The sequence below is a fragment of the Phycicoccus sp. Soil803 genome (assembly GCF_001429685.1).
Lineage (GTDB): Bacteria > Actinomycetota > Actinomycetes > Actinomycetales > Dermatophilaceae > Pedococcus.
This window is the reverse complement of the sequence record NZ_LMST01000001.1, coordinates 2,355,854-2,411,912: the sequence shown is the minus strand read 5'-3', so window position 1 is coordinate 2,411,912 and position 56,059 is coordinate 2,355,854. Positions and strand designations below refer to the sequence as shown.

The following is a 56,059-nucleotide window of genomic DNA, read 5'->3' as shown; positions in this document are numbered from 1 at the left end:
CGCCCCCGCCGGCCGCCACGACCGGACCCAGCAGGGCCTCGGCGTCCAGCCCGCGCTCGACCATGGCGACGGCGGCTTCGAGCTTGCGGGTCGAGTCGGGGGTGAGCCGGCCCCGGGCCGCCCCGAGCCGCGACGCGGTGGTCATGGTGCCGCTGTCCGTGGCGATCACCGGCAGCACGACGTCGAGTCCCTCGATCAGCCGCTCCACCTGCGGCGGCAGGGGGAACCCGCCGTTGAGGACGATCCCCGCGAGGTTCGGGAAGGTCTTGGAGCGGTGGGCCAGCAGCACCCCCAGCACGACGTCCTCCCGGTCGCCGGGCACGATCACCACCCCGCCCTCGATCAGCCGGTCGAGGACGTGCGGCATCGTCATGGCGGCGACGACCAGGCCCATGCACTCGCGGTCGAGGCGGGCGGGGTCGCCGTGGACGAGCCGACCGCCACACGCGTCGAGGAGGTCCTGGATGGTCGGCGCCCTGAGCAGGGGTGTCTCGGGCAGGGCCTGCACGGGCACCTGCACCCGGCCGGACACGGCCTGCTGGGTCTCGGTGAGCCGGTCCGGGGACACCTGGTTGGCCACCACCCCCGTGACGTGGGCGTGGGCCTCCCGCGCCGCCTGCACGGCCATCTCGGCGGTCGTGGCCACGTCGACCGGGTCGCGGCCCTGGGCCGGGACGACGAGCAGGAGACGCGACCCCAGGTTGGCGGCCACGGCCGCGTTGACCGAGAACTCCGTGGGGGCCGCGACGTCGGTGAAGTCCGACCCCACCACGAGGACCACGTCGTGGGCCCGCGCGACCTCGTGGAACCGATCCACGATCGACCCCATCGCCCGCTCGGGGTCCGCATGCAGGTCGTCGTAGGTGACGCCGCACGCCTGGTCGACGGTCAGGTCGCCGGGCAGCTGCGACAGCAGCGTGCGGACCAGCTCGTCGGGCACCCCGGCTCGGACGATGGGCCGGTAGACCCCCACCCGTCCCGCGCGCCGGGACAGCTGGTCGAGCAGCCCGACGGCCACCGCCGACTTGCCGGACTGCGCCTCGGTGCCCGCGATGTAGATGCTGGTGGTGGCCACGGGGTCGAAACTACCGGCCCGGCCCATCCGTCGCCGCGTGGCCAGCGAGGCCACGCCAGGTCCACTCGGCGATGTCGGGCAGGTCCTCGAGGTGCTCCTCGATGTAGGGGCGGTGCTCGGACAGCCGGCGCTCGCACAGCTCCGTCAGGGCATCCGAGCCGGCCACCTGCCGCTCGACCCTGCGGAGCACCTCCAGAGCGAGGTGGAACCGGCTCATCCGGTTCAGCACGACCATGTCGAACGGCGTCGTCGTGGTGCCCTGCTCGTTGAACCCCCGGACGTGGAACCGCCCGGGCTCGCTGCGCCCGTGGATGAGCTGGTGGACGGCGCGGGGGTAGCCGTGGAACGCGAAGACCACGTGCTTGTCGGGAGTGAACAACCCGTCGAACGTGGCGTCCGGGTAACCGTGGGGATGGTCGTTCTCGGGCAGGAGGGCCATCAGGTCGACTACGTTGACGAACCGCACTCGGAGGTCGGGCACGTGCTCGGCGAGCAGCTCGACGGCCGCGAGGGCCTCCTGGGTCGGGACGTCCCCTGCACAGGCCAGCACGATGTCGGGCTCGTCGTCCGGACCACAGGTGCTGGCCCAGTCCCACACGCCCGCACCCGCCGCGCAGTGCGCGTGGGCCTCGTCGAGCGTGAGGTACTGCAGGTGCTTCTGCTTGTCCACGACGATGAGGTTGACGTGGTTGGTGCTGCGCAGGCAGTGGTCGGTGATCGACAGGGTGGTGTTGGCGTCCGGCGGCAGGAAGACCCGCACCACCTCCGGGGACAGCGGGATCAGGCAGTCGATCAGGCCCGGGCCCTGGTGGGAGAAGCCGTTGTGGTCGTTGCGCCAGCAGGTCGACGTGAGCAGCACGTTGAGCGACGACACGTCTGCGCGCCATGGCAGCTCCTGGGCGTGCTGGAGCCACTTCACGTGCTGGACCGCCATCGACGCCGACACCATCGCGAACGCCTCGTACGTCGCGAAGACCCCGTGTCGGCCGCTGAGCAGGTAGCCCTCGAGCCAGCCCTGGCAGAGGTGCTCGCTCAGCACCTCCATGACCCGGCCATCGGGCCCCAGCTGCTCGTCCGTGTCCCGCAGTGGACCGAGGAAGCAGCGGTCGGTCACCTCGAACACCGGCTGCAGCCGGTTGCTTGCCGTTTCGTCCGGGGAGAACAGCCGGAAGGTGCCGCCACCGTCGGGACGGGCCGTCGCGGCATACAGGTCACGCATGAGGCGACCCGAGGTGATGGTGTTCTCGAGCGAGAGCTGACCCCGGGTGGCCGGCGTGACCGTGAACTCGTGGGCGGCGAGGTCCACCGGGGGCAGGTCCTCCCGCAGGTGCCCACCGTTCGCATAGGGAGTCGCCGACATCCGCCGGTCGCCCTCCGGGGCGAGGGCCCGCAGCTCGGGCACGAGCCGCCCGTCGGCGTCGAAGAGCTCGGCGGGTCGATAGGTCCGCAGCCACTCCTCGAGCATCCTCAGGTGCGCGGGGTCCTTCGAGAGCCCGGACAACGGCACCTGGTGGGCGAGGTTCGTGCCCTCGACCTGCTTGCCGTCCACCACGTCCGGCCCGGTCCAGCCCTTGGGGGTGCGCAGCACGATGGCCGGCCACGCGTGCCGCACCGGCGCGGCCGGTCCGGCGCCGTCGCGAGCCTCGGCCTGGATGGCGCGGATCCGGTCGTGGGCGGCCGCCAGGGCCGAGCGGAGGGCCGGGAACACCGCACGCGGGTCGTCGCCGCTGACGGTCACGGGTGCCCATCCCTGGCTGCGCAGGTAGGCCTCCACGTCCTCGTCGGAGGTGCGCCCGAGCACGGTCGGGCCGGCGATCTTGTAGCCGTTGAGGTGCAGGATCGGCAGGACGGCTCCGTCGCGCCGGGGGTTGAGGAAGTTCGGCAGGCGCCACGACGCGGCCAACGGACCGGTCTCGGCCTCCCCGTCGCCGACCACGCAGGCGACGACGAGGTCGGGGTGGTCGAACGCGGCACCGGCGGCGTGCACCAACGCGTAGCCGAGCTCGCCTCCTTCGTGGATCGAGCCCGGGGTCTGCACGCTGACGTGGCTGGGCACTCCCCCTGGTGACGAGAACTGGCGGAACAGCCTCAGCACCCCCTCGGCGTCGTCACCGACCTGGGGATAGACCTCGGTGTACGTCCCCTCGAGCCAGGCCGCCGCCACGAGGGCGGGGCCACCGTGCCCGGGCCCGGTCACGTAGAGCCAGTCGGTGTCGGTCTCGCGGATCCGCCGGTTGAGCAGCGCGTAGATCATCGACAGGCCCGGGCTGGTGCCCCAGTGGCCGAGCAGCCGCGGCTTGGTGTGCGCCAGGGTCAGGGGCTCGCGCAGCAGCGCGTTGTCCCTCAGGTAGATCTGCCCGACGGTCAGGTAGTTGGCCGCAGCCCACCACCGCAGGTCGAGCTCGAGGTCCTCCGCGGCGTAGGCCGGGGTTTCGGGCACAGCGGTTCTCTCGGGCATGGGCCCACCCCACCACGCTGCCCTGCGGGAGCGATAGGCCCTTGGTCCTGCTACTCCTGCAGGCGTCCCTCGAACAGGCCGCGGACCGCGGCGTCGCGCCTGATCAGGTCGAGCGCGTATGCCGCGTGGCCGGGGACGTAGCCGTTGCCCACCAGCATCCGCACGTCGGCGGCCACGCCTTCGGCGCCGAGGGCGGCTGCCGCGAAGTGCGTCGCCATGGAGAAGTAGATGATCGTGCCGCCCTGGGCGGTCGACAGGACGGCGGGCTGCTCGCACCCGGGCACGTCGACGCAGACGACGGTGACGTCGGCCGGACCGCCGGCTGCCGTCACGGCCTCCGAGAGGCCCAGCGGGCTGCGTGCGTCGGCGATGACGACCTCGTCGGCCAGCCCGGTGCCGGCCAGCAGGTCGGCCTCGCGCTGGAACGGCACCACCGCGATGCGACGGCCCGCACCGGCGTCGGCCGCGGCAGCCAGGGAGAGGGAGCCGGACTTCCCGGCCCCGCCGAGGACTGCCACGGTCGGCGCGAGGCCGCGCTCGGCATACTCCCGCACCACCCTGGCCACGAGCGCAGGTGCGCCGCACACGTCCATGACCATCAGCGCGAGGTCGGGGTCGAGGTCCTCGGGCAGCTGCGCAGCGATCGAGCGCCCGAAGAGGATGGCGTGGCCCTGTGCCGGGACCCGTTCGGAGCGTCCGTCCCAGCCGGCCAGCTCGTCGGTGATGACCAGTGGCGTCAGGGACAGCGAGACGAGGGTGGCGACCCGGTCTCCGACGGACAGCCCGAGGGTGGACTCCGGTCCGACCTCCTCGACGGTGCCGATGAGCATGCCGCCCGAGCCGGTCACGGGGTTCTGCATCTTGCCGCGGGTGGCGACGATGTCGAGCACCTCGGCTCGGACCGCGGCGCCGTCTCCCCCGTGCTTCTCGGTGAGCTGGCGGAACGACGCGGCGTCGAGGTTGAGCGTCTCGATCGCGATGCGCACCTCGTCGGGCCACAGCTCGGGTGAGGCATCCAACCGGGTTGCGGCCTGCGGCAGGCAGGCACCGGCCGGCTCGACCACGCGGTGCAGACCCACCGGCGAGGACGGCGTGGATCGGTCTTCGATCGACGCAGACACAGAATCTCCCCTCAACAGCGACACTCACCGCAAAAGTTGCGGTGGTTGGTCGATTTCATCGGAACCTGTCCCGTATCCTGCCATGTATGAGCACCGCGATCGAGCAGCCCTACGTCTACCGGCACCGCGAGCTGGTCGAGCCCGACTGGACCCGCTTCCCCGGCTGGCGCGCCGTGACCGCCACCGACTGGGCCAGCGCCCAGTGGCAGCGGGCGCACTGCGTCAAGAACATCAAGCAGCTGCGCGAGCTCATGGGCGACCTGCTCACCGACACCTTCTACGCCGACCTCGAGCGCGACCAGGCCGAGCGGGCCACGATGTCGATGCTCGTCCCGCCGCAGATGATGAACACCATGGTCAGCGAGCTGACCTGGGCCGACGGCACGATGCCCGCCGCGGGCGCCGAGTTCACCCGGGCGTTCTACGCCGACCCGATCCGGCGCTACATGCTCCCGGTGTTCTCCGACCGTCGCACCGACTGGCCCTCGCACCCGCACGCCACCCGCGACAGCCTGCACGAGCACGACATGTGGGCCGTCGAGGGCCTCACCCACCGCTACCCGACCAAGGTGCTGGCGGAGATGCTGCCGACCTGCCCGCAGTACTGCGGCCACTGCACCCGGATGGACCTGGTCGGCAACTCCACCGCGGTCATCGACAAGCTCAAGCTGACCGGCAAGCCGGTCGACCGATATGCCGCGATGCTCGACTACCTGCAGCGCACCCCCCAGGTGCGCGACGTCGTGGTGTCCGGCGGCGACGTGGCCAATATGCCGTGGAAGAACCTCGAGGGCTTCCTCGACAAGCTGCTCGACGTCGACAACATCCGCGACATCCGGCTCGCCACGAAGGCGCTGATGGGTCTGCCGCAGCACTGGCTCCAGCCCGACGTCGTCGAGGGTGTTGCCCGGGTCTCCGCCAAGGCGCGCTCGCGTGGTGTCTCCATCGCGATCCACACCCACGTCAACAACGCCCAGTCCGTGACGCCGCTCGTGGCCGACGCCAGCAAGGCGATGCTCGAGGCCGGCGTCCGCGACGTGCGCAACCAGGGCGTCCTCATGCGCGGGGTCAACGACACCACCGAGCAGCTGCTCGACCTCTGCTTCGCGCTCCAGGACGACGCGATGATCACCCCGTACTACTTCTACATGTGCGACATGATCCCGTTCTCCGAGCACTGGCGGCTCTCGCTCGCCGAGGCGCAGCACCTGCAGCACTCGATGATGGGCTACCTGCCGGGCTTCGCCACTCCGCGCATCGTCTGCGACGTGCCCTTCGTCGGCAAGCGCTGGGTGCACCAGGTCGACAGCTACGACACCGAGCGCGGCATGTCGTTCTGGCGCAAGAACTACCGCACCTCGATCGAGGGTGCGGACACCGACGCGCTGTCCCGCGACTACGTCTACTACGACCCGATCTACACCCTCCCGGAGGCCGGTCAGCAGTGGTGGCGCGAGGAGGGCGACCACGAGGCCGCCCACGCCGTGGCCGTCGAGCGGGCCGCCGCCAGCCGCGAGGCGTCGCTGGTCTGAGCCGGTGGCGCTGGTCCGAGCTGGTGCCGCGGACGGTGTGACGTGGCCGACGTGGGACCTGCGTGTGCCGCGTGGTCGGCTTTCGCTAGGTTGCTCCCGTGACTGCTATCGCCCTCCCCCACAAGCGCGTCCTCGCCGACTACGTCCCTGCCGTCGCCGGTGTCCCGGCCTCGGTCGGTGCCCGGGTCCGCGACCTCGCCCTCGTCGCCGCAGGAGCCGGTTTCATCGGGCTGCTCTCCCAGTGGAGCATCCCCCTGCCCGGCACGCCCGTGCCCCTGACGCTCGGCACGTTCGCCGTCCTCCTGACTGGTGCCTCGCTCGGTGGCCTGCGGGCCCTGCTGAGTGTCGGCACCTACCTCGTGGCCGGCGGGCTCGGGGTGAACTGGTTCGCCGGTCACCGGGACGGCTGGGGCGGCGTCACCTTCGGTTACATCATCGGCTACGTCATCGCGGCGACGCTCGTGGGCTGGCTCGCCCAGCGTGGCGGTGACCGGACGGTCGCCAAGACGGTCGTCACCATGGCCGTGGGCAACCTCATCATCTACTCGGTCGGGGTGTCCTGGCTGATGAACGCCACCGGCATGGACCTGTCGGCCGGACTCAAGGCGGGCATGACCCCGTTCCTCATCGGTGACGCCATCAAGATCGCGGCGGCAGCCGGTCTGCTCCCGGCCGCCTGGTCGCTGGTCAAGCGCGTCGAGAAGCGCTGAGGTTGGCCTCAGGCACTCCTGCCACGACGGCCCTGACCCGACTCGGGCTGGCCTTCGAGCTGCACCCCTACGACCACGATCCCGCGGCGGCCTCCTATGGCCTGGAGGCCGCCGCGGCATTGTCGGTGCCGCCGGCCCAGGTCTTCAAGACGCTCCTCGTCGTGGGGGACTCGGGACTGGCCGTCGGTGTAGTGCCCGTCGACCGGCAGCTCGACCTCAAGGCGGTCGCTGCGGCCCTCGGCCTGAAGAAGGTGACGATGGCGCAGCCCGCCGATGCCGAGCGCTCCACCGGCTACGTCGTCGGTGGCATCTCCCCCATCGGCCAGCGCAAGGCACTGCCGACCGTCGTGGACGAGTCGGCCCTGGGTTTCGAGCGGGTCTACGTCTCGGGTGGGCGCCGTGGCCTGGACATCTCGTTGGCACCGGGCGACCTGGTGGCCGCGACGAAGGCCACGGTGGCGTCGATCGCCCGCTGAGGGTCTACTCCCAGGGCGTTGAGAGCACCACGGTGGTGCGCGTCGCCACGTTGGCAGCAGCCCGGATCCTGGCCAGCAAGGTCTCGAGGTCTCCCGGCGTGTGCACCCTGGCCTTGAGGATGTAGTTCTCCTCACCCGCCACGGAGTGGCAGGCCTCGAGCTCGGTGATGTCGCGCAGCCGGTCCGGGATGTCGTCAGGCGCAGCGGGATCCAGCGGCGAGATGGAGATGAAGGCCGTGAGCGGCAGGTCGAGGGCGGTGAAGTCCACGAGCGCGGCATACCCCTTGACGACGCCCCGCTCCTCGAGGCGGCGGACCCGCTGGTGCACTGCCGACGTGGACAAGCCCATGGCCTTGCCCAGGTCGGTGTAGCTCATCCGGCCGTCTGCGCGAAGCAGGTCGACGATGCGTCGATCGAGGTCTTCCACGCCCACACCCTACTGAGGTCGCGGCCGTCAGGTGGGAGCATGTCCGCCATGACCTCGCCCGCCGGCACTGGCCGTCTCATGCTGCTCGACAGCGCCTCCCTCTACTTCCGGGCGTTCTTCGGCGTGCCCGACCAGCGCAGCGACACCTCGCAGCCCCCTACCAACGCGATCCGCGGCTTCCTCGACATGATCGCCTCGCTGGTCACCACCCACCAGCCGACGCACCTCGTGGCGTGCTGGGACAACGACTGGCGGCCGCAGTGGCGGGTTGACCTGCTGCCCAGCTACAAGGCACACCGGGTGACCCAGGAGCCGCCCGCGCCTGTGCCGAGCGACGTACCGGACCAGGCCCACCCGGCTTCGGACGACACCGTGGCCGAAGAGGTCCCGGACGACCTGGCCCCCCAGGTGCCGGTCATCGTCGATGCGCTGGCAGCGCTGGGGATCGCCCGGTTGGGGGCGGACGGCTTCGAGGCCGACGACGTGATCGGCACGCTGGCCACCCGCTGGGGCGGCACCATGGAGGTCGACATCGTCACTGGGGATCGCGACCTCCTGCAGCTCGTCGACGACGCCCGACGCGTGCGCGTCCTCTACACCGGGAAGGGCGGGGTGCGTGAGCCCGACCTCGCCACCCAGGACTACCTGCGCGCGAAGTATGCGGTGGACACTGGTGACGCCTACCTGGACATGTCGGTCCTCCGCGGCGACACCAGCGACGGCCTTCCCGGAGTCAAGGGAATCGGCGACAAGACGGCGGCCCAGCTCATCGCCGAGTACGGCTCGCTTGCGGGCCTCCGCGCGGCGGTGGACGGTGGGGCTCCGGCGATCAAGGGAGCCCGGCGGGTCAACCTCGAGGCGGCAGCGGCGTACCTCGACGTGGCCCCCACGGTGGTCAGGGTGACCCGCGATGCGCCAGTCGACGAGGTGGACATGGCGCTGCCGCGCGAGGTGGCCGACGCCGCGCTGATGAGCAAGATCGCCAGTGAGTTTGGCGTGACTAGCTCGTTCAACCGCGTGCTCTCCGCCCTTCGCATCGAGTAGCGGGGCGAGGAAATCGGCCAATTGCCCGAGATCCCGTGCGGCAGAGGGCCAATCCCTCAGGAAGTCGGCCAATTGCCCGACAATCTGGCCTGGGGCGCGCGCCAGAGCGAGGAAGTCGGCCCATTGGCCGAAAACAGCTTGGCTGGTGCCCTCAGTCGAGGCGGTCGGCGGCGACCACGCCACGCATCACGGCGTCGATGGCCTTGCGCGACGTGGCGCGCAGCGTCGGCTCGGGCGCCGCGTCACCGATCTGGCCGAGCAGGTCCACCACCTGCTTGCACCGCCGCACGAAGTCGCCGGCCGCCATGTCGGACCCCCGCAGCACCTCCTCGAGCTGGCGCCCACTCGCCCAGCGGTGCATCATCCAGGCCATCCCGGCATCGGGGTCGCCGGTGAGCGGCAGGCCCAGCTCGCGCTCCCGGTCCTCGAGCACCGACCAGAGCCGGTTCATCTCCCGGACCGCCTCGGCCACGTCCTCGTTGGGCATCCGCGGCGACGGGTCGGTCTCGTCCCGGCGGGGCTCGTGGATGAGGGCCGACACGACCGAGGCGAGTCCGGCCGGGTCGAGCCGTTTCCAGACCCCCAGCCGCAGGCACTCGGCGGCGAGCAGGTCCTTCTCGGTGTAGAGCCGGCGCAGGTTCTCGCCCTGGGGCGTGACGAGGTCACCGCTGTCGGACAGGTAGCCCATCTCGCCGAGCAGCGTGCAGATCCGGTCGAAGGTCCTGGCGACCGAGTTGGTCCGACCCTCCACCTTGCGCTGGAGCCCGACGGTCTCGCGCTTGAGCCGCCACCACCGCTCGGCCCAGCGAGCGTGGTCCTCGCGGTCGGGGCACTGGTGGCACGGGTGTGCCTTGAGCTGGCGGCGCAGCTCGGCGATGCGTCCGTCCTCGGCGCTGCCCGCGTATGCCGCGGAGCCGCGTGAGCGGGACGGCGGTGGGTCGTGGGGCACCGCGATGCGCAACGACGTGGCGAGGTCACGCCGGGCCTTGGGGCTCTTGGCGTTGAAGTGCGGCGGCACCTTGACGTGCCCGATCGCCTCGACCGGGGTGGGGACGTCGACGAGGGTCAGCTTGAGCAGCTGCTTGTCCTCGGTGACCACGGTCGGCGCGGGCGTCTCGCCCCGGTAGGACTTGGACGGCTGCACGACTACCGCGTAGCCGGCGCGACGACCCGACGGGATCTTGATGACGTCACCGATCCGCAACGTCTCGAGCGAGACCGCGGCCTCGGCGCGCCGGCTGGCCGACCGCTCTCGCGCCCCGTCCTTCTCGAGCCGCGCGATCTCGTGGCGCAGCGCGGCATACTCCGCGAAGTCGCCGAGGTGGCACGCCATCCCCTCGGCGTACCCCTCGAGGCCCTCCTCGTTCTTGCGCACGGCGCGGGCCATGCCGACGACGGCCCGGTCGGCCTGGAACTGGGCGAACGACGTCTCGAGGATCTCGCGGGACGTCTCGCGGCCCACCTGGGCCACGAGGTTGACCGCCATGTTGTAGGTCGGGCGGAACGACGAGCGGAGGGGGTAGGTGCGCGTCGAGGCAAGGCCGGCGACGGCGAGCGGGTCCATTCCGCGGTTCCACTGCACGAGGGCGTGGCCCTCGATGTCGATCCCGCGACGGCCGGCCCGACCGGTCAGCTGGGTGTACTCGGCGGGGGTGATGTCGGCGTGGGTCTCGCCGTTGAACTTCACGAGCTTCTCGATGACCACGGTGCGCGCCGGCATGTTGATGCCGAGGGCCAGGGTCTCGGTCGCGAACACCGCGCGGATCCGCCCGGCCGTGAACAGCTCCTCGACGATCTCACGGAAGGTCGGCAGCATGCCGGCGTGGTGGGCGGCGAACCCCCGGGTCAGGCCGTCGACGAAGTCCCAGTAGCCGAGCACATCGAGGTCCTCGTCGGCCAGCGACGAGACCCGCTCCTCGACGGTGCGCCGGATCTTGTCGCCCTCGGCCTCGGGGATCAGCCGGAGGCCGTCGCGCAACAGCTGACCCACGGCCGCCTCGCAGCCGACCCGGCTGAAGATGAAGGTGATGGCGGGCAGGAGCCCTTCGCGCTCGAGCCGCTGGACGACCTCCGAGCGGGTCGCTCCCCCGCCGGGACGCCCCCCAGAGGTGCGGGCCATGCCCCGGCCGCCGTGACCACCGCCCGGCCCACGCGGACCCTTGCCCCGGCCACCGCGGCTGTGCCGGTCGGAGTGCGAGCCGTAGCGGGCGCCCTCGTCCCACCGGCCGCGCTGTTCCGACTGGCGGATCGCCTGCAGCAGCTCGGGGTTCACCCGCGTCGCGTCGATGCCGGTAACGGGAGCGGACGCCTCGTCGACGAACAGGTCGTACATCGACTGCGAGACCATCATGTGCTGCCACAGCGGCACCGGCCGGTGCTCGGAGACGATGATGTCGACGCCGCCGCGCACCTCGGAAAGCCACGCCCCGAACTCCTCCGCGTTGCTGACCGTGGCCGACAGCGACACGACCTGCACGTCCTGCGGGAGGTGGATGATGACCTCTTCCCACACCGCGCCGCGGAACCGGTCGGCGAGGTAGTGCACCTCGTCCATCACCACGAAGCCGAGCCCGTGCAGGGTGGACGACCCGGCATACATCATGTTGCGGAGCACCTCGGTCGTCATCACGACGACGGGTGCCTCACCGTTGATCGAGGAGTCACCGGTGAGCAGCCCGACGTTCTTCGCGCCGTGGCGGCGCACGAGGTCGTTGTACTTCTGGTTCGAGAGCGCCTTGATCGGGGTGGTGTAGAACGCCTTGCGGCCGCTGGCCAGGGCCAGGTGCACCGCGAACTCACCGACGATGGTCTTGCCCGCACCGGTCGGAGCCGCGACGAGGACACCCCGACTGGCCTCCACGGCCTGGCAGGCCTGCACCTGGAAGTCGTCGAGGGGGAACCCGACCGTGGCCGCGAAGGCAGCCAGCTGCGACTTCTCGTATGCCGCGCGGCTGGCGCTTGCGGCGAATCGCTCAGCGGGCGTCGACATGCTCCCGAGCCTACGGTGCGGCAGGCGCCAGCACCGTCACCGCGCCGGGGACCACCTCGACGGTCAGCGGCAGCGGGGCGAACCGCTCCCCGTCGGCGTAGGCCACGATGCCCGCGGCCTCGAGCGTGACCGACCGTCCACGGATGATCTCGACGGCCGGGTGACCCACGTGGGCACCCTTGAACACCTTGGGGAAGACCTTGAGGAACTCCACCGTGCTGATCTCGTGGAGCAGGAGCACGTCGAGCAGTCCGTCGTCGAACTGCGCGTCCGGGAGCACGTGCATGCCTCCCCCGTAGCTGGGCCCGTTGCCGACCACGACGAGCATCGCCTTGGTCTCGTGCCGGATCCCGTCGACGGTCACGACGTAGGGAATCGCCTTGAACAGCGGGAGCTCGCGCAGGATGGCGAGGTTGTAGCGCAGCTGCCCCTTGGGCCACGGCCAGGTGTTGGCGCGCTCGTTGACGAGCGAGTCGAAGCCGGCGCCGAGCACCCCGACGTACCAGTGCCGGACCCCGTGGGCGTCGACGTGCTGCACTGCGTCGATGGTGCGGGGCACGCCGGTGGTCACCAGGTCGGCCGCCCGCACCGGGTCGTGGACCGGCAGGCCCAGGCCGCGGGCGACGTCGTTCCCGGTGCCGGCGGCGATGATGGCCAGCGTCGTCCCGGTCTCCGCGGCGAGGTCGACCCCGAGGTGCACCATGCCGTCACCACCCACCACCGCCAGCACGTCCAGGCCCTGCGCGATGGCGCCGAGCGCGCGGTCGCGGGCGGCGGCATACGTCTCGTCGGAGAGGTCGACGACGTCGTGCCCGGCCGCCCGCATCCGCTGGGCCACCTCGATGCCGAGCGACATGCCGCGGTTCTTGCCCGACGTGGGATTCACGACGAGCCCGACCCGCTTGCTCACAACGACGATGCCTCGTCGTCGGGCACCTCGACCCAGGCGGGACGGTTCTTGCGCCGCCCCCGCTCGATGAGCTTGCTGACGAGGATGGCCGCGACGTAGAGGATGCACAGCGGGACGGCGAGCAGGAACATCGTGAACGCGTCGGGAGTCGGCGTGGCGATGGCCGAGATCACGAAGATCCCGAAGATCGCCGGGCGCCAGGCCTTGATCATCGCCGAGGCGGGCAGGATGCCGATGGCGTTGAGCGCCACCAGGAAGACCGGCATCAGGAAGGCGCAGCCGAAGGCCAGGATGAACCGGGTGACGAACGAGAAGTAGTCGCTGACCTGCTGGATGTTCGACGCGCCCGCCGGCGTGAAGCCGTAGAGCACCTCCAGCACCTTGGGCAGCACGTAGTACGCCAGGGCGCAGCCGGCCAGGAACAGCGGGACGGTGGCCGCGATGAACGCCAGCGAGACCCGCCGCTCCTTCTTCGTGAGGCCCGGCACGATGAACGCCCACAGCTGGTACAGCCACACCGGGCTGGAGAGCAGCACCCCGACGAAGATCGACAGGCTGACCTGCTGCGAGAACGCCGCCGTGGCGTTGCCGAAGTTCAGGCTGATGACGCTCGTGGGGTTCTGGTCCTTGTACTCGTTGAACGGTGCCGCCAGCTGGTCGTAGACCCGCTCGTAGAAGATCCAGCCGAGCACCGCACCCGCGAGGAGGGTGATCGCGGAGATCAGGAACCGTCGGCGCAGCTCGCGCAGGTGGTCACCGAGGGACATCCGCCCCTCAGGGTTGCGGGCACGCCGGAAGGCCATGGTCGTGGGTGGGAAAGGAGCTGGCGACTCTAGGAGGCGCCGGAGCTGTTGTCCGTGCGCGGGGTGTTGTCCTCGCGGATCGGGTTGGTGCCCTCGGTGCCGGGGCTCGCGCCGGCGTCCTTGACGGTCTCGCCCTTGACGGTGTCAGCGCTCGCCGCCGACTTGCCGTCGTTCTTCATCTCGTCGACCTCGGACTTGAAGATGCGCATCGACCGACCGATGGAGCGCGCGGCATCCGGAAGGCGCTTGAAGCCGAAGAGCACGACCAGGAGGACGAGCAAGATGATGAGGTGCCAGCCCTCGAACAGTCCGCGCATGGTACTCATTTCCTCTCGGTCACCAGGTGACCATGATGTCGATCGTGCCGTGGGTGCGGCACTGCAGTCAGTCTAGGTGTCGGGCCCAGCTGGGACGCCGCGCGGCCAGTCGGGCGCGCCGCTGCTGCTTCAACGAGGCGCGGGTGGCGTCGCGTTCCCGGCGGAGCTGACGGGGGTCACCGAAGATGTCGGGCTGGGGCGGCGGCGGTCGCTCACCGAGGCGGTCGGTCTCGGCCTGCAGCGCGGCGACCGTCCGGGACGAGCGGCTGACCTCGGCCGTGAGCTCCTTGAACTGGCCCCAGACGCCCCAGGCGCGGGTCGCCAGGTAGGCCAGCGCGATCAGCACCAGCAGCGCCCAGATCAGGATCCACCACCACACGGGACGACCCTACTCGTAGGCCTGCAGGGCCTCCTGTGCACCCTCGCGCACCGAGGCCGCCACCTCGGCCGGTGCGAGGACGGTCCCGCGGCCCCCGAGCCGCCAGACCAGCCGGCGCAGCCAGAGCGTGTCGGCCGTGCGCAGGGTGACGGTCTGCGACCCGTCAGGGTCGGTCTGCACCGAGTCGACCGGGTAGTAGTCGCTGACCCAGGTGGCCCCCGGCTGCAGGCGCAGTGTGACGGGGGTGTCGTCGGGGCGCGGGGTGAAGGCACCGAGGTCGAGGTCCCGCAGCTGCGCATCCGGCGGTGGCGTGCCGTCCTCGTCCAGCACGTCGAGGCGGGCGATCCGGTCCATCCGGAAGGTGCGGGTGTCCTGGGCCAGGTGGCACCAGCCCTCGAGGTACCACCGGGAGTCGAGGTTGACCACGCGCATGGGGTCGACGTCGCGCTCCGTGGCCTCGTCACGGCTTGGCACCAGATAGCGCAGGTGCACCCGGCGGTGGCCCTCGACGGCGCGGCGGGCGTCGGACAGCAGGCCTGCCTCGACCCCCTCGCTGATCGCGACCTCGACCCGGGCCGCGGCCGCGGCGCTCGCCCCGGTGGCCTGCTCCAGCTTGGCCATCGCCCGCTCGATGGCGTCCCGCTCCCCCAGGCCGGGCACGGAGGCCAGCGCCCGCAGCCCGACCATGAGGGTCAGGGCCTCGTCGCGACCGAGCCGCAACGGCCGCGCGATGGTGTCGGCGTTGGTCACGAAGACCCGGCCGCTCTCCCACTGGGCGTCGATCAGCTCGTCGGGCATCTGCCCGTAGCCACAGAGGTAGAGCAGGCGCAGGTCGGTCTCGAGCTGCTCGACCGTGATGCCGAGCTCGGCGGCGGCCTGGTCGAGGTCGATCCCCTGTCGGGCGACCAGCCACGGCACCATGGTCAGGAGCCGGGCCAGCCGGTCGGTGGCCGTCTCCTGGACGGTCCTGGCCTTCTTGGGCGGCGGAGTCACGCCGCACCGCCCGAGTGCGCAGCCAGCGCCCCGCGCAGTCGCTGGACCACCAGCTCGCGCACCTCCGGCGGAGACGTGACGACGACATCGGCGCCGTAGCCGCACACCTCGTCGGCCAGCGCGTCGTCGTCGCCGAAGGGCACCACCAGCTCGCTCCACTCCCCCAGGTCGGTCGTGCTCGTGGCCCGGCGACGCAGGGTGTTGCCCCGGTCGGCCCGGACCCGGACGACCGCATCACGGGTCCGCTGCTCCCCCACTGTGGTGCTGATCATCTCCTGCGCGCGGTGGTCGGCGGGCACGGCATACGGCTCCGCGTTCTTGACCTCGGTGACGTCGCCGTCGATGCGTGACAGCCGGAAGACCCGCGCCGCATCCCGGTCCAGGTCGAAACCCGTGAGGTACCAGCGACCGTGCCACGACGCGAGGCCCCAGGGCTGCACGACGCGGGTCATCACCTCGCCCTCGCCACCCGTGCGGTAGCCGAAGGAGATCGTGCGCTGCCCGACGACGGCGTTCTTGACCGGCTCGAAGGCCGGCTCGCTGGTGCCGAGCCGCGGCTCGATGCCGATCAGCGAGTCACCGTCGCGCTCGATGCCGGCCGCCTTGAGCTTGCGCAGCGCCTGCGCCGCGGGACCGGCGAGTGAGGCGTGCGCCCAGGTGCGGCTGGCCAGGCCCAGCACGGCCAGCTCGTCGGCCTCGAAGGAGATGTCCGGGAGGGCGTACTCGCGCTGGTCGATCCGGTAGCCCACCTCGTCGTCCCACGCCCCGCCGATGTCCTCGGTGACGAGTGGGATGCCGAGCTCGCGGAGCTCGTCCTTGTCGCGCTCGAACATCCGGTCGAAGGCCTCGTCGCTCGTGGCGTCGCCGTACTGCGGGACGACGGCACGGATCCGCGACTTGGGCAGCGGGCGGCGGGTGTAGAGCAGGCAGAGCACGAGGTTGAGCAGGCGCTCGGTCTTGGCCGCCGGCCCGGTGGGGGAACTCACCCGCCCGACGCTACCCGAGTGGGACCCGCCCCTCGTGGCTAGTCTGCGTGTCGTGATGCAGTGGCGCGAGGGAACGGTCGAGCAGGTGCGGGGCCGGTGGCCGGGCGCCGTGGAGTATGCCGTACGGCTGGGCAGTGCTGACCCTGACGACCGTGACGGAGCCGAGCTGGTCCGGGCGCTCGCCTACACCGCCCTCGTCGGTGAGCCGCAGGTCGGTGACCGGGTGCTGCTCAACGCGTCCGCCCTGCTCCGAGGTCTCGGCACCGGTGGGCTGGCCTTCATCGTGGCCGCGCCCGACCGGCTGCCGGCCGACCCCGAGACACCCGAGGGGCACATCGTCAAGGCGCGGTACACGCCGCAGCAGCAGATGTTCATGGCCGTGGACGAGCAGGACAGCCCCCACCACGACGTCATGACCGGACCGCTGGCCGCCTCCGGCGACCTGCAGGGCATGCCGGTCGTCGTGGCCGACCTGCACTCCGCCCTGCCCGCGGTGCTCGCCGGGATCCGGCTCGACCGACCGCAGGCGCGGGTGGTCTACCTCATGACGGACGGTGGCGCCCTGCCCCTGGCGTTCTCGCGCAATGTCGCCACCCTCGCCGAACAGGGCTGGCTGGCCGGCACCGTCACCGTGGGGCAGGCCTACGGCGGCCAGCACGAGGCGGTCACCCTGCACTCCGGTCTGCTGGCCGCCCGACACGTCCTCGCAGCAGACATCGCCATCGTCATCCAGGGGCCGGGCAACGTCGGCACCGGCACCGCCTGGGGCTACACCGGGGTCGCCGCCGGCGAGGCGCTCAACGCGGTCGGCACGCTCGGTGGTCGAGGCGTCGCGGCGCTGCGGGTGTCGGACGCCGACGCGCGTGAGCGGCACCGCGGGATCTCCCACCACAGCACCACCGCCTACGGCCGGATCTGCCTGGTGTCAGCGGACGTCCCGCTGCCCACGGACCGGTCGGAGTTCGGGCTGCTGGTCGCCGAGCAGGCACACGCCATGGTGCGCAGCGCCCAGGGGGCGCTGCGGGTGCGCGAGGTCGACAGCGACGGGCTCGACGCCGCCCTGCGGGCCGTGCCGGTCCAGCTGTCGACCATGGGTCGCTCCCTCGACGAGGACCACGCGGCCTTCCTCTACAGCGCAGCAGCCGGGCGGTATGCCGCCCGGCTGCTGGAGAGCTGACCGCTCAGGTCGTGCTGCTAGTGCTCAGCGCACGTCCACGAGGTCGACCACGAAGATCAGGGTCTCGCCCGGCTTGATCGCGCCACCGGCGCCACGGTCCCCGTAGCCCAGGTGCGGGGGGATGACCAGCTTGCGGCGGCCGCCGACCTTCATGCCGACGATGCCGTCGTCCCAGCCGCGGATGACCTGGCCGACGCCGAGCCGGAAGTCGAGGGGCGCACCGCGGTTCCACGAGGCGTCGAACTCCTCGCCGGTGGAGTGGGCGACACCGACGTAGTGCGCCGAGATGGTGTCACCGGCTCCGGCCTCCTGGCCGTCACCCTCGGTGAGGTCCTCGATGACCAGCTCCGCGGGGGCCGCGTCGCCGGGGAAGTCGATCTCGGGCTTGGTGGTGTTGGGGTCGAAACCCATGGGGTGCTCCTTCGCAGGGGGGTGGTCGGAATGGGGTGTGAGGGGTGGCGCTGGAGCGGGTCAGTAGGCCGCGAGGATGTCGACGACGAACACCAGGGTGTCCGTGCCCTTGATCTTCGGGGGGCTGCCGGCGGCGCCGTAGCCGTCGGCCGGCGGGACCACCATGAGGACCCGGCTGCCGACGGTCCTGCCGACCAGCTGGGCGTCCCAGGCCTTGATGACCTGCTGCTTGCCGATCACGGTCTCGAAGTACTTGTCGGGGCTGTTGGCGGAGGAGTCGAAGATCGACCCGTCCTTCCAGAGCGCACCGGTGTAGGTGACCCGGATGGTCTGCCCGGCCTCGACCTTGGCGCCGGCGCCCTCGATCAGGGCCTGGCCGACGGTCTTGGTCGGCGGCTTGGCGCCCTTGGGGATGGTGATGGTGGCGGCCTTGCCGGTCTCCACCTTCACTGCGGGCAGGCCCTTGGCCGGCGCGACCTCCTTGCCCTCGGCCGAGGCCAGCGGCTTGGTCGCCCCCAGCACGTCCATGAGGAACACGACCGTGTCGGTGCCGGCGACCTTGATCTCGGCGTTGCCCTGGGTGCCGAAGGCGTCCTTGGGCGGCATGGCCACCAGCACGCGCGAGCCGATCTTCTGGTTCAGCAGGCCCTTCTTGAGTCCGGGGAGCAGGTCGCTGGCGCCGAGGTTCAGGCCGAGGTTCTGCTTGCCGAAGTTGCTGTCGAGGACCGAGGAGTCCTTGCCGTTGACCAGGACGTACTTGAGGCTGACGATCTCGTCACCCGTGACCGTCGCGCCGGTGCCGGCCTTGACGACCTTGGTCGTCGTCTCGGTCACGGTGAGCGGCTTGGGGTTGACCGTCACGGTCGGGGCGGTGGTGTCGCTGCCCCCGGTCACGGTGATCTTGTCGAGCGCGGAGCCCTTGGTCTCCTTGGTGTCACCGCAGCCGGTGAGCGCCAGGGCTGCCGCCAGAGCGGCGGCAGTGAGGGCAGGAAAACGTCGCAGATGCACGGTGAAGGACCTTCGCTGGGGGTGGGGAACCAGCGCCCACCATAACCTTCACGGCTGGCAAAGCCCGATTCGTCCCGGTATCGCGGCCACGCGGCATACCGATCCGGCGACTCAGCCGCGCATGCCCTCGATGAGGCGGTCCACGCGGGCGTCCACGGCGGCGAACGGGTCCTTGCACAGCACCGTGCGCTGCGCCTGGTCGTTGAGCTTGAGGTGCACCCAGTCGACGGTGAAGTCACGACGGTGCTCCTGGGCGGCCTTGATGAAGTCACCGCGCAGCTTGGCCCGGGTGGTCTGCGGCGGCACCGTCTTGGCCTCGAACACCTCGGGGTCGGTGGTGATGCGGGCCGCCCGCCCGTGCTTCTGGAGCAGGTAGAACACCCCGCGCTCGCGGTTGACGTCGTGGTACGCGAGGTCGAGCTGGGCGATCCGGGCGTGCTCCATCGGCAGGTCGTGCTTGGCCATGTAGCCGGTGATCAGCTTGTGCTTGATGACCCAGTCGATCTCGGTGTCGACCAGCGACAGGTCGCCGGTGTCGACCGCGTGGATGGTGCGCTCCCACAGGTCGAGGACCTGCTTGTGGATCGGGTCCTCGAGACCCTCGCGGTCGGCGAAGGCCTGGGCGCGCTCGAGGTACTCCGACTGGATCTGCAGCGCGGACAGCTCGCGCCCGTTGCTGAGCCGGACCGTCTTGCGGCCGGTCATGTCGTGGCTCATCTCGCGGATCGCCCGGATCGGGTTCTCCAGCGTCAGGTCGCGCACGACCATGCCGGCCTCGATCATCCGGAGCACGAGGTCGGCCGACCCGACCTTGAGCATCGTGGTCGTCTCGCTCATGTTCGAGTCGCCGACGATCACGTGCAGGCGCCGGTAGCGCTCGGCATCCGCGTGGGGCTCGTCGCGGGTGTTGATGATCGGGCGGCTGCGGGTGGTCGCGGACGAGACGCCCTCCCAGATGTGGTCGGCCCGCTGGCTCACGCAGTAGGTGGCGCCCTTGGAGGTGGTGACGACCTTGCCCGCGCCGCAGGTGATCTGGCGGCTGACCAGGAAGGGGATGAGCACGTCGGACAGCTGCTGGAACTCCCCCGCGCGGCCCACCAGGAAGTTCTCGTGGCAGCCGTAGGAGTTGCCGGCCGAGTCGGTGTTGTTCTTGAAGACGTAGATCTCGCCCTCGATGCCCTCCTCGGCGAGGCGCTCCTGGGCATCGGCCACGAGGCCCTCGATGATCCGCTCCCCCGCCTTGTCGTGGACCACGAGCTGGCGGACGTGGTCGCACTCAGGCGTGGCGTACTCGGGGTGGGAGCCGACATCGAGGTAGAGCCGGCTGCCGTTGGAGAGGAACACGTTGGACGAGCGGCCCCACGAGACCACCTTGCGGAAGAGGTAGCGGGCCACCTCGTCGGGGGTCAGCCGTCGCTGCCCCTCGAACGTGCACGTGATGCCGTACTCGTTCTCGATCCCGAAGATCCGCCGGTCCATGCTCACACTCTAGGCTTTACGTGCCTTTGGTCCGCGAGGTTGACGCACCGTGGAATCATGGGCGGCATGCCCGACGCCCACGCAGCGGACGGGGGAAGCCGTAGCCCAGGCTCGACCACCACCCAGGTGGGCGACCTGACGCGGCACACCCAGTCCATCCTCGAACGCGCACAGGCCTACGCCGACGCCATGCGCGCCGAGACCGACCAGGTCCTGGCCTCGGCGCGTGCGGACGCCTCCCGCATCCGGGAGGAGGTCCAGACGCTGCTCGACGACGCCCAGCGCCAGCACGCCGACGCGGTGCGCGATCGCGAGCAGGCCGGGCGCGCACTGGAGGAGGCGACCCGTGAGGCGGAGTCGCTCGTCTCCGACGCCGCCGAGCAGGCCTCGATGCTCAACGAGTCGGCGAGCCGCACGAGCGAGGAGGCGGTCACCGCCGCGCGCGCCGAGGCAACCGCCCTGGTCGACGAGGCGAGCGCCCGGGCCGAGTCCCTGCGTGCCAGCGCCCAGAGCGACTACGACGCCGCGATGGCCAGGTATGCCGCGCACGAGGCCGAGCGCGACGCCGACTTCCGTGCCGGTGTCGAGAAGATGGACCTCCATTTCGCCGAGCGCGACGAGCAGGAGCAGGCCGCACGGGCCGCCCTGCTGGAGGAAGCCACCGCCGCGGCTGCCAAGCACCGCGAGGAGGCGCAGATCGAGGCCGAGCGGATGATCGGTGCGGCCGCGATCCACGAGCAGGAGACGGCCGCGAAGGCGGCAGCCCTGCTGGAGCAGGCGCGGACCGATGCCCAGGAGCGCATCGACCGGGCCCACGCCGAAGCCGGCGAGATCATGACGCAGGCCGAGGAGCACCTGAAGTGGGGCCAGGACACCGTGCGCCGCATCCTCGACGAGGGTGACGCCGAGGTCCGCCGGATGCGCAAGGAGACCCACCGGGAGCTGTCGGCCAGGGTGCGCTCGCGCCGCCAGCTGATCCAGACCGCGCTCGCCCAGACGGCGCACCGGGCCCGCTCGGACCGCGAGTCGGCCCGACTGGAGTCCGACCGGCTGAGGGCCCAGGCCGAGGCCGTGATGGCCGCCGCGCAGGCCCAGGCCGAGCGCACCACCGCCGCCGCGGCAGCCGAGGCCGAGCGGGTGCGCTGGACCGCTGCCGAGACCGAGCGGGCAGCGGACGAACGCGCCGCCCGGCGGCTCGAGGAAGCCGAGAAGGCTGCGCGTCTGGTGCGGGAGCGGACCGCCCAGGAGATCGAACGCCTCCAGCGCGAGACCCACGAGTCGCACCGCCAGGCCCGCGAGGAGCTGGTCACCACGACCGCCCAGGCCCGTGCGGATGCCGACCGGGTCCGCGACGAGGCGCGTGCCATGCTCGAACGCGCCCGGTCCGAGGTGGCCGCCCTCGCCTCGCGTCGCGAGGACATCACCACCCAGCTGGGCCACCTCTCGGGCGTGATCAACGCGCTCGCCGTGCCCGACAAGGCGGCCGTGACCCCGACCGACGACACCCCCGACACCCCCGACGCCCCCGACCCCATCCCCCATGAAGAACGGAACGACCATGAGTGACACGACCTCCTTCCGCAGCGTCCTGCGCGGCTACGACCCGGCGCAGGTCGACCAGTGGCGTGCGGAGCACGCGGGTGCCCTCGAGCAGGCGCGCCAGGAGGCAGCTGAACGCACTGTCGAGGTGAGCGAGCTGCGCGCCGCGCTGGCCCGGGCCCAGGACGAGCAGACCGGCACCGCCCAGGCGCTCGCCAGCCTGCGCGAGGAGCAGAGCAAGGCCGCCGCCCCCACCTACGCCAACCTCGGCGAGCGGATCGGCACCATCCTCGGCCTCGCCGACGAGGAGGCCGACGAGATCAGGTCCAACGCGCGAGCCGACGCCGAGACCCTGAAGGGCACCACCACGCTGGAGGCCGACCGGCTCCGCGCGGAGGCCGACCGCTACGCCGAGGACGTCCGCACCAAGGCCGACGCCCAGGCGACCCAGGTCGTCGAGAAGGCCAAGCAGCAGGCTGACGCGATCCTCGACGACGCCGACCGTGAGGCCTCCGCCCGCCGCGAGGAGGCCGAGGCCTTCTACGAGCACCAGCGGGCCCGGGCCGCCTCGGCTGCTGCCGACTTCGAGGCCACCCTCGGTCAGCGACGCGACAAGGCCGCCGCCGAGTTCTCCGCGCAGATGGCCGCCCACGAGGACGCCCTCACCCAGGCGCAGGAGCGCGCCTCCACGCTGTCGGCCGACAGCGAGCGGGCCCACGCGGAGGCGCACGCCGAGGCCCAGCGCGCGCTCGAGGCCGCCAAGGCAGAGGCCGAGCAGCTGGTCACCGCCGCGCGCGAGCAGGCCGAGCGGATCCGCCGCGACTCCGAGCGTGAGCTGTCCGCGGCGACGCAGCGCCGTGACAGCATCACCGCGCAGCTGAGCAACGTCCGGCAGATGCTTGCCACCCTCGGTGGTGCCGCGATGGTCGACGGCCTCGACGACCACGACGACGCCCCGGCCGAGCCGGCTGCGGTAGCGGAGCCGGTCGAGGAGACCGACACCGACTCCGACGTCGAGGACGAGGCGGTCCCGGTCGACGGAGCCACCTCCGACGACCTCGACGACGTCGCGGACGACGCGGACGTCGCGGACGACGCGGACGACGCGGACGACGCGGACGACGCGGACGACGCGGACGACGCGGACGACGACGAGCTCGAGGACGAGGACGACGAGGACGACGAGGCCGAGGTCGACGAGAAGGCCGGCACGCGGGCCTGAGTCCCCGTGTCGCTGCTCGTCCTCGGCGGGACGGCCTGGCTCGGCCGTGCGGTCGCTGCCGCCGGCGTGGCGCTGGGCCAGGAGGTCACGATCCTGGCCCGGGGCCAGTCCGGTGCACCCCCGGACGACGTCGAGGTGGTCCGCGCGGACCGCGGTGCACCCGGCGCCTACGACGCGGTGCGCGACCGGGACTGGGACGTCGTCATCGACGTCGCCCGTCAGCCGAGCCACGTGGCCGGGGCGCTGGAGGCGGTGGGCGATCGCGCCGCGTCCTGGGTCTTCGTCTCCTCCGCCTCGGTCTACGCCGCCGGAGAGGTCCCGGGCGCGGACGAGACCGCAGAGCTGCTGCCCGCCCACGAGGCCGACGACGAGGGCTGGGAGACCTACGGCGCCCGCAAGGTGGCGGGTGAGCGTCTCGTCCTCGACGCCGTGGGCGACCGTGCCCTGGTGGCTCGCTCCGGGCTGATCGCCGGGCCCGGCGACCACACCGACCGCACCGGCTACTGGACGCTGCGCTTTGCCCACCCGGCCAGCCCTGACGACGCGGTGCTCGTGCCCGACAGTCCCCTGCTGACCCAGGTGCTCGACGTGCGGGACCTCGCGCAGTGGCTGGTCTCGGCCGGCCTCTCCCGGGCCGGTGGGGTGGTCAACGCGAGCGGTCCGACGATCCCCTTGGCCGACCACCTCGCGGCGGCCCGGTCGGTCGCCGGCCACAGCGGGCCGGTCGTGCCCGTCGACCAGGACTGGCTGGCTGCCCACGAGGTCGCCCCGTGGTCCGGCGAGCGCAGCCTCCCGCTGTGGCTGCCGCTGCCGGAGTACGCCGGGTTCATGGCCCGCAGCACCGCCGCGGCCGAGGCCCTCGGGCTCGTCGCCAGACCGCTCGAGCAGACCCTGGCCGACACCCTCACGTGGGAGGTGTCGGCCGGGCCGGGCCGGGCCCGCAAGGCCGGCCTGTCCCCCTCCGACGAGCTCGCGCTGATCGCCGCCGCCCGGAGCTAGGTCGGCGCCACACCCGGCGGCATCGCCGAGGCTACCGACGTACCAACATCCGGACAGGTCATCCACTCCTCGGGCAGATAACGGCATGTTTGGTCACGACAAACATCGCGTTACCTTCGAGAGGACCGTCATGGCCACCCTGCGACTGGGCGACGACGCCCCCGACTTCACCGCCCAGACGACTGAGGGCGAGCTGACCTTCCACGACTGGAAGGGCGACGGCTGGGCCGTGCTGTTCAGCCACCCCGCCGACTTCACGCCGGTCTGCACCACCGAGCTCGGGCGGGTCGCGCAGCTCAAGGACGAGTGGGCCGCGCGCAACACCAAGGTGCTCGCCGTCTCCGTGGACGCGCTCGAGGACCACACCGCGTGGAAGTCCGACATCGAGGAGGTGTCCGGCGCCGCCGTGACCTACCCGATCGTCGCCGACAAGGACCGCGAGGTCGCGGAGCTCTACGACATGATCCACCCCGGCGCCGGCGACACGTCGCCCGTCCGCTCGGTCTTCCTCATCGACCCGGCCGGCAAGGTGCGCCTGTCCCTGACCTACCCCAAGAGCGCCGGCCGCAACTTCGACGAGATCCTGCGGGCCCTGGACGCGTTGCAGGTCAACGACTCCGGCCCGTTCTCGACCCCGGCCGACTGGAAGGCCGGCGAGCGGATCATCGTCGCCCCGACCGTCACCACCGAGGACGCCCAGGCCCGGTTCAAGGGCGTCGAGGTGGTCAAGCCGTACCTGCGCTTCGCCGACGCCCCGAGCGCCTGACCGCCGCGCGGCCTACGTTGGGGGCATGACCCCAGCCAGCGCCTTCGCCAGCCACCCCGTCTCCGTCACCGACGGTGAGGTCCCCGCGGACCTCTACCTGCCCGAGGCCGGCACGGGCCCCGGCGTCGTGCTCTTCCAGGAGATCTTCGGCGTCACCGACTACATCCGCAGCCGGGCCCAGGACCTCGCCGACCTCGGATACGTCGTGCTGGTGCCGCACCTCTACTGGCGGATCGGTGACGAGGTGGTCAGCGAGGCCGCCGATGGGCTCCCCCGCGCGGTGGAGCTGGTCGGCCAGCTCGACTGGGACGCCGCCGTCGGCGACGGTGCCGCCGCCCTCGACGCGCTGCAGGACCTCCCGTCGGTCGACGGGCCGGTCGGCGTGCTCGGGTTCTGCTTCGGCGGCGGGCTGGCCTTCAACGTCGCGGCGGTCACCGGCGCCGCGGGAGCCGGCCCCGACGCGCTGGTGAGCTACTACGGCTCGGCGCTGCCCGACCTGCTCGGCCTCGCCCCGCAGGTGAGCGCGCCCAGCCTGCACCACTTCGGGCTCGACGACGACTACATCCCGGCGGGCACGGTGCGCGAGATCGAGGCCGCGGTCACGGCCGGCAACGACGACGTGACGTTCCTGACCTACCCCGGTGCCGGCCACGCGTTCGACAACCCGTCGCCGGTGTTCCACCACGACGGCGCGTCGCAGGAGGCCTGGGCGGCCACCACGGCCTGGCTGGCCGAGAAGCTACCCGTCTGAGCCGCTCGCCGGACCCTGCTCCGGACGCTGGGTCTGCGGGTTGCTCGCCTCGTCGCGGGGCGACCCCTCGCCGGTGAGGGTGTCGTGCCGACCCGGGGTCGGGTCGTCCTCGGCGGGGGCGTCGCTGGTCGGGTCGTCGGTGCTGAGCAGCGCGTCGAGCAGGCCGCCGCCGATCCGGCGGAAGGTCCGGCGCGGGCGTTCGCGGTCGAGCACGGCCACCTCGAGCTGGGCAGCCGTGAGCGTGCGCGGAGGACTCCCGGCGGGGGCGGCCGGGTCCTGACCCAGCAACCCCACCGCGAGGCTGAGCGCGTCGCCGAGGCTGAGCCCCGGGCTCCAGCGGTCCTTCAGCCCGGTCTCGATCGTCTCGGCGGCCCCGCCCATCGCCACGAAGCCCAGCTCGTCGGCCACCGAGCCGTCATAGGTGAGGCGGTAGATCTGGTCCTCATCGGCCGTGAAGCCGACCTCGGCGACGACGATCTCGACCTCGTAGGGCTTGGACTCCTGCGTGAAGACGGTCCCGAGCGTCTGGGCGTAGGCGTTGGCCAGCCCGCGCGCGGTCACGTCGGTGCGGTCGTAGGAGTAGCCGCGCAGGTCGGCATACCGGACACCCGCGACCCGGAGGTTCTCGAACTCGTTGTACTTGCCGACTGCCGCGAACGCGATGCGGTCGTAGATCTCGGAGACCTTGTGCAGCGCCCGCGAGGGGTTCTCGGCGACGAAGGCGATGCCCTTGTCGTAGCCGAGCACCACCACGGAGCGGCCGCGGGCAATTCCCTTGCGGGCGTAGTCGGCCCGGTCCTTCATGAGCTGCTCGGGCGAGACGTAGAACGGCATGCTCGTCATCGCGCACCTCCCGGGTTGCCCTGCCGTGCGGCGATGACGGCCTCGACCACCTCGCGCAGCTCGTCGTCGGACACGAAGCGCACGCCGTCGACGCCGACCACGGCGACGGTGGGCCAGATCCGGCGTCCCACGTCGGGGCCGCCGGTGGCGGAGTCGTCGTCGGCCGCGTCGTAGAGGGCCTCCACGACGACGCTGACGACCTCGTCGGCGGTCAGGCCGGGACGCCAGACCTTCTTGAGCGCACCCCGCGCGAACAGCGAGCCGGAGCCGACGCTGTGGTGGTCGTGCTCCTCGTAGCACCCGCCTGTGACGTCGTAGGAGAAGATCCGGCCGAGCTGGCGGTCGAGGTCGTAGCCGGCGAAGAGCGGCACGACAGACAGGCCCTGCATGGCCATCCCGAGGTTCGACCTGATCATCGAGGCGAGCCGGTTCGCCTTGCCCTCCAACGAAAGCAGCGTGCCCTCGATCTTCTCGTAGTGCTCGAGCTCGACCTGGAACAGCTTGACGAGCTCAATGGCGATCCCGGCGGTGCCGGCGATCCCGACGGCGGAGTACTCGTCGCCCGCGAAGACCTTCTCCATGTCGCGGTTGGCGATGATGTTGCCCATCGTGGCGCGGCGGTCACCGGCCATCACCACCCCGCCGGTGAAGGTCGCGGTGACGATCGTCGTGCCGTGCGGCGCCTCGAGCATGCTGCCCGGGGGCAGCACCCGCCGGGACGGCAGCAGGGAGGGGGCGTGGGCGCCGACGAACTCGGTGAACGAGGACGACCCAGCCGAGAGGTATGCCGCGGGGAGCTTGCCCGCGTCGGCTCCAGTGGTCACTGGCCGCCCTTCTGGACGAAGCCGCGGACGAACTCCTCCGCGTTGGACTCGAGCACGCCGTCGATCTCGTCGAGGACGCTGTCGATGTCGGAGTCGAGGTTCTCCTTGCGGGCCGTGGCCTCCGGCGCCGCGGGAGTGGGCTCGGGCGCCTCGTCGGGGGCGTCGTCGCGACGTTGTGGCCGGCTCTGCTCTTGGCTGGGCATTGGTGGGACCTCTCACTCGCGGGGCTTGCCCTCAACCTATCCCGATGCGGACGCCAACTCACGCAACAACGTGGCTGCGTCCGGACTGCGGTCGAGCAGGGGTCCGACCGTCGCCTTGGTGCCGCGCAACGGTTCGAGCATCGGCACGCGCTGCAGGGACGGCTGTCCGGGGATGTCGAAGATGACCGAGTCCCAGGACGCGGCCGCGATCTGGTCGGGGTACTTCTCCAGGCACTTGCCCCGGAAGTAGGCCCTCGTGTCCGCGGGTGGCTCGTGGACGGCCTCGAGGACGGTCTCCTCGGTGACCAGCTCCTCGAACCGCCCGGCCGCCCGGAGCTTGTGGAAGATGCCGCGGTCGGGACGCACGTCGGACCACTGGATGTCGATCGCCCGCAGCCTCGAGTCGGACCAGTCGAGCCCGTCGCGCTCGATGTAGCCCTGCATCACCTGCTGCTTGGCCACCCAGTCCAGCTCGCGGGACGCCTCCATCGGGTCGCGCTCGAGCCGGTCGAGGATGACCGCCCACCAGCGCATCACCTCGGCCGTGTCGTCGTCGAGCTCACCGGCATACCGCCTCGTCAGGTAGCGCTCGGCCAGGCCGTGGTAGCGCCACAACAGCTGCACCGCGGTGAGCTTCGTGCCGTCCCGCAGCTCGAGCAGGGCGCGGCAGGTGGGGTCGTGGCTGACCGCCTGGAGCGTGGCGACCGGGCGGGCCACGGTCAGGTCGACGTCGATGGCGCGGTCCTCGATCATGGCCAGCACCAACGACGTCATGCCGAGCTTGAGCAGGTTGGCGACGTCGCAGTGGTTGGCGTCACCGATGATGACGTGCAGCCGCCGGTAGAGGTCGGCCACCGCGTGCGGCTCGTCGCGGGTGTTGATGATCGGGCGCTTGAGCGTCGTCTCGAGACCCACCTCGACCTCGAAGAAGTCGCTGCGCTGGCTCAGCTGGTAGCCGGCGGTGCGGGAGTCCATCCCGATGCCCACCCGGCCCGACCCGGTGACGACCTGCCGGGCGACGAAGAACGGCACCAGGTGGCGCACGATGTCGGTGAACGGCGTCTCGCGGCGCATCAGGTAGTTCTCGTGCGTGCCGTAGGACTGGCCCTTGCCGTCGGTGTTGTTCTTGTAGAGGTTGACCCCGGGCGGGACCTGGGAGAGGCGTCGGACCGACTCGGCCATGATCGCCTCACCGGCCCGGTCGAAGGCGAGGGCGGCGCGCGGCGAGGTCACCTCCGGAGAGGAGTACTCGGGGTGCGCGTGGTCGACATAGAGGCGGGCGCCGTTGGTGAGGACGACGTTGGCGAGGGTCGGGTCCTCCTCATCGGTCAGCTGGCTCGGGTCGGCGAGGCTGCGGCCCATCTCGAACCCGCGGGCGTCGCGCAGGGGCGCCTCGTCGGCGTAGTCCCAGGAGGCGTGGGCGGCCCGGATGCCCTGCGCCGAGGCATAGGCGTTGACGACCTGTCCCGACAGGATCATGGGGTTGGCGGCGGGGTCGCCCGGCACGGAGATGCCGTACTCGGTCTCGATGCCCATCACCCTGCGGACGGTCATGCCACTCCCGCGCTCATGGGCTCACCCTAGGTGAGAGAGTGACAGACCATGCGGTACTCCCCCTTCGCCCTCTATCCACGGACCGCCCTGATCAGCGCCGTCCTGGACCACGGGCTGCGCAAGCCGATCGAGCGGCAGTCCCTCGAGGAGATCCAGGCCGACCGCGGGACGGTCACTCCGGACCGCCCGCCGTTCTCGTGGGTGACGGGTCGGGTCGACCGGTCGGTCGGCATCACCTACGGCACCGCGCAGACCCGCGACGGCTACGAGCTCCCGTTGCGGATCTACCGTCCCCGAGGCGTCCGCGACACCGACGTGGACGTGCCGGTCGTGGTCTTCGTCCATGGCGGTGGCTTCGTGCGGGGCAACGTGGTGATGTACGACCCGCTCTGCACGCTGCTGGCGGCCCGCGTGCGGGCCGTGGTGGTGAGCGTTGACTACCGGCTCGCACCGGAGCACCGGGGACCCACCGCGGCCTTCGACGTGACCGATGCCATCGCGTGGGTGGCCGACCACGGTGCCGAGCTGCGCGCCGACACCCGCAGGATCGCGCTCTGCGGCGACAGCGCCGGCGGCAACCTCTCCGCCGTGGCTGCCCAGCTGCTGCGCGACCGCGGCGACTCTCCGGTGGTGCACCAGGCGCTCCTGTACCCCGCGACCGACATGACCCTGGCGTCGCCGTCCATCGCCGCGAACGCCGACGCGCCCCTGCTCACCCGGGCCAGCATCGTGGCCTTCCGCGAGCTCTACGCGCCGACCGGGTCGGACTGGCGGGACCCCCTCCTGTCGCCGCTGTTCGGCGACCTCGCGGGTCTGCCGCCGGCGCTGGTCCAGACCGCCGACCTCGACCCGCTCCGCGATGACGGGGTCCGCTACGCCGAGGCCCTGGAGGCCGCGGGGGTGCCGGTCCGGCTGACCAACTACGTCCGCGTGCCGCACGGGTTCGTCTCGATCCCCGGGATGGTCCCCACCTCGGCCCAGCACCGCGCCGAGCTCGTCGGCGAGCTCCGCAGGCACCTGTATGCCGCCGGCGCGCCAGAGCGCGGGCCGGCGGGTTAGGCTCGTCCCAGACGTTCGGTCGGTGAGCAACCAACCAGTCCGGCCACCCACCCACCAGGAGTGCCATTGCGGGACATCGTGGTCTTCAGCGGGAGCGCGCACCGCGCCCTGGCCCGTCGCATCTGTGAGGCGCTCGGGGTGGACCTGTCCCCCGCCGAGATCAAGCGCTTCAGCAACGACTGCCTGCAGGCCCAGCTGCTGGCGAACTGCCGCCAGCGCGACGTCTACATCGTGCAGCCCCTCGTGCCCCCGACCCAGGAGCACCTGATGGAGCTGCTCCTCATGATCGACGCGGCGCGGGGTGCCTCGGCCGCCCAGATCACCGCGGTCATCCCCCACTACGCCTATGCCCGCTCCGACAAGAAGGACGCCTCGCGGATCTCGCTGGGTGGCCGGCTGGTCGCCGACATGCTCGTGGCAGCCGGCGTGGACCGGGTGCTGACCATGACCCTGCACGCCCCGCAGGTCCACGGGTTCTTCTCGGTGCCGGTCGACCACCTGACCGCGATCGGCGTGCTTGCCGACCACTTCCGCGGCGGTGACCTCCAGAACTCGGTGGTGGTCTCCCCCGACCTGGGCAACGCCAAGACCGCCACCCAGTTCGCCCGGCTGCTGGGTCTGCCGGTGGCCGCCGGCTCGAAGCAGCGACTGGCCGACGACCAGGTCATCATCGACTCGATCGTCGGTGACGTGACTGGCAAGCGCGCCATCATCCTCGACGACGAGATCGCCACCGGCGGGTCGATCGTCGAGCTGCTCGACCGGCTCGCCGACCTCGGCTGCACCCGCGCCGACGTCGCGTGCACGCACGGGCTCTTCGCCGGCAAGGCCGTGGAACGGCTCCGGGACCACCCGATGATCGGTGAGGTCATCACGACCGACACCGTGCCGGCGCCGGGACACTGGCCCGAGCTGCGGGTCCGGTCCGTGGCGCAGCTCTTCGCCGAGGCGATCAAGCGGATCCACGCGGGCGAGTCGGTGAGCAGCCTGTTCGACGGCGTCGACCCGACCCATGCCCCGCCACAGGCCAGCCTGTTCGACAAGGTCCATGTCTGAGCCGACCGGACCGCGACCCGTCGTGATCGTCGCCCTCGTGGTCGACCTCGCCTTCGTGCTGCTCTTCGCGACGATCGGACGTCTCAGCCACGAGGAGGGCGCGTCGGTCACCGGCGTCCTCGGCGTCGCCTGGCCCTTCGCGGTGGCCCTGCTGGTCGGCTGGCTGGTGGCCCACCGTCGCTCGGGCTGGCCGGTGCGGATGCCCGGCTCGGCGACCGTGTGGCTGGTGACCGCGGTGCTGGGCCTGGTGCTCCGCGTCGCCACCGGTGGCGGCTTCGCCTGGAGCTTCGGGGTGGTCACCCTGGTCGTGCTGGGGCTGTTCCTCGTCGGCTGGCGCTGCGCCGTCGAGGTGCTGCGCTTCGCGGGCACGGGCCTGGCCCGCTGGGCCGACCGGGCGGCGTCCCACCGCTGAGTCAGGGCTCGGGTGACCAGCCGGGTGGCGCGAAGAGGTAGCCGAGCCGGTCCCGCCAGTGCCGCGCCTGCCGGACCTGTCCGACCATGAGGGCGAACTCGGCGTACTGCAACCGGAACGGGTTGAAGGTCGTCACGGGATGGGTCAGGCCGTAGGTCGGCCGCTGCTGCTCCTCGCGGAAGGTGCCGAACAGCCGGTCCCAGACGATCAGGATGCCGCCGTAGTTGCGGTCGAGGTACTCGGCGTCGCTGGCGTGGTGCACGCGGTGGTGGGACGGCGTGTTGAAGACCAGCTCGACCGGTCGCCAGAGCTTGGGGATCGTCTCGGTGTGCACCCAGAACTGGTACGTCAGGTTGAGGGAGAAGACGAAGAAGATCATCCACGGCGGCAGGCCGACCAGGGGCAGGGGCACCCAGAAGAGCAGCTCACCCCATGGGTTCCACTTCTGCCGCAGCGCCGTCGTGTAGTTGAAGTGCACGCTGCTGTGGTGGGCCTGGTGCATCGCCCACAGCAGCCGGATCCGGTGGCTGCTGCGGTGGTAGGCGTACCAGAGCAGGTCGACGAGGAGCAGCGCGATCACCCACGTCCACCAGTCGTGGGGGTCGAGGCGAAGGGGCGTCACGGCATACAGCGCGGTGTAGCCGAGCAGCGCCAGCGCTCGGGCCCCGAGGTTCACCACGACGGAGCCCACCCCCATCGACAGGCTGGCCGCCGAGTCCTGACGGGTGTAGCCGGCCAGGGGCGCGCCCTCATCTGTCTCCAGCACGCGCAGGGCCACCAGCTCCAGCGCGATGAACAGGACGAAGAACGGCACGGCCAGGAGCGCAGGGTCGCGCATCAGGTGGTCCACGCCCGCTACCTTACCGAGAGTAAGTTAGCGCTACAAGTACTGCCCCGTGTTCGCGACGTTGTCGATCGACCGGCCCGGCTCGGTGCCGCTCTTGCCGGTGACCAGCGTGCGGATGTAGACGATCCGCTCGCCCTTCTTGCCGGAGATGCGGGCCCAGTCGTCCGGGTTGGTGGTGTTGGGGAGGTCCTCGTTCTCCTTGAACTCGTCGACACAGGAGGCCAGCAGGTGGTCGACCCGGATGCCCTTGGCCCCGATGGTGAGGAAGTCCTTGATCGCCATCTTCTTGGCCCGGTCGACGATGTTCTGGATCATGGCGCCGCTGTTGAAGTCCTTGAAGTACAGGACCTCCTTGTCGCCGTTGCCGTAGGTCACCTCGAGGAAGCGGTTCTCCTCGATCTCGGAGTACATCCGCTCGACCGTGGCGGTGATCATGGCGTCGACGGTGGCCTGCGGCGACCCGCCGTGCTCGGCCAGGTCGTGCTCGTGCAGCGGCAGGTCGGCGACGAGGTACTTGGTGAAGATGTCGCGGGCGCTCTCGGCGTCGGGGCGCTCGATCTTGATCTTCACGTCGAGTCGGCCCGGGCGCAGGATCGCCGGGTCGATCATGTCCTCGCGGTTGGACGCGCCGATCACGATGACGTTCTCGAGCCGTTCGACGCCGTCGATCTCGGACAGCAGCTGGGGCACGATCGTGGTCTCGACGTCGCTGGAGACGCCCGAGCCGCGGGTGCGGAACAGGCTGTCCATCTCGTCGAAGAACACCACCACTGGCGTGCCGTCGGACGCCTTCTCACGGGCCCGCTGGAAGATCAGCCGGATGTGCCGCTCGGTCTCGCCGACGTACTTGTTGAGCAGCTCGGGGCCCTTGATGTTGAGGAAGAACGACTTGCCGACCGGCTTGCCCTCCTTCTCGGCGACCTTCCTGGCCAGCGACGCGGCCACGGCCTTGGCGATCAGCGTCTTGCCACACCCGGGCGGGCCGTAGAGCAGCACACCCTTGGGCGGCTTGAGCTTGTGCTCGGTGAACAGGTCGGGGTGCAGGTAGGGCAGCTCCACGGCGTCGCGGATCGCCTCGATCTGGCCGGCCAGCCCGCCGATGTCCTCGTAGTCGATGTCGGGGACCTCTTCGAGGACCAGCTCGGAGACCTCGGCCTTGGGAATCCGCTCGTAGACGAACCCCGAGCGAGACTCGAGCATGAGGGCGTCGCCCACGCGGATCGGCTCGCCCTCGAGCGACTCGGCCATCCGCACGACGCGCTCCTCGTCGGCGTGCGCGACCACGAGCACCCGGCCCTCGCCGAGCAGCTCCTTGATCATCACCACCTCGCCGATGCGCTCGTAGCCGCAGGTCGCCACGACGTTCATCGCCTCGTTGAGCCGCACCTCGCGCCCGCTGGACAGCTCGGCGGGGTCGACGGCCGGGCTGACGGCCACGTGCATCTTGCGTCCGCCGGTGAGGATGTCGACCGTGGCGTCGTCGTAGGACTCGAGGATCACGCCGTAGGCGGCCGGCGGCTGGGCCAGCCGGTCGACCTCGGACTTCAGCGTGACGATCTGCTCGCGGGCCTCCTTGAGGGTGCGCACGAGCCGCTCGTTCTGCGACGAGACGGTGGCCAGGTTGGACTGGAGCTGGAGCACCTTGGTCTCGAGCTCGCGGGACCGGACGGGGGCGTCGGCGAGGCGCTGGCGCAGGGCGGCGACCTCCTCGGCGAGGAGCTCTGCCTGGCGGCGCTCCTCGGAGTGGTCACCCGGGGTGGCGTGATCGGTCATGTCGGCTCCCTCAAGACCTCAGAGTGGCTAACGACTGCTACCGACCGTCGACTGCCCGGCCGATGACCCAACCTAACCCCGATCTACTCCGCTGTCGGGGAGGTTTGCGTCACAGAACGGCGAAGCCGACGGATCTTCTTGTCTGATGGGACTCGCTCGCCCATCTCCTCGGCAGTGAAGTCGCTCTCGGCCCCGAAGGCCAGGCCGCTCTCGAGGGCGCCCTCCTCGTCGGTGGAGCCCTTCGCCGGGCGGCGCTTGCGCAGCGGAGGGGTGACGCCGGGAGCCAGCCGGCGGCTGGTGATGAGGAACCCGGTGTGCCCGTGCATGCGGTGCTGCGGCCGGACGGCCAGACCCTCCAGGTGCCAGCCCCGGACCATCGACTCCCAGGCCTCCGGCTCGGTGTAGCCGCCGTGGTCGCGCAGCGCCTCGGCCACCCGCGAGAGCTGGGTGGCGGTGGCGACGTAGCAGATGATGACGCCACCGGGAGCGAGGGCGTCGGCCACGACGTCGAGGCACTCCCAGGGGGCCAACATGTCGAGCACGACGCGGTCGACCGACCCGGGCTGCTCGGCCGTGGGCAGCGACTCGACGAGGTCGCCGACGGTCACCTGCCAGGCCGGGTGGTCCTGTCCGAAGAAGGTGCGGGCGTTGCCCTTGGCGATGTCGGCGAAGTCCTCGCGGCGCTCGAACGAGTGCACGTGGCCGTGCTCCCCCACCGCGCGCAGCAACGACATCGACAGCGCGCCCGAGCCCACGCCGGCCTCCACCACCCGCGCGCCCGGGAAGACGTCGGCCATGGTGATGATCTGGCCGGCGTCCTTTGGGTAGACGACCGCCGCACCGCGGGGCATCGACATGACGTAGTCGGACAGCAACGGCCGCAGCGCGAGGTACTCGACCCCTGCGGTGTTCTTCACCACCGACCCGTCCGGTGCCCCGATGAGGTCGTCGTGGGCGAGCCGCCCACGGTGGGTGTGGAACTCGCGCCCGGCCTCGAGGCTGATCGTGTGCAGGCGACCCTTGGGATCGGTCAGCTGGACCCGCTCCCCGACCGCGAACGGTCCCCGCCGCAGATCGGCTCCGACGGCGGTGACAGGGCTGTCGTCAGGGCTCAGGTCGGGGGCGTCGCTCATGACCGGCGAGTCTAGTTGTGGCCGAAGGCCGCGCTGAGCGCCGGACCGTCGACGAAGGCGTAGGCCTGCCCCCCATTCGTCAGGACCACGGTGCCGACACCGGTCTCCTGCATGGCGACCACGACCGCCTCGACGTCGTCGTCCGGCGACGCCTCGACGACGTTCTGGTCCGGCAGCCGGGTGACGACCGAGCTCAGCGGCGCCCACGCAGGAAGCTCCTGCCCGGTGTCGAGGAGCATGAGGCAGGGCACGCCGCGGTCGTCCAGGCTGACGACGTGGGTCTCGAGGTCGATGGCCACCTGGACCGGCGTCGCGCCGGGGAGCACGGTCAGCGGCTTGGCCACCGACCCCAGCCGGACGCGTTGAATCGTCGACAGCGCCTGGCCGCGGCGGATCGACTGCGTTGCGCCGGTCCACAGCACCGAGCCGATGAGCAGCACCCAGATCGTGTCGAACCCGAGCTGCTGCCCCTGGGCGAGCGGCCGGACGCAGAACCAGAGCACCAGGAGCACGGTCAGGACCCGCCCGCACCACCCGGCGACGACCGAGCCCCGGTTGCGGTTGCCGGTGGCCTTCCAGACCAGGCTCTCGACGACCTGTCCGCCGTCCAGCGGCAGGCCCGGGAGGAAGTTCAGCACCGCGAGGGAGCCGTTGATGATCACGAGGCCCGACAGCAGCGCGCTCGTGAGGTGACCGGACGCGCCGAGCAGGACCAGCCAGGCCGCCACGGCCAGTGCGGCGTTCGCCGCGGGGCCCGCAGCCGCGATCGCCGCCAGCCGCCCGGGGGTGCTGCGTCCGGCCTCGAAGGACGTGTGGCCACCCCACACGTTGGCGACGATACGGATCACCGGCATCCTGAACGCCCGCGCGGTCACGGCGTGGGCGGCCTCGTGGACCAGCACGCTGACGAGCAGCAGGAGCGCCTGGGTGACGCCGATGGCGATCCCGGCGCCGGGCCGCTCCGGGAAGTAGGGAGGGGCCACGATCGCGACGATCACGGCGGCGATGAGGAACCAGCTGGGGGCCAGGTAGACGGGCACCCCGCCCACCCGGGCGATGCGCACCCCGTGGCCGGACTCCTCCGGTTGGTGCTCAGGAGCCCGCGTCGTCATGCGCAGACCCTACGTGACCGGCCACGACCCTCCGGGCGCCACTAGGCCATACTTGTGCGGTGCCCGACTCCCCCACGCTGCAGCCCGACGCCACCGACCAGCTGAAGACCGCTCTGACCGAGCGGATCCTCGTGATGGACGGCGCCATGGGCACGATGATCCAGCGTGAGGGGCTGGGCGAGGACGACTACCGGGGCGAGCGGTTCGCCGACTGGGAGAGCGACCTCAAGGGCAACAACGACCTGCTGAGCCTCACCCAGCCGGAGATCATCCGCGGCATCCACACGGCATACCTCGAAGCGGGCGCCGACCTGATCGAGACCAACACGTTCAACGCGCAGCGGATCTCCCTCGCCGACTACGGCATGGAGGACCTCGCCTACGAGTTCAACCTCGAGTCCGCGCGGCTGGCTCGGCAGGCCTGCGACGCGATGACCGAGCAGACCCCGGACCGGCCGCGGTGGGTGCTCGGCGCCCTCGGCCCGACCAACCGCACCGCCTCGATCTCGCCCGACGTCAACGACCCCGGCAAGCGCAACGTCACCTTCGACGAGCTGGTCGAGGCCTACGTCGAGCAGGCCCGCGGCCTCGTCGACGGTGGCGCAGACCTGCTCATCGTCGAGACGATCTTCGACACGCTCAACGCCAAGGCCGCGATCTTCGCCCTCGAGACCCTGTTCGAGGAGCACGAGCGCCGCTGGCCCGTGATCATCTCGGGCACCATCACCGACGCGTCGGGGCGCACCCTCTCTGGTCAGGTCACCGAGGCGTTCTGGAACTCGGTGCGGCACGCCCGGCCCCTCGCCGTGGGCCTCAACTGCGCCCTCGGCGCCGCCGAGATGCGTCCGTATGCCGCGGAGCTGGCCCGCGTGGCCGACACCTTCGTCTCGTGCTACCCCAACGCCGGCCTGCCCAACGCGTTCGGTGAGTACGACGAGACCCCGGACGCGATGGCGGGTGTCGTGGGCGAGTTCGCGGAATCCGGGCTGGTCAACCTGCTCGGAGGCTGCTGCGGCACCACGCCCGACCACATCGCGGCGATCGCCAAGGCCGCCGCGGGCCAGAAGCCCCGCGTGCCGGCCGAGGTGGCCCCGGCGCTGCGGCTCTCCGGCCTGGAGCCGCTGACCGTCACCGAGGAGTCGTTGTTCGTCAACGTCGGCGAGCGGACCAACATCACCGGGTCGGCGCGGTTCCGCAAGCTCATCCAGGCCGAGGACTACGGCACCGCGCTCAACGTCGCGCGCCAGCAGGTCGAGTCGGGCGCGCAGGTCATCGACATCAACATGGACGAGGGGATGATCGACGGCGTCGCGGCGATGGACCGCTTCGTCAAGCTGGTCGCCACCGAGCCCGACATCTCACGGGTCCCCCTGATGGTCGACTCCTCGAAGTGGGACGTCATCGAGGCCGGACTCAAGTGCGTCCAGGGCAAGTCGATCGTCAACTCCATCTCGATGAAGGAGGGCGTCGAGCCGTTCATCGAGCACGCCCGGCTGTGCCGCAAGTACGGCGCCGCGGTCGTCGTGATGGCGTTCGACGAGGAGGGCCAGGCCGACTCGCTCCAGCGGCGCAAGGAGATCTGCCAGCGGGCCTACGACATCCTCACCCAGGAGGTCGGGTTCCCGGCCGAGGACATCATCTTCGACCCCAACATCTTCGCGGTGGCGACGGGCATCGAGGAGCACGCGGCCTACGGCACCGACTTCATCGACGCGACCCGCTGGATCAAGGAGAACCTGCCGGGTGCCCTCGTCTCCGGAGGCGTCTCCAACGTCTCGTTCTCGTTCCGCGGCAACAACGCCGTCCGCGAGGCGATCCACGCCGTGTTCCTCTACCACGCCATCCAGGCGGGGATGGACATGGGCATCGTCAACGCCGGCGCGCTGGTCGTCTACGACCAGGTCGACCCCGAGCTGCGCGAACGCATCGAGGACGTCGTGCTCAACCGGCGACCCGACTCCACCGAGCGGCTGCTCGAGATCGCCGACTCGTTCAACACCGGCGACACCAAGCAGGAGGCGATCGCCGAGGAGTGGCGCTCCCTGCCGGTCGGCGAACGCATCACCTACGCGCTGGTCAAGGGTCTCGACGAGCACGCCGAGACCGACACCGAGGAGCTCCGCCAGGAGATCTCGGCGCGGGGCGGTCGCCCGATCGAGGTCATCGAGGGCCCGCTGATGGACGGCATGAACGTCGTCGGCGACCTCTTCGGCGCCGGCAAGATGTTCCTGCCGCAGGTGGTGAAGTCGGCGCGGGTCATGAAGAAGGCCGTCGCCTACCTGATCCCCTTCATCGAGGCCGAGAAGACCGAGGCCGAGGTCGCCGAGAACCGGGCCAAAGGCAAGGTCGTCATGGCCACCGTCAAGGGCGACGTGCACGACATCGGCAAGAACATCGTCGGCGTCGTCCTCCAGTGCAACAACTACGACGTCGTCGACCTCGGGGTGATGGTGCCGGCGCAGAAGATCCTCGACGCGGCCAGGGCCGAGAAGGCCGACGTCATCGGGCTGTCCGGGCTGATCACCCCGAGCCTCGACGAGATGGTGAACTTCGCCACCGAGATGGAGCGCCAGGGCTTCGACCTGCCCCTGCTCATCGGCGGCGCCACGACCTCACGGGCCCACACCGCCGTCAAGGTCGACCAGAAGTACCACGGCCCGGTCGTGTGGGTGAAGGACGCCTCGCGCTCCGTGCCGGTGGTCGCCCAGCTGCTGTCCGACGAGCTGCGCCCCAAGCTGATGGCCGAGGTCAAGGCCGACTTCGACTCGCTGCGCGCGCGGCACGCGGCCAAGACCACCGAGCGACCGCTGGTGTCGATCGAGAAGGCCCGCGAGATGGCCACGCCGATCGACTGGAGCGGCTACCGCCCGCCCGTGCCGCACCTCGTGGCCGCGCAGGAGAAGGAGCTGCTCAGGCGCCAGTCGGGCACCGACCGCCGCACCGTGACGCAGTTCGTGCGCACCTTCAAGGACTACCCGATCGCCGAGCTGCGCGACTACATCGACTGGGGGCCGTTCTTCCTGGCCTGGGAGATGAAGGGTCGGTTCCCGGACATCCTCAACAACCCGGCGACGGGCGAGGCCGCGACCAAGCTCTACCAGGACGCGCAGACGATGCTCGACCAGATCATCGAGCACAAGTGGCTGCGCGCCAACGGCGTCATCGGTCTCTTCCCGGCCAACTCGGTCGGCGACGACATCGAGGTCTACACCGACGAGTCGCGCGAGACCGTGGCCACCACCCTGCACACGCTGCGGCAGCAGGGACAGCACCGGGAGGGCATTCCCAACCGGGCGATGTCCGACTTCGTCGCGCCCAAGGAGAGCGGACGGTCCGACCACGTCGGCGCCTTCGCCGTCACCGCCGGTCTCGGGTCGCACGACAAGGTCAACGAGTTCAAGGCCGCGATGGACGACTACAACGCGATCCTCCTCGAGGCCCTGGCCGACCGGCTGGCCGAGGCGTTCGCCGAGCGGATGCACGAGCGGGTGCGGCACGACTTCTGGGGCTATGCCCCCGACGAGCACCTCAAGAACCCCGACCTGATCGCCGAGAAGTACGTCGGCATCCGGCCCGCGCCGGGCTACCCCGCCTGCCCCGACCACACCGAGAAGGCCCTGCTCTGGGACCTGCTCCAGGTCGAGGAGAACACCGGGATGGAGCTGACCGAGTCGATGGCCATGTGGCCGGGCGCCTCGGTCTCCGGGTGGTACTTCTCGCACCCGCAGTCCCAGTACTTCGTGGTGGGCCGCCTCGGCCGGGACCAGATCGAGGACTACGCGAAGCGCAAGGGCTGGACGGTGGCCGAGGCCGAGCGCTGGCTGGCCCCCAACCTCGGATACCTGCCCGAGGACTGACGGCACGCCGCGGCACCGTTGTCAGCGCCGCGGCATACCGTGTGGTCCATGGTTCCCGCCCTCTCCCCGAGCCGGGCCTCGGACTTCAAGCAGTGTCCGTTGCTCTACCGGTTCCGCACGATCGACAAGCTGCCCTCACCGCCCAGCCCTGCTGCGGCGCGCGGCACGCTGGTGCACGCCGTGCTGGAGCGGTTGTTCGACCTCCCCGCCGACGAGCGCACCCCGGCAGCGGCACAGGCGTTGCTGGGCCCGCAGTGGGAGGCGCTGGTCGAGCAGGAGCCCGAGCTCGCGGCCATGATCGCCGACGACGACAAGCTCACCGAGGCCGGCTGGTTCGGTGACGCGCAGGCCCTGATCGAGACCTGGTTCACCCTCGAGGACCCGACCCGCCTAGAGCCCGCGGAGCGCGAGCTCTACGTCGAGACCGATGTCGACGGGCTGGTCCTGCGTGGCTACGTCGACCGCCTCGACGTGGCGGCGGACGGCGCGATGCGGGTGGTCGACTACAAGACCGGGCGTTCCCCGAGCGAGCTGTTCGAGGGCAAGGCGCTGTTCCAGATGAAGTTCTACGCCCTGGTGCTGTGGCGGCTGCGTGGTGAGATCCCGCGGCTGCTCCAGCTCGTCTACCTCGGCAACGGCGAGGTGGTCCGCTACACCCCGGACGAGCACGACCTGCTCAGCCTCGAGCGCAACCTCAAGGCGGTCTGGACCGCGATCGAGCGGGCCGCGACCACCGGCGACTGGCGACCGAAGACGTCGCGGCTCTGCGACTGGTGCGACTACCGGGAGTTCTGCCCGGCCTGGGGCGGCACGCCCCCGCCGCTGCCGCCCGACGCCGCCCTGATCGCGCTCAACCCGGCGATCTCGGGTCAGGTCACGCCGACCGACGAGTGAGCCGGCCGGTCACCCGAAGAGCGTGTGGAGGTCGGCTGGGGTCAGCCCGCGCAGGCTCGGGGCCTGCACCGCCCCGGCGATGATCGGCACCGGCACGACGTGCGGCACCGCGAGGGTGGGGACGCCGGCGGCCACCGCGGACCGGACCCCGGTGGGTGAGTCCTCGATGGCGACGCAGTCGGTCACCTCGACGCCGAGGGCCCGGGCCGCCGCGAGGTAGGGCTCCGGGTGCGGCTTGCCGTGCTCCACCTCGTCGCCGGTGATCACCGCGGCGAAGGTGCCCTCGGGGAGAGCCGCGAGGACGCTGTCGGCCAACGACCGCCACGACATGGTCACCAGGGCGTTGGGCACGCCGGCCTCGCGGAGGGCGGTGAGCAGCTCGATGGCGCCGGGACGCCACGGCACGTGCTCGGTGACCTGGGCGATGACGCGCCGCAGGAGGTCCTCGACGATCTCGACCGGTTCGAGCGTGATCGGGCTGTTGTCGCGGATGAACTCGGCCGACACCATCAGGTCGTTGCCGACCAGCTGGTGGGCGTACTCGTCGTTCCAGACCCCTCCGGCCTCCTCGACGATGGCGTGCTCGGCGTTGATCCAGTACGGCTCGGTGTCGACCAGGGTGCCGTCCATGTCCCAGAAGACCGCGGCCGGAAGGTCGGCTGCGGGGGTGGTCGTGGGCTCGCTGGCGAGCGGTTGCTGAGACGGCATTCCAGAGGGGCCTTCGTGGTGCGGGAGGGGCGGCGCGCCCGACTATACGCAGCCGTGCGGATGCGTCCGCACCGTGGACCGTAGGCTGGGCGGGAGTGGTGCTGCCTGCCCAGACTGGGTGTGGTGGAGGCTGTGTCCAACCAAGACGGTGTTTTCCCGCAGAAGGAGCGATGGTGATCGAACTCGAAGACGTCCCGGAGCTCAACAACCCCGTGGTGATCGCTGCCTTCGAGGGCTGGAACGACGCGGGTGAGGCGGCCACGGCCGTGATCGACCACCTCATCGACGTCTGGGACGCCGACGCCATCGCGGCGCTCGACCCCGAGGACTACTACGACTTCCAGGTCAACCGTCCGCGCGTCGTCCTCGAGGACGGCCGCCGCCGGATCCACTGGCGCACCACGCGGATCCTCGTGGCCCGGTCCGCGGGGCTGGACCGCGACGTCGTGCTCATCCAGGGCATCGAGCCGTCGTTCCGCTGGCGGGCCTTCACGATCGAGCTGATGGAGTTCGCGCAGGAGGTCGGCGCGAGCACCGTGTTCACGCTCGGCGCGCTGATGGCCGACGTCGCGCACACCCGGCCGATCCCGGTCACCGCCACCTCCGACGACGACGACGTGATCCACCGGTTCGACCTCGAGCCGAGCCGCTACGAGGGACCCACCGGGATCGTCGGTGTGCTCGCCGACGCAGCCACCCAGTCGGGCATGCAGTCACTCTCCTGCTGGGCCGCCGTGCCCCACTACGCAGGTCACTCCCCCTCGCCGAAGGCGACCCTGGCGCTGGTCTCCCGGCTCGAGGAGCTGCTCGACGCCACCATCCCCCACGGCGACCTCGCCGAGGGAGCCAAGGCGTGGGAGCGGGGCATCAACGAGCTCGCCGACACCGACGAGGAGGTCGCCGAGTACGTCCAGTCCCTCGAGGAGGCGCAGGACACCGCCGACCTGCCCGAGGCGAGCGGTGACGCCATCGCCAGGGAGTTCGAGCGTTACCTGCGTCGGCGCGGCCAGGAAGGGCCCGGCTGAGGGCTCAGACCCGGACGCCCAGGATGGCGTCCAGAGCGCGCGCGAGGACGCCGGCCGAGGTGATGTCGGCCCCACCGCGGGTGAGGGTCAGCTTCGCCCAGGCGTCGACGGCCGCCAGCGCCCCCGGGGTGTCCAGGTCGTCCGCGACCCGCGCCCGGATCGCCTCGACGGCCTGGACCGAGTCGGGGGCCGAGTTGACCGACAGCGCCGCGCGCCAGGTGTCGAGCCGGGCCTGGGCCTGCTCGAGCACGGCGTCGGTCCAGGACCACTCGGTGCGGTAGTGCTGCCCGAGCAGGGCGAGCCGGATCGCCATCGGGTCGACCCCGTCGGCCCGCAGCTTGGAGACCAGGACGAGGTTGCCCTTGGACTTGCTCATCTTCTCGCCGTGCAGGCCCACCATCGCCTGGTGCGTGTAGGTCCGGGCGAACGGCCGCTGGCCGGTCAGCACGACCGCCTGGGTGGCACTCATCTCGTGGTGCGGGAAGACCAGGTCGGTGCCGCCACCCTGGACGTCGAACGACATGCCTAGGTGGTCCAGCGCGATCGCGGTGCACTCGATGTGCCAGCCGGGGCGGCCCTGCGGGAGGCCATCGACGGCCCACGAGGGCTCGCCGTCACGGGCGGCCCGCCACAGTAGCGGGTCGAGCCGGTCGCGCTTGCCGGCCCGGTCTGGGTCGCCACCGCGGTCGGCGAAGACGGCCAGCATCTGCTCGCGGGTCCAGTTCGAGACCGCGCCGAAGCCCGCGTCGGTGGAGATGTCGAGGTAGAGGTCGTCGCCTTCGGAGTCCGGGGTGTCGACCGCGTAGGCGGCACCGCGTTCGAGCAGGGCCCGCACTGCGGCACCCACCGGCTCGATGCTCTCGACGACCCCCACGTAGTGGTCGGGCGGGATCACGGCCAGCGCGGTCATGTCCTCACGGAAGAGGGCGATCTCCTCCGCGGCCAGGTCCTCCCAGTCGATGCCGTCACGGGTGGCGCGCTCCAGGAGCGGGTCGTCGACGTCGGTGATGTTCTGCACGTACTTGACGTCGTGGCCGGCGTCGCGCAGGGCCCGCCCCAGGACGTCGAACGTCACGTAGGTCGCGGCATGCCCCAGGTGGGTCGCGTCGTAGGGGGTGATCCCACAGACGTACATCCGCGCGGTCGGTCCGGGCGTGATCGCCCGGACCGCTCCGGTCGCCGAGTCGAAGACCTGCACGGGGTGGCCGGTGCCGGGCACGGCGGGACGGAACGGGGTGGGCCAGGAGATCACAGCGGAAGCCTACGGGGAGGGCTCAGAGCGGCGGCCACGGGATGGCCGGCCAGTCACCGGAGGGCACCGGGTATGCCGCGTGGTCGAGCAACGCGGCGCACCTGGCCGCCAGGGCGGTCACCTCGACCGGGGTGAGCAAGGGGGCGAGCTCGGTCCGCAGGGTCGACCCACCGTCGGCGAGGGCGTCACCGACCCGGGTGATCCGGACGACGTCGTCGTCCTGGAGCGGCTGCCCGGCGAAGCCCCACAGGACGGTGCGCAGCTTGGGGTCCTCGTGCAGGCTCACCCCGTGGTCGAAGCCGCGGAGCCGGTCGCCCTCGCGGACGAGGTGCGACCCCTTGCGGTCGGAGTTGTTGATGACCGCGTCGAACGCGGCGACGGCGCGGACCACGGGGCTGTCCTCGTGGACCACGACGACCGGACGGCCCCGCTCGTCCTCGCCCCGCAGTACCGCCAGCCACCCCGGCGGCACCGCGTCGGGGGTGACCAGGTCGACCACGTAGTCGGGGGCCGTCTCCGGGTCACCGACCCAGCGCTGCACCGAGCCCGGACCCCGTGGTCCGTCCCGCAGCACCGTCTCGGGCACGACGTCCCACCCGCCCGTCGAGCTGATCAGGTGGGCGGCGACCTCGCGGGCGGCCAACGACCCGTCCGGGAAGTCCCAGAGCGGCCGTTCGCCCCGGATCGGCTTGTAGATCGCCAGCGGTCCCTCGTCGTCCTCGAGCCGCACCAGCAGCGCGAGGTTCGAGGCGTCAGCCAGCGCTCCCAGCACCACCAGGTCTGCGCGCGCCAGGAGGTCGAGGGAGACCGACGGGCCACCTGCGGGCTGGGTCAGCGCTTGTACCCGTTCGAGCGGGGGCAGATGTGCCCCTCGGGTTCGAGCGGACCGCCGCAGAACGGGCAGGGCGGTCGACCCGCGGACACGACGGACTGGGCGCGCCGCGCGAACGCGCGCGCCCGGGACGGTGGCAGCACGACCCGCATCTGCCGCGGTTCCTCGGCGAGGACCTCCGGGTCGACGCCGGCCTCCGGGTCGTCGGGGTCGCGGTCGAGCGCCTCGATGATGATCACCTGGCGGTCCTCGTCCCAGGCCAGGCTCAGCGTGGTGACGCGGAAGTCGTCCTCGATGGGGGTGTCGAGGGGCGCGTTGTCGACCACCTCGGCGGCCGCGTGGTCGGCTCCCTCGCCCCCGGCGTAGCTGTCCAGCAGGTCGTTGATCCGGTCGGCGAGGACCGAGACCTGCTGCTTCTCCAGCGAGACGCTGGTCAGCCGGCGCCCCTCACTGGCCTGGAGGAAGAAGGTCCGCTGCCCCGGCGGACCGACGGTGCCGGCGACGAACCGGTCCGGTGGATCAAACTCGACGAGCCCCATGGCAAAACTCTAACCGGCTCCCCCACCGACGGTTGCGTCGCCCGACCCGGGCAGCTCCGCCGGAGCCTGGAAACGCGTGAGGTCGGGTGCGAGGTCGTTGGCGGCCAGGAGGAAGGTGTGCCGGCTGCCGTAGCGCACGACGGACACCGAGGCGGGGTCAGCGGTGTAGCGCTGGAAGCGGGCCAGACCCGATCCGGTCGCCTCGGCCAGGGTGGCCTTGAGGAGGTCGCCGTGCGTGACCGCCACCCACAGCGCGGACTCCCCGGACGCGGCCGAGACCTCCGCGTCGTGGCGCCGCACTGCCGCGACGACGCGGTCACTCATCTCCCGGAGGCTCTCCGCGGCATACCGGTCGTCGTCGGGGAAGCGGGCCGCCTCGGGGTCGTCCTGGACGGTCCGCCAGAGCGGCTCCTTGGCCAGGTCCTTGAGCGCCCGGCCGGTCCACGCGCCGTAGGCGCACTCCTGCAGGTCGTCGTCCACCGTGACCTCCACGCCGGCTGCGGCGGCGAGGGGCGCGGCGGTCTCGAGGCAGCGTTCGAGGGGGCTGCTCACCACGCGGATGACCGGGAGGTCGCGGAACCGTTCGGCCAGCTGGTCGGCCTGCTCACGACCCCGATCGGTGAGGTGTATGCCGGGGAGCCGGCCCGCGAGGACACCGTCGCCGTTGGCGCTCGAGTGGCCGTGGCGGACCAGGAGGACGGTGGGCACGTGCGCACTCTACGGCGCTGCATCGAATTTTCGGCACGGCCTCGCGGGACCGTCGGGGACGTGGTGGAGTAGCCCCGTGATCGTGGACCAGGCCATCTACCGCCAAGGCCAGCGGCTCCCCTGCGGCGACCTCAGCGACGCCCTCGAGGACCTGCGCGGCGGCGACGACCCACACGCCTTCCTCTGGATCGGGCTCAAGAACCCCACCGACGCCGAGTTCGACCTGGTCAACGACGAGCTCAAGCTCCACCCGCTCGCCGTCGAGGACGCCGTCAAGGGCAACCAGCGACCCAAGGTCGAGCTCTACGACAACACCATCTTCGTCGTGATGAAGACGTTGCGGTACATCGAGGAGACCTCGGACGTCGAGACCGGTGAGGTGATGCTCTTCGTCGGCGACCGGTTCGTCGTGACCGTCCGACGGGGCGAGGCGAACCCGCTCGCGGGGGTGCGGCACAACCTCGAGGGCAACGTCGACACCCTCCGCCACGGCGCCATCGCCGTCGTCCACGCAGTGATGGACAGCATCGTCGACAACTACGTCTCCATCGATGCCGAGCTCCAGAAGGACCTCGAGGACATCGAGGCGTCGGTCTTCACGGGAGCGAACCGGGTCAGCTCGGCCACGATCTACCGGCTCAAGCGCGAGGTCCTGGAGTTTCGTCGGGCCGCCGTGCCGCTGGCGGCGCCGCTGAAGATGCTGCACGACGGCTCGCGGTCACCGTTGCCGCAGAAGGAGGTCCGGCTGCTCTTCCGGGACGTGGCCGACCACCTCCTGCGGGTGATCGACCACGTGGAGTCGTACGACCGGCTCCTGACCGACATCCTCAACGCCCACCTCGCCCAGATCTCGGTCCAGCAGAACTCCGACATGCGAAAGATCTCGGCCTGGGTCGCGATCGCCGCCGTGCCGACGATGATCGCGGGGATCTACGGCATGAACTTCGAGAACATGCCCGAGCTCAAGTGGCACTACGGCTACTACATCGTCGTCGCCATCATGGCGGCCGCGTGCCTGGGGCTCTACCGGGCGTTCCGGAAGTCCGGGTGGCTGTAGGAGGTCCGCCTAGGTGGCGGTCATCCAGCCGGCCGCCAGCACCACGAGCAGCACCAGCCCCAGCGCGACCCGGTACCAGACGAACGCCGTGATCTTGTTGCTGCTCACGAACTTCAGCAGCCAGGCGATCGACGCGTAGGCCACCACGAAGGACACGATGACGCCGACGATGATCGGCCCCACGCCCAGCAGCTCGAGGTGGTCGGACTCGCTGAGCATCTCGAAGACGCCGGCCGCCGTCAGGGCCGGGATCGCCATGAAGAAGGACAGCCGGGTCGCGGTCAGCCGGTCGAGGCCACGGAACAGGCCGGCCGAGATGGTCGCACCCGAGCGGGAGACGCCGGGCACCAGCGAGGCGCACTGGACCAGCCCGATGACGAGTCCGTCGGTGAGGGTCACCTGTCCCTCACCGCGCTCCTCGCCCCGCGTCGCCAGCATCGCGTGGCGGCTCTCGGCGAGCCACATCACGGCACTCCAGGCGATGAGGGCGGCGGCGACGACCCACAGGCTGCGCAGGCCCCCGCTGATCAGGTCCTTGGCCGCGAAGCCCACGATCCCCACCGGGATCGAGCCCACGATGACCGCCCACGCGAGCTGGTAGTCGTGGTGGGTCCGCGCCTGCGCGCTGCCGAGACCGGCGAACCAGGCACCGAGCAGCCGGGCGATGTCCTTGCGGAAGTAGAGCAGGGTGGCGAGGATCGCGCCCAGCTGGATGACGGCCGTGTAGGCGGTGACCCCGGGGGCGTCGACCTTGAGGCCGAGCAGCTTCTCCGTGATGGTCAGGTGGCCCGTGGAGGAGACCGGGAGGAACTCGGTCAGGCCTTCCACGATGCCGAGGATCAGGGCGTCGAGATAGCTCAGGGTCAACGGTCTGCTTTCCGTTCAGTCGGGTGTGGCCGGGAGCGGTGCGGCGCCAAGGTCAGAGGCCAGTCTCCCCCATGAGCTCGGCCATGGTTCGCACGACATGCAGCCGCTCCTCTAGCCCCCCGGCGAAGGGTGCCACCGACAGGGTGCCGGTCCCGGCCTCGGCGTACCTCGACATCCGGTCGCGGATCCGGTCCCTGGGCCCGATCAGCGAGGTGGCGTCGATGAACTCGAACGGCACGGCGGCGGCCGCATCTCGGTGCTGCCTGGCGAGGAAGAGGTCCTGCACCTGCGCCGCCGCCTCCTCGAAGCCCATCCGGACCGCGAGCTGGTTGTAGAAGTTCTGCTCGCGCGACCCCATGCCGCCGATGTAGAGCGCCGCATACGGGCGGAGGGCGTCAGCGGCGGCCTGCACGTCGTCGGCGATCACGACCGGCACCGACGGGGCGAGGTCGAACCCGTCGAGCGGGTCCTCCTCGGTCCCCTTCCCCGCGCGACGTCGGCCGGACACCACCGACTCGACGAGGTCGCCCGAGTGCTCCGGGCTGAAGAAGATCGCGTGCCACCCGTCAGCCACCTCACCGGTCAGCTCGAGGTTCTTCGGCCCCACCGCCGCGAGGTAGATCGGCAGGTCGGGGCGCGGCGGGTGGACGGTGAGCTTGAGCGCCTTGCCGGGACCGTCGGGCAGTGGCAGCGTGAAGTGCCGCCCGGCATACGCGAGGGTCTCGCGCCGCAGCGCCATGCGCACGATCTCGACGTACTCGCGGGTGCGGCCCAGGGGGGCCGTGAACGGTACGCCGTGCCACCCCTCGCTCACCTGCGGACCACTGACCCCGAGCCCCAGCCGGAAGCGCCCCTTCGACAGGGTGTCGAGGGTCGCGGCGGTCATCGCCGTCATCGCGGGCGTGCGCGCCGGGATCTGCATGACCGCCGCCCCGAGGTCGATCCGCTCGGTCAGCGCCCCGATCCAGGAGAGCACGGTGGGCACGTCCGAGCCGTACGCCTCCGCCGCCCAGGCCACGGCATACCCGAGGCGGTCGGCCTCGTGCGCGACGGCGACGTTGTCCTGGTCCACGCCCATGCCGAAGTAGCCGAGGTTCACTCCGAGTTCCATGGGAGCGAGGGTAGCGGCGGGTGCACCACGGGAACGCGGCGTGGGCCGACTACCGTACGGAACCATGCGTCAGCGACGAATGGGGAGCTCTGGTCTGTCGGTCTCCCGCCTGGCCCTCGGCACGATGACCTGGGGCCGCACGACGGACGAAGCGGGCGCCCGCGAGCAGCTGCGCACGTTCCTCGACGCGGGTGGCACCCTGGTCGACACCGCCCACGGCTACTCCGACGGCACCTCCGAGGAGATCATCGGCCGGCTGATCGACGACGACGTGCCGCGCGAGGACCTCGTCATCTGCACGAAGTCGGGGATCTCCCGGCGCTCCGGGCACCGGGTGGTCGACACCTCACGACACAGCCTGCTGAGCCAGCTCGACACCTCGCTCGAACGTCTCGGCACCGACCACGTCGACCTGTGGCTGGTGCACACCTGGTCGGACGAGGCACCGCTGACCGAGACGCTGTCGGCCCTGGAATGGGCCGTCAGCACCGGTCGGGCACGCTACGTCGGGGTCTCGAACTTCAGTGGCTGGCAGGTCGCGCGGGCCATGTCGCTGCTGGAGCAGGCGCGGGTCCCGTTGGTGGCCAACGAGGTCGAGTACTCCCTCACCAACCGCACGGCCGAGCCGGACCTGCTCGCCGCCGCCCAGGCCCTCGGGTTCGGGCTGCTCCCCTGGTCTCCGTTGGGCCGTGGGGTCCTGACCGGCAAGTACCGCAACGGGATCCCTGCCGACTCCCGCGCCGCGTCCCGCGACTTCCCGCGTTTCACCGCCCGCTACCTCGACGACCGCAGCACCGGCATCGTCGAGGCGCTCGCCATCGCGGCCAAGGGACTCGACGTCAGTCCCACCGAGGTGGCGCTGGCCTGGGTGCGCGACCGCCCAGGCGTCGTCAGCCCGGTGGTCGGGGCGCGCACCACGGCACAGCTGCGGACCTCACTGGCGAGCGAGTCGCTGGAGCTGCCCGAGGAGCTGGTGGCCGCCCTCGACGAGGTGTCTGCCTGACCAGGCTGACCGCTCAGCGCTCGCTCTCGACCTCGTAGTCCGCGTCGTCGAGCCCGGAGTAGACACTGCCGTCGCCGTCCTCGTCACCATGGTCGTCGAGCTCGTCGTCCTGGTCGTCGTCGTCGTCGTCCTGATCGTCGTCCTCGTCGTCGTCCTCGTCGTCCTCGTCGTCGTCCTCGTCGTCACCGTCGTAGATGTCGAGCGGCGTCATCTCGCCGTAGGCCTGGAGGAGGGCGTCGTCGTACGACGCGAAGGCGTCAGCCAGGTCGTCATAGGCCGCGATCACGGTCGGGTCTTCCTCGCCCCGCTTGGAGGCCGATGCCTCGAGGTGCCGCTCGAACGCGGTCATGAGGTTGGCCAGCGCGCCACGCGGGTCTGCGGTCATGGCTCGACGGTATCGGGTTCTGGGGCAAAATGGCGCTCGATGGTTGAGTACGAGTACCGCGTGGTGAGCTTCACCCGAACCGATTCACGATCCGACATCCGGCGGACGTTGACCGAGCATGCCGAGTACGGCCACTGGGAGCTGCACCGCACCCGGATCTACCTGGGCGGTCAGCAGCGGACCTGGTTGCGCCGCAAGATCATCCGCGCGCCTCGCCCGCACTGACGGTCGTCAGCGCGGGCGAGTCCCACAGCAGTCCTCGGCGCGCGCTCACCGGACGACTGCGAGCAGGTGGGCCTTGCGCAGGCACGCGAGGCCGAGGGCGAGCAACCCTCCCGCCAGCAGGAGGGTCGGGGCGACGTCGGTCCCGGTGAAGGCCAGCGAGGTCGGCAGGCCGGACCGTGGGTCGGCGGTCGGCCCGGGGCGCGAGGCATCCTGGGGCGCGGCCGGCGACTGCGGCGCGGCCGGGCTCGCGGCGGCGGCCTTCGGGCACGGGACGACGAGCGGCTGCAACGGCACCCCGGCGTCCACCAGCTCGGCGATGACGTCACGGTCGAGCACCACGATGGTCGCCCGCACCGGCACCACGTCCTGCGGGACGCGGGCACAGACGCCGAGGAACTCCGCCACGGCCGCGTCCACTGCCGCACGGTCGTCGCCAGCCGGAGCCTGCACCTCGGCGCTGGCGCCGGGTGCGTCCTGCTGTTCGCCGGACGGGTCCTGGCCGGGGAGCCCGGGCAGGGCAGGTGGGGCCGGCACCGACGGCACCGCCGGGAGTGCCGGGGCGTTCGGAGGCGGGGGCGGCAGGGTAGGAGTGGCGGAGCCACCGAGCAGCTGGGTGACAGCCGCCGTCACCGGGTCGGGCAGTGTCGCGGCCTGAGCCGCTCCCCCCGACGACAACCAGACGAGGCCGCCCACTGCCAGCGCCCCTGCGAGCCGGGCCAGGTTCGTGCCCGGGGACTTGTGTGCCATCCGCTGCTCCTCCGTCGTCGATCTCTCACGAGGTCAAACGACGGGCTCGGCCCGCAGGCTACGCCCACGGAGGGGCAAAGTTTTCGGTATGCCGCGTGGCCGGCCACGCGGCATACCGCTCAGCAGGTGGCGATGAAGCGCTGGAGGACCCGCGTGCCGAACTCCAGTGCAGCCACCGGCACCCGCTCGTCGATGCCGTGGAACATCGGCGCGAAGTCGAGGTCGGCCGGGAGCTGCAGCGGGGCGAACCCGTAGCCGGTGATGCCGAGCTTGCTCAGGGCCTTGTTGTCGGTGCCTCCCGACAGGCAGTACGGCAGCACCTCGGCGCCGGGGTCCTCCGCCAGCAGGGCGGCCTTCATGGCGTCGACGAGCGGACCCTCGAACGGCGCGTCCAGCGCGATGTCGCGGTGCACGATGTCGACGGTGACGTGCTCGCCGGCGAGCTCGCGGATGGTGTCGAGGAGCTCGTCGTCGTGGCCGGGCAGGAACCGGCAGTCGAGGGAGGCCGAGGCACTCTGCGGGATCACGTTGTGCTTGTAGCCGGCCTCGGCCATGGTGAAGTTCGCGGTGTCCTGGAGCGTCCCGCGGACGAACCCCTGCGCGCCACCGAGGTGGTCGAGCAGCTCGTCGAGGTCCTCGTCGGAGTAGGACGTGCCGGTGAGCTCGGACAGCCCGTCGAGCAGCTCGCGGACCGAGGCGAGGTACTCGCGCGGCCACTTGTGCTCGTTCACCCGGGTGATCGCCTCGGCCAGGCGGACCAGGGCGTTCTCGTCGTTGGGCACCGAGCCGTGGCCGGCGCGGCCGTGGGCGGTCAGGCGCAGCCAGAGGATGCCCTTCTCGGCGGTCTGCACCAGGTAGGCGCGGGTCTCGCCGTCGGAGGTCGGGACGGTGACGCTGTAGCCGCCGACCTCGGAGACCGCCTCGGTGACACCCTCGAAGAGCTCGGGGTGGTGGTCGACGACGTGGTGGCTGCCCTTGACCCCACCGGCCTCCTCGTCGGCGAAGAACGCGAACACGATGTCGCGCGGCGGCTTGGCGCCACGACGGGCGAGGTCGCGGACGTTGGCCAGGATCATCGCGTCCATGTCCTTCATGTCCACCGCGCCGCGACCCCAGATGCAGTCGTCCTTCAGCTCCGCGGACAGCGGGTCCACCTGCCAGTCATCCGCGTTGGCGGGCACGACGTCGAGGTGTCCGTGGATGCAGAGAGCCGGCCGCGCACGGTCCTCGCCCTCGACCCGCACCACCACGCTGGTCCGGCCGGGGTCGCTCTCGACCACGGTGGGCTCCAGCCCGACCTCGCGCAGCTGGGCCACGACGTAGTCGGCCGCCTCGCGCTCCCCCGGCCCGCTGCCGTCGCCGTAGTTGGTGCTGTCGATGCGGATCAGGTCGCGGCACAGGCGCACGACCTCGTCGACGGGGCTGGTGGGCTGGCTGCTGGGCTCGGTGACCTCGCTCATGGCATCCAGACTAGGCGCGTCGGGTATGCCGTGCCCGTGACGGTTCGCCCGGGTTCCGTTGAGGGCTGGGCCGTTTGGGAGTTGGGGTGGCCTGCGTGCTATCGTTCCGGGTCGCAGCAGGCGCTCCCCAAGGGGCCTGCGAAGCACCTTGTCCGGGTGGCGGAATGGCAGACGCGCTAGCTTGAGGTGCTAGTGCCCTTTATCGGGCGTGGGGGTTCAAGTCCCCCTCCGGACACCGACGCGAAGGACCCCGACACACACCGTGTCGGGGTCCTTCTGCGTGATCCTCCTGCGGGTCAGCCGGCAGAGAAGACGTTGGGTACGGCCCGTTGCCACTCGGTGCCGGCCCGGTCCAGGCGGATGACCTTGCCGCTGGACGTGCGCGCCACCATGGTCGTCGAGCCGCCACCGTCGAGGTTGGTGGCGTCCCACGACCCGAGCTTGGCCATGTAGTCGGCCATCTGGTGGATGGTCGCGCCGCCGTAGCGCACGCCGTCGACCGTGGCCCGACCCGAGGCGGTGACGAAGAGCAGGTCCCCGCTCTTGGTCCACCCGATGGCGGTGCGGGGCCGCAGCAGCTCGTCGCGGCTCGTGCAGGTGCCGCCGTTCTTGACGCCCTGGTTCAGGAACCGGGCTCCGCGGCCGACGGCCTCGTAGACCGGGAACGGGGCATCGGTGGAGGCGTGGTAGCTGATGGACACGCTCGTGCCGATCCGGAACGAGGCCAGCCAGCTCCCGGCCGTGCCGGTCGCCGTCAGGATGGTCTGCCCAGAGGCGGCGGTCTGGCCGCGCGTCGTGCCGGTGCGCACCGCGACGACCTTGCCTCCCGCGACGACGACGTCGGCGGTGCCGTACGGCCGACGGGCCTTGCCCCAGGACGGCGTGTAGGCGTTGATGCCACTGCCCGACAGGCTCTGCCAGTTGAGCCCGGTCACGGCCTGGTAACCATGGCCGGTGGCGCTGACGCTGCCCGTGATCCACAGCCGCGACGGGAGGGAGCGGCCGTCCTTGGCGGTCACGATGGCCGGGTCGTGCGGCGATCGCGCCTTGCGGAGCCAGCCGGAGGTCATCTGCGGCAGGTCGGGCATGGCTCCCACGGTCGGGTTGAACACCCCGCCGTTGACCATCACCACGGCGGTCGGTGCGTCGAGGAAGTACGCCGACGGGATGCGTGCCGTGTTGAGGTTGGCCGCGGCCCGCACCCGGGGGTTCGCCGCCGACGCCGCCGGCACGGTCACGGCCACGATGCGGGTGGATGCCTGCGGGTTGCTCGGAGTGGGCCCGGTGTCCCAGATCCGGGCCGTCGCGCCACCGGCGAGCTGGGTCACGGTGGGCGTGCGTGAGAGCAGGGTGGGCGTGGCCCGGCAGGTCGCGGCGTCCGCGGTCTGCGGGGCGGCCAGGGTGACGGTGCCGGTCAGGGTGGCGGCCAGGGCCACGGAGGCGCTCAGCGCCACAGCGGCGCGCTGCGTGGGTGCAGTCATCGGTACGGGTCCTTCGTCGTGCGCAGCCCGGGGGTCGGCTGCCTCACCCGGAAGCGTGCCGCATCCGGTCACCCTGCAGCGGGGGTTCCGGCGAACGGTGGCCGAACACCCGATAGGGCCGGGCCTGCGACTGGCTAGGGTCGCAGGGTGCTCGAGGCCCTGCTGCTCGCCGTCGCGGCGCTGTTGATCGGGTACGCCAAGACCGCGATCGGCGGCCTCGCGAGCATCAGCGTCGCCATCTTCGCGAGCGTGATGCCGGCGCGGGAGTCGACCGCGGCGATCCTGCTCCTCCTGATCATCGGCGACGTGGTGGCCGTGTGGCACTACCGGAGCGAGGCCGACTGGGGCCTGTTGCGCCGCCTCATCCCGGCCGTGCTCCCGGGGCTCGCCCTGGGCGCGGCGTTCCTCGCCGTGGTCGACGACACCGTCCTGCGCCGCTCCATCGGGGTGCTCCTGCTCCTCTTGGCCGCCCTCCAGCTGGCCCTGCGCTGGCGGTCGCCCGATGTCGGGAGGGTCGGCAGGTCCCGGAGCGCCGCGATCGGGACCGGGATCGCCGCCGGGTTCACGACCATGACCGCCAACGCGGCGGGTCCGGTGACGACCCTCTACCTCGTGGCGCAGGGGGTCGAGAAGCTGCGCTTCCTCGGGACCAGCGCACTGCTCTTCTTCGGGGTGAACCTCTGCAAGCTGCCCTTCAGCGTCGGGCTCGGCCTGTTCGGTCCCCACACCGTGCAACGCACCCTGCTGCTGGCGCCGTTCGTGCTGCTCGGGGCCTGGGCAGGGCTCCGGACGGTGCGGCGGCTCAGCCAGGCGCGGTTCGACCAGTCCGTGCTCGTGGCGTCTGCCGTGGCCGCCGTCGCCCTCATCGTCCGCTGAAACTGACTAGTCCTCATCCGTTCGGCCATTCCCGGTCGTGAACTCGGCCGACCCCCGGCGCGTCCGCGCACGGCGCTCTCATCCGGCTCCTACCGTCGAAGACGTGAGCACGCAGACCATCCACCGCACCACCAGCCACCACCCGCGCGTCCTGCGCGGGGCGCGGGGCTGGCTGTGGGTGTGCGACTGCGGCAGCGCGTCGTGCCGGACCCCCGCCCAGGCCCCGTTGCCCTGGCGCTCGGCCCTGATCGGTGCGCTCCTGCACTCGTCCACCATCGCGCCCTGACCGAGGGCTCCCCCGGCACCTGGCGCTGCTAGAGCCAGGTGTGCACCCGCACCGTGGTGCCCGCCGCGGACGACCGCAGCTGCACGAGGTCGCACAGCTGGTTGACCATCCAGAGCCCTCGGCCGTCCAGCTCCTCGGTCCCCGGGGCGAGCCGGCCCGCCAGCGGGTCCGCCACGACCCCCTCGTCGGTGACCTCGCAGACCAGCGCCTGGCTCGTCCTCCAGAGCCGCAGGGTGCCCCTCCCCCGACCGTGCAGGACCGAGTTCACCCCCAGCTCGTGCAGGGCCAGCCCGAGGTCGGCTGCGCGGTCGTCGGTGATGCCGCAGGCCCGGGCCACCTGCAACGCGAGGTCTCGGAC

General features: G+C 71.2%; 55 protein-coding genes and 1 tRNA gene (2 of these 56 cut by a window edge). 22 read left to right on the top strand and 34 right to left on the bottom strand.

Annotation, left to right across the window (positions count from 1 at the left end; translation table 11 throughout):
- The 3 genes in view from pta to ASG95_RS10995 are tightly spaced (at most 50 nt apart) and all read right to left on the bottom strand, a layout consistent with a single transcriptional unit that may run on beyond the window.
- Positions 1-1,075: the 5' portion of a phosphate acetyltransferase gene (pta, locus tag ASG95_RS11005; protein ID WP_235543761.1), read on the bottom strand. 986 nt of this gene lie to the left of the window's left edge; the window shows 1,075 of its 2,061 coding nt (coding positions 1-1,075); its start codon is at positions 1,073-1,075; its stop codon lies off the left edge, out of view.
- A 10-nt stretch (positions 1,076-1,085) separates the two neighbouring features.
- Positions 1,086-3,533, bottom strand: coding sequence for a phosphoketolase (locus ASG95_RS11000; protein WP_057377478.1), 2,448 nt, complete (start codon positions 3,531-3,533; stop codon positions 1,086-1,088).
- 50 nt (positions 3,534-3,583) lie between these two features.
- Positions 3,584-4,654, bottom strand: coding sequence for an L-erythro-3,5-diaminohexanoate dehydrogenase (locus ASG95_RS10995; protein ID WP_235543759.1), 1,071 nt, complete (start codon positions 4,652-4,654; stop codon positions 3,584-3,586).
- An 86-nt stretch (positions 4,655-4,740) separates the two neighbouring features.
- On the opposite strand from ASG95_RS10995, the gene ASG95_RS10990 reads away from it, so the two are divergent.
- The 3 genes from ASG95_RS10990 (at position 4,741) to ybaK (ending at position 7,372) form a co-directional block, all read left to right on the top strand.
- Positions 4,741-6,186, top strand: a complete 1,446-nt coding sequence (locus ASG95_RS10990) for a KamA family radical SAM protein (protein ID WP_057377476.1) — start codon at positions 4,741-4,743, stop codon at positions 6,184-6,186.
- A 98-nt stretch (positions 6,187-6,284) separates the two neighbouring features.
- A complete protein-coding gene (locus ASG95_RS10985) occupies positions 6,285-6,896 on the top strand; it encodes a biotin transporter BioY (RefSeq protein WP_057377475.1) in 612 nt (203 codons plus the stop codon).
- 2 nt (positions 6,897-6,898) lie between these two features.
- Positions 6,899-7,372: a Cys-tRNA(Pro) deacylase gene (ybaK, locus tag ASG95_RS10980; RefSeq protein WP_235543757.1), complete on the top strand. Its 474-nt coding sequence runs from the start codon at positions 6,899-6,901 to the stop codon at positions 7,370-7,372.
- Between the two features lie 4 nt (positions 7,373-7,376).
- Here the strand turns inward: ybaK and ASG95_RS10975 are convergent, their stop codons facing one another.
- A complete protein-coding gene (locus ASG95_RS10975; RefSeq protein ID WP_056921001.1) occupies positions 7,377-7,799 on the bottom strand; it encodes an Lrp/AsnC family transcriptional regulator in 423 nt (140 codons plus the stop codon).
- 48 nt (positions 7,800-7,847) lie between these two features.
- On the opposite strand from ASG95_RS10975, the gene ASG95_RS10970 reads away from it, so the two are divergent.
- On the top strand, positions 7,848-8,843 hold the full coding sequence (locus ASG95_RS10970; protein ID WP_057378861.1) for a 5'-3' exonuclease: 996 nt from the start codon (positions 7,848-7,850) through the stop codon (positions 8,841-8,843).
- A 151-nt stretch (positions 8,844-8,994) separates the two neighbouring features.
- Here the strand turns inward: ASG95_RS10970 and ASG95_RS10965 are convergent, their stop codons facing one another.
- The 7 genes from ASG95_RS10965 to ASG95_RS10935 form a co-directional block, all read right to left on the bottom strand.
- Positions 8,995-11,832, bottom strand: a complete 2,838-nt coding sequence (locus ASG95_RS10965; protein ID WP_057377473.1) for an RNA helicase — start codon at positions 11,830-11,832, stop codon at positions 8,995-8,997.
- A gap of 10 nt (positions 11,833-11,842) precedes the next feature.
- Positions 11,843-12,742, bottom strand: coding sequence for a YegS/Rv2252/BmrU family lipid kinase (locus tag ASG95_RS10960; protein WP_057377472.1), 900 nt, complete (start codon positions 12,740-12,742; stop codon positions 11,843-11,845).
- Entirely contained in the window at positions 12,739-13,545 is an 807-nt protein-coding gene (gene tatC / locus ASG95_RS10955) for a twin-arginine translocase subunit TatC (RefSeq protein WP_235543748.1), read from the bottom strand. Before tatC ends, ASG95_RS10960 begins: the two co-directional genes overlap by 4 nt.
- 29 nt (positions 13,546-13,574) lie before the next feature.
- Positions 13,575-13,862, bottom strand: coding sequence for a Sec-independent protein translocase subunit TatA (gene tatA / locus ASG95_RS10950; RefSeq protein WP_056921004.1), 288 nt, complete (start codon positions 13,860-13,862; stop codon positions 13,575-13,577).
- Positions 13,863-13,929: 67 nt separating this feature from the next.
- The gene (locus ASG95_RS10945) at positions 13,930-14,241 is read right to left on the bottom strand and encodes a hypothetical protein (RefSeq protein ID WP_057377471.1); all 312 of its coding nucleotides are present in this window, start codon (positions 14,239-14,241) and stop codon (positions 13,930-13,932) included.
- A gap of 9 nt (positions 14,242-14,250) precedes the next feature.
- Positions 14,251-15,234: a YafY family protein gene (locus ASG95_RS10940; protein ID WP_235543740.1), complete on the bottom strand. Its 984-nt coding sequence runs from the start codon at positions 15,232-15,234 to the stop codon at positions 14,251-14,253.
- Positions 15,231-16,220, bottom strand: a complete 990-nt coding sequence (locus tag ASG95_RS10935; protein ID WP_056921006.1) for a YafY family protein — start codon at positions 16,218-16,220, stop codon at positions 15,231-15,233. Before ASG95_RS10935 ends, ASG95_RS10940 begins: the two co-directional genes overlap by 4 nt.
- 55 nt (positions 16,221-16,275) lie before the next feature.
- On the opposite strand from ASG95_RS10935, the gene ASG95_RS10930 reads away from it, so the two are divergent.
- Positions 16,276-17,397 carry a DUF3866 family protein gene (locus tag ASG95_RS10930; protein WP_200961987.1) on the top strand — a complete coding sequence of 374 codons (1,122 nt, stop codon included), beginning with the start codon at positions 16,276-16,278 and terminating at the stop codon, positions 17,395-17,397.
- A 24-nt stretch (positions 17,398-17,421) separates the two neighbouring features.
- Here the strand turns inward: ASG95_RS10930 and ASG95_RS10925 are convergent, their stop codons facing one another.
- The 3 genes from ASG95_RS10925 to pafA form a co-directional block, all read right to left on the bottom strand.
- Positions 17,422-17,808 carry an FKBP-type peptidyl-prolyl cis-trans isomerase gene (locus tag ASG95_RS10925; protein WP_056921008.1) on the bottom strand — a complete coding sequence of 129 codons (387 nt, stop codon included), beginning with the start codon at positions 17,806-17,808 and terminating at the stop codon, positions 17,422-17,424.
- Between the two features lie 60 nt (positions 17,809-17,868).
- Positions 17,869-18,816: an FKBP-type peptidyl-prolyl cis-trans isomerase gene (locus tag ASG95_RS10920; protein WP_057377469.1), complete on the bottom strand. Its 948-nt coding sequence runs from the start codon at positions 18,814-18,816 to the stop codon at positions 17,869-17,871.
- 111 nt (positions 18,817-18,927) lie between these two features.
- The gene (gene pafA, locus ASG95_RS10915; RefSeq protein WP_056921010.1) at positions 18,928-20,295 is read right to left on the bottom strand and encodes a Pup--protein ligase; all 1,368 of its coding nucleotides are present in this window, start codon (positions 20,293-20,295) and stop codon (positions 18,928-18,930) included.
- A gap of 57 nt (positions 20,296-20,352) precedes the next feature.
- On the opposite strand from pafA, the gene ASG95_RS10910 reads away from it, so the two are divergent.
- The 5 genes from ASG95_RS10910 (at position 20,353) to ASG95_RS10890 (ending at position 25,572) form a co-directional block, all read left to right on the top strand.
- The gene (locus tag ASG95_RS10910) at positions 20,353-21,861 is read left to right on the top strand and encodes a hypothetical protein (protein ID WP_057377468.1); all 1,509 of its coding nucleotides are present in this window, start codon (positions 20,353-20,355) and stop codon (positions 21,859-21,861) included.
- Complete coding sequence (locus ASG95_RS10905; RefSeq protein WP_057377467.1) at positions 21,854-23,056, top strand: hypothetical protein; 1,203 nt, start codon at positions 21,854-21,856, stop codon at positions 23,054-23,056. The genes ASG95_RS10910 and ASG95_RS10905 overlap by 8 nt, the downstream gene beginning before the upstream one ends.
- Before the next feature lie 6 nt (positions 23,057-23,062).
- A complete protein-coding gene (locus tag ASG95_RS10900; protein ID WP_057377466.1) occupies positions 23,063-24,055 on the top strand; it encodes an oxidoreductase in 993 nt (330 codons plus the stop codon).
- Positions 24,056-24,185: 130 nt separating this feature from the next.
- On the top strand, positions 24,186-24,821 hold the full coding sequence (locus ASG95_RS10895; protein ID WP_056921014.1) for a peroxiredoxin: 636 nt from the start codon (positions 24,186-24,188) through the stop codon (positions 24,819-24,821).
- Positions 24,822-24,846: 25 nt separating this feature from the next.
- Positions 24,847-25,572, top strand: coding sequence for a dienelactone hydrolase family protein (locus ASG95_RS10890; RefSeq protein WP_057377465.1), 726 nt, complete (start codon positions 24,847-24,849; stop codon positions 25,570-25,572).
- Here the strand turns inward: ASG95_RS10890 and prcA are convergent.
- The 4 genes from prcA to dop are packed head-to-tail and all read right to left on the bottom strand — an operon-like array spanning position 25,561 to position 28,996.
- The gene (gene prcA, locus ASG95_RS10885; protein ID WP_057377464.1) at positions 25,561-26,415 is read right to left on the bottom strand and encodes a proteasome subunit alpha; all 855 of its coding nucleotides are present in this window, start codon (positions 26,413-26,415) and stop codon (positions 25,561-25,563) included. The genes ASG95_RS10890 and prcA overlap by 12 nt on opposite strands.
- Entirely contained in the window at positions 26,412-27,239 is an 828-nt protein-coding gene (gene prcB / locus ASG95_RS10880; RefSeq protein ID WP_056921017.1) for a proteasome subunit beta, read from the bottom strand. Before prcB ends, prcA begins: the two co-directional genes overlap by 4 nt.
- Positions 27,236-27,442 carry a ubiquitin-like protein Pup gene (locus ASG95_RS10875; protein ID WP_056914404.1) on the bottom strand — a complete coding sequence of 69 codons (207 nt, stop codon included), beginning with the start codon at positions 27,440-27,442 and terminating at the stop codon, positions 27,236-27,238. Before ASG95_RS10875 ends, prcB begins: the two co-directional genes overlap by 4 nt.
- Before the next feature lie 36 nt (positions 27,443-27,478).
- Positions 27,479-28,996, bottom strand: a complete 1,518-nt coding sequence (dop, locus tag ASG95_RS10870) for a depupylase/deamidase Dop (RefSeq protein WP_056921018.1) — start codon at positions 28,994-28,996, stop codon at positions 27,479-27,481.
- Between the two features lie 48 nt (positions 28,997-29,044).
- Here dop and ASG95_RS10865 point away from each other — a divergent pair, with 48 nt between their 5' ends.
- The 3 genes from ASG95_RS10865 (at position 29,045) to ASG95_RS10855 (ending at position 31,523) form a co-directional block, all read left to right on the top strand.
- Positions 29,045-30,055, top strand: coding sequence for an alpha/beta hydrolase (locus ASG95_RS10865; RefSeq protein ID WP_057377463.1), 1,011 nt, complete (start codon positions 29,045-29,047; stop codon positions 30,053-30,055).
- A gap of 66 nt (positions 30,056-30,121) precedes the next feature.
- Positions 30,122-31,111, top strand: coding sequence for a ribose-phosphate pyrophosphokinase (locus ASG95_RS10860; RefSeq protein WP_056921020.1), 990 nt, complete (start codon positions 30,122-30,124; stop codon positions 31,109-31,111).
- On the top strand, positions 31,104-31,523 hold the full coding sequence (locus ASG95_RS10855; protein ID WP_057377462.1) for a DUF3054 domain-containing protein: 420 nt from the start codon (positions 31,104-31,106) through the stop codon (positions 31,521-31,523). The genes ASG95_RS10860 and ASG95_RS10855 overlap by 8 nt, the downstream gene beginning before the upstream one ends.
- A 1-nt stretch (position 31,524) precedes the next feature.
- Here ASG95_RS10855 and ASG95_RS10850 read toward each other — a convergent pair whose 3' ends face one another.
- From ASG95_RS10850 to ASG95_RS10835, 4 genes are all read right to left on the bottom strand, one after another.
- The gene (locus ASG95_RS10850) at positions 31,525-32,373 is read right to left on the bottom strand and encodes a sterol desaturase family protein (protein WP_235543738.1); all 849 of its coding nucleotides are present in this window, start codon (positions 32,371-32,373) and stop codon (positions 31,525-31,527) included.
- Positions 32,374-32,403: 30 nt separating this feature from the next.
- Positions 32,404-34,143: a proteasome ATPase gene (gene arc / locus ASG95_RS10845; protein WP_056921022.1), complete on the bottom strand. Its 1,740-nt coding sequence runs from the start codon at positions 34,141-34,143 to the stop codon at positions 32,404-32,406.
- Positions 34,144-34,226: 83 nt separating this feature from the next.
- Entirely contained in the window at positions 34,227-35,276 is a 1,050-nt protein-coding gene (locus tag ASG95_RS10840) for a tRNA (adenine-N1)-methyltransferase (protein WP_057377461.1), read from the bottom strand.
- Between the two features lie 11 nt (positions 35,277-35,287).
- Positions 35,288-36,388, bottom strand: coding sequence for a site-2 protease family protein (locus ASG95_RS10835; protein WP_157581959.1), 1,101 nt, complete (start codon positions 36,386-36,388; stop codon positions 35,288-35,290).
- A 134-nt stretch (positions 36,389-36,522) separates the two neighbouring features.
- On the opposite strand from ASG95_RS10835, the gene metH reads away from it, so the two are divergent.
- Both metH and ASG95_RS10825 read left to right on the top strand, forming a co-directional pair.
- The gene (gene metH / locus ASG95_RS10830) at positions 36,523-40,245 is read left to right on the top strand and encodes a methionine synthase (protein WP_235544183.1); all 3,723 of its coding nucleotides are present in this window, start codon (positions 36,523-36,525) and stop codon (positions 40,243-40,245) included.
- Positions 40,246-40,293: 48 nt separating this feature from the next.
- Positions 40,294-41,139, top strand: a complete 846-nt coding sequence (locus ASG95_RS10825; protein WP_056921029.1) for a PD-(D/E)XK nuclease family protein — start codon at positions 40,294-40,296, stop codon at positions 41,137-41,139.
- Between the two features lie 9 nt (positions 41,140-41,148).
- On the opposite strand, the gene ASG95_RS10820 is transcribed toward ASG95_RS10825, so the two are convergent.
- Positions 41,149-41,847 carry an HAD family phosphatase gene (locus tag ASG95_RS10820; protein ID WP_057377458.1) on the bottom strand — a complete coding sequence of 233 codons (699 nt, stop codon included), beginning with the start codon at positions 41,845-41,847 and terminating at the stop codon, positions 41,149-41,151.
- 173 nt (positions 41,848-42,020) lie between these two features.
- Between ASG95_RS10820 and ASG95_RS10815 the strand changes: the two genes are divergently transcribed.
- Positions 42,021-42,872: a PAC2 family protein gene (locus ASG95_RS10815; protein WP_056921247.1), complete on the top strand. Its 852-nt coding sequence runs from the start codon at positions 42,021-42,023 to the stop codon at positions 42,870-42,872.
- A gap of 4 nt (positions 42,873-42,876) precedes the next feature.
- On the opposite strand, the gene mshC is transcribed toward ASG95_RS10815, so the two are convergent.
- The 4 genes from mshC to ASG95_RS10795 are packed head-to-tail and all read right to left on the bottom strand — an operon-like array spanning position 42,877 to position 46,203.
- Positions 42,877-44,124, bottom strand: coding sequence for a cysteine--1-D-myo-inosityl 2-amino-2-deoxy-alpha-D-glucopyranoside ligase (gene mshC, locus ASG95_RS10810; protein WP_057377457.1), 1,248 nt, complete (start codon positions 44,122-44,124; stop codon positions 42,877-42,879).
- Positions 44,125-44,146: 22 nt separating this feature from the next.
- Positions 44,147-44,917 carry an SCO1664 family protein gene (locus tag ASG95_RS10805; RefSeq protein WP_369820407.1) on the bottom strand — a complete coding sequence of 257 codons (771 nt, stop codon included), beginning with the start codon at positions 44,915-44,917 and terminating at the stop codon, positions 44,147-44,149.
- 38 nt (positions 44,918-44,955) lie between these two features.
- Positions 44,956-45,495, bottom strand: a complete 540-nt coding sequence (locus tag ASG95_RS10800) for a DUF3090 domain-containing protein (protein ID WP_056921033.1) — start codon at positions 45,493-45,495, stop codon at positions 44,956-44,958.
- Positions 45,496-45,504: 9 nt separating this feature from the next.
- Positions 45,505-46,203, bottom strand: a complete 699-nt coding sequence (locus tag ASG95_RS10795; protein WP_057377455.1) for an MSMEG_4193 family putative phosphomutase — start codon at positions 46,201-46,203, stop codon at positions 45,505-45,507.
- A 76-nt stretch (positions 46,204-46,279) separates the two neighbouring features.
- On the opposite strand from ASG95_RS10795, the gene corA reads away from it, so the two are divergent.
- The gene (gene corA / locus ASG95_RS10790) at positions 46,280-47,260 is read left to right on the top strand and encodes a magnesium/cobalt transporter CorA (protein WP_057377454.1); all 981 of its coding nucleotides are present in this window, start codon (positions 46,280-46,282) and stop codon (positions 47,258-47,260) included.
- 9 nt (positions 47,261-47,269) lie between these two features.
- Here the strand turns inward: corA and ASG95_RS10785 are convergent, their stop codons facing one another.
- Both ASG95_RS10785 and ASG95_RS10780 read right to left on the bottom strand, forming a co-directional pair.
- Positions 47,270-48,127, bottom strand: a complete 858-nt coding sequence (locus ASG95_RS10785) for an undecaprenyl-diphosphate phosphatase (RefSeq protein ID WP_082592493.1) — start codon at positions 48,125-48,127, stop codon at positions 47,270-47,272.
- Between the two features lie 52 nt (positions 48,128-48,179).
- Positions 48,180-49,238: an LLM class F420-dependent oxidoreductase gene (locus tag ASG95_RS10780; protein WP_057377453.1), complete on the bottom strand. Its 1,059-nt coding sequence runs from the start codon at positions 49,236-49,238 to the stop codon at positions 48,180-48,182.
- A gap of 64 nt (positions 49,239-49,302) precedes the next feature.
- Between ASG95_RS10780 and ASG95_RS10775 the strand changes: the two genes are divergently transcribed.
- A complete protein-coding gene (locus tag ASG95_RS10775; RefSeq protein WP_057377452.1) occupies positions 49,303-50,241 on the top strand; it encodes an aldo/keto reductase in 939 nt (312 codons plus the stop codon).
- 13 nt (positions 50,242-50,254) lie between these two features.
- On the opposite strand, the gene ASG95_RS10770 is transcribed toward ASG95_RS10775, so the two are convergent.
- Positions 50,255-50,626 carry a hypothetical protein gene (locus ASG95_RS10770; RefSeq protein ID WP_057377451.1) on the bottom strand — a complete coding sequence of 124 codons (372 nt, stop codon included), beginning with the start codon at positions 50,624-50,626 and terminating at the stop codon, positions 50,255-50,257.
- Between the two features lie 39 nt (positions 50,627-50,665).
- On the opposite strand from ASG95_RS10770, the gene ASG95_RS10765 reads away from it, so the two are divergent.
- Positions 50,666-50,851: a DUF5703 family protein gene (locus ASG95_RS10765; protein WP_057377450.1), complete on the top strand. Its 186-nt coding sequence runs from the start codon at positions 50,666-50,668 to the stop codon at positions 50,849-50,851.
- Positions 50,852-50,896: 45 nt separating this feature from the next.
- On the opposite strand, the gene ASG95_RS10760 is transcribed toward ASG95_RS10765, so the two are convergent.
- Both ASG95_RS10760 and ASG95_RS10755 read right to left on the bottom strand, forming a co-directional pair.
- Complete coding sequence (locus ASG95_RS10760) at positions 50,897-51,598, bottom strand: hypothetical protein (protein WP_057377449.1); 702 nt, start codon at positions 51,596-51,598, stop codon at positions 50,897-50,899.
- A gap of 119 nt (positions 51,599-51,717) precedes the next feature.
- The gene (locus tag ASG95_RS10755) at positions 51,718-53,058 is read right to left on the bottom strand and encodes a M20/M25/M40 family metallo-hydrolase (RefSeq protein WP_057377448.1); all 1,341 of its coding nucleotides are present in this window, start codon (positions 53,056-53,058) and stop codon (positions 51,718-51,720) included.
- A gap of 150 nt (positions 53,059-53,208) precedes the next feature.
- Between ASG95_RS10755 and ASG95_RS10750 the strand changes: the two genes are divergently transcribed.
- Positions 53,209-53,293 (top strand) — tRNA-Leu (locus ASG95_RS10750).
- 61 nt (positions 53,294-53,354) lie between these two features.
- Here ASG95_RS10750 and ASG95_RS10745 read toward each other — a convergent pair.
- The gene (locus ASG95_RS10745; RefSeq protein ID WP_057377447.1) at positions 53,355-54,539 is read right to left on the bottom strand and encodes a phosphodiester glycosidase family protein; all 1,185 of its coding nucleotides are present in this window, start codon (positions 54,537-54,539) and stop codon (positions 53,355-53,357) included.
- 147 nt (positions 54,540-54,686) lie between these two features.
- On the opposite strand from ASG95_RS10745, the gene ASG95_RS10740 reads away from it, so the two are divergent.
- Positions 54,687-55,415 carry a sulfite exporter TauE/SafE family protein gene (locus ASG95_RS10740; protein ID WP_057377446.1) on the top strand — a complete coding sequence of 243 codons (729 nt, stop codon included), beginning with the start codon at positions 54,687-54,689 and terminating at the stop codon, positions 55,413-55,415.
- A gap of 103 nt (positions 55,416-55,518) precedes the next feature.
- Positions 55,519-55,701 carry a hypothetical protein gene (locus tag ASG95_RS10735; protein ID WP_056921044.1) on the top strand — a complete coding sequence of 61 codons (183 nt, stop codon included), beginning with the start codon at positions 55,519-55,521 and terminating at the stop codon, positions 55,699-55,701.
- 28 nt (positions 55,702-55,729) lie between these two features.
- Here the strand turns inward: ASG95_RS10735 and ASG95_RS10730 are convergent, their stop codons facing one another.
- On the bottom strand, positions 55,730-56,059 hold the 3' portion of the coding sequence (locus tag ASG95_RS10730) for a sensor histidine kinase (RefSeq protein ID WP_057377445.1). Its footprint extends 633 nt past the window's final position; the window shows 330 of its 963 coding nt (coding positions 634-963); its start codon lies off the right edge, out of view; it ends in the stop codon at positions 55,730-55,732.

What these genes read in the sequence shown, in the direction of transcription:
- pafA (WP_056921010.1), bottom strand. Translation starts at nt 20,295, where the DNA reads ATGGACCGGCGGATCTTCGGGATCGAGAACGAGTACGGCATCACGTGC.
- ASG95_RS10970 (WP_057378861.1), top strand. Translation starts at nt 7,848, where the DNA reads ATGACCTCGCCCGCCGGCACTGGCCGTCTCATGCTGCTCGACAGCGCC.
- ASG95_RS10825 (WP_056921029.1), top strand. Translation starts at nt 40,294, where the DNA reads ATGGTTCCCGCCCTCTCCCCGAGCCGGGCCTCGGACTTCAAGCAGTGT.
- ASG95_RS10780 (WP_057377453.1), bottom strand. Translation starts at nt 49,238, where the DNA reads ATGGAACTCGGAGTGAACCTCGGCTACTTCGGCATGGGCGTGGACCAG.
- ASG95_RS10835 (WP_157581959.1), bottom strand. Translation starts at nt 36,388, where the DNA reads ATGACGACGCGGGCTCCTGAGCACCAACCGGAGGAGTCCGGCCACGGG.
- ASG95_RS10855 (WP_057377462.1), top strand. Translation starts at nt 31,104, where the DNA reads ATGTCTGAGCCGACCGGACCGCGACCCGTCGTGATCGTCGCCCTCGTG.
- arc (WP_056921022.1), bottom strand. Translation starts at nt 34,143, where the DNA reads ATGACCGATCACGCCACCCCGGGTGACCACTCCGAGGAGCGCCGCCAG.
- ASG95_RS10755 (WP_057377448.1), bottom strand. Translation starts at nt 53,058, where the DNA reads ATGAGCGAGGTCACCGAGCCCAGCAGCCAGCCCACCAGCCCCGTCGAC.
- ASG95_RS10875 (WP_056914404.1), bottom strand. Translation starts at nt 27,442, where the DNA reads ATGCCCAGCCAAGAGCAGAGCCGGCCACAACGTCGCGACGACGCCCCC.
- ASG95_RS10760 (WP_057377449.1), bottom strand. Translation starts at nt 51,598, where the DNA reads ATGGCACACAAGTCCCCGGGCACGAACCTGGCCCGGCTCGCAGGGGCG.
- ASG95_RS10905 (WP_057377467.1), top strand. Translation starts at nt 21,854, where the DNA reads ATGAGTGACACGACCTCCTTCCGCAGCGTCCTGCGCGGCTACGACCCG.
- prcA (WP_057377464.1), bottom strand. Translation starts at nt 26,415, where the DNA reads ATGACGAGCATGCCGTTCTACGTCTCGCCCGAGCAGCTCATGAAGGAC.
- ASG95_RS10890 (WP_057377465.1), top strand. Translation starts at nt 24,847, where the DNA reads ATGACCCCAGCCAGCGCCTTCGCCAGCCACCCCGTCTCCGTCACCGAC.
- ASG95_RS10990 (WP_057377476.1), top strand. Translation starts at nt 4,741, where the DNA reads ATGAGCACCGCGATCGAGCAGCCCTACGTCTACCGGCACCGCGAGCTG.
- ASG95_RS10965 (WP_057377473.1), bottom strand. Translation starts at nt 11,832, where the DNA reads ATGTCGACGCCCGCTGAGCGATTCGCCGCAAGCGCCAGCCGCGCGGCA.
- ASG95_RS10910 (WP_057377468.1), top strand. Translation starts at nt 20,353, where the DNA reads ATGGGCGGCATGCCCGACGCCCACGCAGCGGACGGGGGAAGCCGTAGC.
- tatC (WP_235543748.1), bottom strand. Translation starts at nt 13,545, where the DNA reads ATGGCCTTCCGGCGTGCCCGCAACCCTGAGGGGCGGATGTCCCTCGGT.
- ASG95_RS10775 (WP_057377452.1), top strand. Translation starts at nt 49,303, where the DNA reads ATGCGTCAGCGACGAATGGGGAGCTCTGGTCTGTCGGTCTCCCGCCTG.
- ASG95_RS10770 (WP_057377451.1), bottom strand. Translation starts at nt 50,626, where the DNA reads ATGACCGCAGACCCGCGTGGCGCGCTGGCCAACCTCATGACCGCGTTC.
- ASG95_RS11000 (WP_057377478.1), bottom strand. Translation starts at nt 3,533, where the DNA reads ATGCCCGAGAGAACCGCTGTGCCCGAAACCCCGGCCTACGCCGCGGAG.
- ASG95_RS10895 (WP_056921014.1), top strand. Translation starts at nt 24,186, where the DNA reads ATGGCCACCCTGCGACTGGGCGACGACGCCCCCGACTTCACCGCCCAG.
- ASG95_RS10800 (WP_056921033.1), bottom strand. Translation starts at nt 45,495, where the DNA reads ATGGGGCTCGTCGAGTTTGATCCACCGGACCGGTTCGTCGCCGGCACC.
- dop (WP_056921018.1), bottom strand. Translation starts at nt 28,996, where the DNA reads ATGACCGTCCGCAGGGTGATGGGCATCGAGACCGAGTACGGCATCTCC.
- ASG95_RS10865 (WP_057377463.1), top strand. Translation starts at nt 29,045, where the DNA reads ATGCGGTACTCCCCCTTCGCCCTCTATCCACGGACCGCCCTGATCAGC.
- tatA (WP_056921004.1), bottom strand. Translation starts at nt 13,862, where the DNA reads ATGCGCGGACTGTTCGAGGGCTGGCACCTCATCATCTTGCTCGTCCTC.
- metH (WP_235544183.1), top strand. Translation starts at nt 36,523, where the DNA reads ATGGACGGCGCCATGGGCACGATGATCCAGCGTGAGGGGCTGGGCGAG.
- ASG95_RS10745 (WP_057377447.1), bottom strand. Translation starts at nt 54,539, where the DNA reads ATGACTGCACCCACGCAGCGCGCCGCTGTGGCGCTGAGCGCCTCCGTG.
- ASG95_RS10930 (WP_200961987.1), top strand. Translation starts at nt 16,276, where the DNA reads ATGCAGTGGCGCGAGGGAACGGTCGAGCAGGTGCGGGGCCGGTGGCCG.
- ASG95_RS10765 (WP_057377450.1), top strand. Translation starts at nt 50,666, where the DNA reads ATGGTTGAGTACGAGTACCGCGTGGTGAGCTTCACCCGAACCGATTCA.
- ASG95_RS10925 (WP_056921008.1), bottom strand. Translation starts at nt 17,808, where the DNA reads ATGGGTTTCGACCCCAACACCACCAAGCCCGAGATCGACTTCCCCGGC.
- ASG95_RS10820 (WP_057377458.1), bottom strand. Translation starts at nt 41,847, where the DNA reads ATGCCGTCTCAGCAACCGCTCGCCAGCGAGCCCACGACCACCCCCGCA.
- ASG95_RS10840 (WP_057377461.1), bottom strand. Translation starts at nt 35,276, where the DNA reads ATGAGCGACGCCCCCGACCTGAGCCCTGACGACAGCCCTGTCACCGCC.